This is a genomic window from Pseudomonas syringae (assembly GCF_001698815.1).
GTDB lineage: Bacteria > Pseudomonadota > Gammaproteobacteria > Pseudomonadales > Pseudomonadaceae > Aquipseudomonas > Aquipseudomonas syringae_A.
The window spans coordinates 1-57,671 of the sequence record NZ_LGSI01000016.1 but is presented as its reverse complement, the minus strand read 5'-3'; the positions used below and the strand labels follow the sequence as shown (position 1 = coordinate 57,671).

The following is a 57,671-nucleotide window of genomic DNA, read 5'->3' as shown; positions in this document are numbered from 1 at the left end:
ATCTGGAAGCCATGCGCAAGCGGGCTGACGAGGAAGAAGGCGAAGTCATCGAAGGCGAAATCGACGACGAGCACAGTTCCGAGACCGAAGAAGAGCGTAAGGCGCGTATCAAGGCTGCAGACAAGAAGAAGGCGCCGTTCATCTTCATGTCCACCGCCAACGGTACCGTCAAGAAAACTCCGCTGGTGGCTTTCAGCCGTCAACGTAGCGTCGGCCTCATCGCGCTGGAGCTGGACGAAGGCGACATCCTGATTTCCGCTGCCATTACCGATGGCGAGCAGGAAATCATGCTGTTCTCCGACGGCGGCAAGGTGACGCGCTTCAAGGAATCCGACGTTCGCGCCATGGGCCGTACCGCTCGCGGTGTGCGCGGCATGCGCCTGCCAGCAGGGCAGAAGCTGATTTCGATGCTGATCCCGGAAGAAGGCAGCGAGATCCTCACGGCTTCGGAACGTGGTTTCGGCAAGCGCACAGCGATCTCCGAGTTCCCTGAATACAAGCGTGGCGGTCAGGGCGTTATCGCCATGGTCAGCAACGAACGTAACGGCCGACTGGTCGGCGCGGTTCAGGTGCTCGACGGCGAGGAAATCATGCTGATTTCCGATCAGGGCACACTGGTTCGTACCCGTGTCGACGAAGTTTCCAGCCTGGGCCGTAATACCCAGGGTGTCACGCTGATCAAGCTGGCCAGCGACGAAAAACTGGTCGGTCTGGAGCGCGTGCAAGAGCCATCGGAAGTCGAAGGCGAAGAACTCGAAGGCGTTGAGCTGGACGGTGAAGAGCTGGAAGGCGACGCTATTGAAGGCGAAACGCTGGATGTCGCAGAAGAAGGCGATACTGGCGACCTGCAAGCCGACGCTGCGCCGGACGACGAAGAGCCACAGAGCTGATCTGATGTGTAAATAACAGGGGATCCCAAGGGTTTCCTGCTGGAGTTGCCGAAGGCTGCGAACGGTTCAAAATCGTTCGCAGCCTTCGGCACTTCCAACTTCAAATGACCCAAGCCTGAGAAATCAGCGCGTAGTGAGAGTGGATATGAGCAAGCGAGCCTTTAACTTCTGCGCAGGTCCTGCTGCGCTACCTGAAGCTGTTCTGCTGCGTGCCCAGGCGGAACTGCTGGATTGGCATGGCAAAGGCCTGTCCGTCATGGAAATGAGTCATCGCAGCGATGAATTCGTCTCCATTGCCACCAAGGCCGAGCAGGATCTGCGCGACCTCCTGACGATTCCCTCAAACTACAAAGTATTGTTCCTGCAAGGCGGCGCGAGCCAGCAGTTCGCCCAGATTGCATTGAACCTGCTGCCTGAAGAAGGCACTGCCGACTATATCGACACCGGTATCTGGTCGCAGAAAGCCATTGAAGAGGCATCGCGTTACGGCCACGTCAATGTTGCCGCCAGCGCCAAGCCCTACGACTATTTCGCCATTCCCGGTCAGAACGAATGGCAGCTGTCCAAAGACGCGGCCTACGTGCATTACGCCCCCAACGAAACCATTGGCGGGCTGGAATTCAACTGGATTCCGGAAACCGGCGACGTGCCACTGATTGCCGACATGTCTTCGGATATCCTTTCGCGTCCGGTGGATATCTCCCGTTTCGGCATGATCTACGCTGGCGCGCAGAAAAACATCGGCCCGAGCGGCGTGGTGGTGGTGATCATTCGTGAAGACCTGCTGGGTCGCGCGCGTTCGCTGTGCCCGACCATGCTCAATTACAAGGTCGCGGCCGACAACGGCTCGATGTACAACACCCCGCCAACCCTGGCCTGGTACTTGTCCGGCCTGGTGTTCGAATGGCTGAAAGAGCAGGGCGGCGTTGAGGCTATCGGCAAGCTCAATGAAATCAAGCAGCGCACGCTGTATGACTTCATTGATGCCAGCGGCCTGTACAGCAACCCAATCAACAAGTCTGATCGCTCGTGGATGAACGTGCCGTTCCGGCTTGCCGATGATCGTCTGGACAAGCCGTTCCTGGTCGGCGCTGATGCTCGCGGGCTGCTCAACCTCAAGGGTCACCGCTCGGTCGGTGGCATGCGTGCCTCCATCTATAACGCCGTGGACATCACCGCCGTCAACGCGCTGATTGCCTACATGGCAGAGTTCGAGAAGGAACACGGCTAATGTCCGAACAAGAACTTAAGGCGTTGCGGGTTCGCATCGACAGCCTGGATGAGAAAGTCCTGGAGCTGATCAGCGAGCGCGCACGCTGCGCGCAGGAAGTCGCACGGGTCAAGATGTCGACCCTGGCCGAAGGCGAAGTACCGGTGTTTTATCGCCCTGAGCGTGAAGCCCAGGTGCTAAAACGTGTCATGGATCGCAATCGCGGCCCGCTGAGCAACGAAGAGATGGCGCGGCTGTTTCGCGAAATCATGTCGTCGTGCCTGGCCCTGGAACAACCGCTGAAAGTGGCTTATCTAGGCCCTGAAGGTACGTTTACCCAGGCTGCAGCGATCAAGCACTTCGGCAACGCGGTGATCAGCCTGCCAATGGCCGCCATCGACGAAGTGTTCCGTGAAGTCGTCGCGGGCGCGGTGAATTTCGGCGTGGTCCCGGTGGAAAACTCCACCGAAGGCGCGGTCAACCATACGCTGGACAGCTTTCTCGAACACGACATGGTCATCTGTGGCGAAGTCGAGTTGCGTATTCACCACCATCTGCTGGTTGGCGAAAGCACCAAGACTGAAAGCATCAGCCGCATTTATTCCCACGCCCAATCGCTGGCCCAGTGCCGCAAGTGGCTGGACGCGCACTACCCGAATGTCGAGCGGGTCGCCGTTGCCAGCAACGCCGAAGCCGCCAAGCGGGTCAAGGGTGAATGGAACTCGGCGGCCATTGCCGGCGATATGGCTGCGGGTCTGTATGGCTTGACCCGTATTGCAGAAAAGATCGAAGACCGTCCGGACAACTCCACCCGGTTCCTTATCATCGGCAACCAGGAAGTCCCGCCAACTGGCGACGACAAGACCTCGATCATCGTGTCGATGAGCAACAAGCCCGGCGCGCTGCATGAACTGCTGGTGCCGTTCCATCAAAACGGAATCGACCTGACGCGCATCGAGACGCGCCCTTCGCGCAGCGGTAAGTGGACCTACGTGTTCTTTATCGATTTCGTTGGCCACCATCGCGATCCGTTGGTCAAGGCCGTGCTGGAGCAGATCAGTCAGGAAGCTGTAGCGCTCAAGGTGCTGGGTTCCTACCCGAAAGCAGTTCTTTAAAGGGGCCAGACATGACTGCCGACTTCCTCGCCCTGGCCCAGCCAGGCGTGCAAAAACTTTCGCCTTACGTTCCGGGCAAGCCCGTGGACGAACTGGCGCGTGAGCTGGGGATCGACCCGGCGCCCATCATCAAGCTGGCGAGTAACGAAAACCCGCTGGGTGCCAGTCCAAAAGCATTGGCTGCCATTCGCGACGAACTGGCCGAGCTGACCCGCTATCCCGATGGCAATGGCTTTGAGCTGAAGAAGCGTCTTGCCGAGCGCTGCCGGGTGCAAGCCAGTCAAGTGACGCTGGGCAACGGCTCCAACGACATTCTTGAGCTGGTCGCCCGGGCTTACTTGGCGCCGGGCCTCAACGCAGTGTTCAGCGAATTTGCGTTTGCCATTTATCCGATCGTGACCCAGGCCGTTGGTGCCGATGCGCATGTCGCGCCGGCTAAAGACTGGGGCCACGATCTGCCCGCAATGCTCGCGGCAATCGATAGCAACACGCGTGTGGTCTTCATTGCCAATCCGAACAATCCGACCGGAACCTGGTTCGGCCCGGATGCCTTGAATGGCTTTCTCGCCGCCGTGCCAAATCATGTGCTGGTGGTGCTGGACGAGGCCTATATCGAATACGCTCAGGGCGCTGAACTGCCTGATGGCCTGAATTACCTCGCCGACTTTCCGAACCTGCTGGTGTCGCGCACCTTCTCCAAAGCCTATGGCCTGGCGTCGTTGCGGGTCGGTTATGGCCTGTCCTCGCCAGCCGTTGCCGACGTACTCAATCGTGTGCGACAGCCGTTCAACGTCAACAGCTTCGCCCTGGCGGCCGCGTGCGCTGCGCTGGATGACGTGGATTACGTCACCAAAAGCCGCCAGTTGAATGACGTGGGCATGGAGCAACTCGAAGGCGGCTTGCGTTTGCTGGGGCTGGACTGGATTCCATCGAAAGGCAATTTCATCGCCGTGGATCTGGGCCGCGAAAGCGCGTCTGTCTATCAGGGCTTGCTCCGCGAAGGCGTGATCGTGCGTCCGGTTGGCGGTTATGGCATGCCCAATCACTTGCGCGTCAGCATTGGTCTGCCACAGGAAAACACCCGTTTCCTTGAAGCGCTGACGAAGGTTCTGGCGCGTGATTGATGTCATCTCAATGCAATCTGCCCGGCCTATGATCGGCCGCCTGGTAGTAGTGGGTCTGGGTTTGATCGGCGGCTCCTTTGCCAAGGGTTTACGCGAAAGCGGGTTGTGCGGCGAAGTGGTCGGTGTCGATCTCGATCCCCAATCGCGCAAGCTGGCGGTGGAGCTGGGTGTTGTTGATCGCTGTGAAGAAGATCTGGCAGTTGCCTGTCGCGGTGCCGATGTCATCCAGCTTGCGGTACCGATTCTGGCCATGGAAAAAATGCTGGCGTTGCTGGCTACTTTCGATCTTGGCGATGCCGTGCTGACGGATGTGGGCAGCGCCAAGGGTAACGTCGTGCGGGCTGCTGCCAAGGCCTTTGGCGGCATGCCTTCGCGCTTCGTGCCGGGGCACCCGATTGCGGGTTCGGAGCAGAGCGGTGTGGAAGCGTCCAATGCCGAGCTATTCAAGCGTCATAAAGTGATTCTGACGCCGCTGGCCGAAACTGACCCACAAGCCCTCGCGCTGGTTGATCGGTTGTGGTCCGAGCTGGGCGCCGATGTTGAACACATGCAGGTCGAGCGTCACGATGAGGTGCTTGCAGCTACCAGTCATCTGCCGCATTTGCTGGCATTCGGCTTGGTGGATTCGTTGGCCAAGCGTAACGAGAATCTCGACATCTTCCGTTACGCCGCCGGTGGTTTTCGTGATTTCACGCGCATTGCCGGCAGCGATCCGGTGATGTGGCACGACATATTCCTCGCCAATCGCGAGGCGGTCTTACGCACTCTGGACACGTTTCGCAGCGACCTCGATGCGTTGCGCGACGCGGTCGATGCGGGTGACGGGCATCAATTATTGGGCGTATTCACCCGTGCTCGAGTCGCCCGGGAACATTTTGGCAAGATCCTGGCGCGCCGGGCCTATATAGATGAAGCGCCCGCCAAGGACCTGGTGTTTGTCACCAGCCCGGGCGGTAGCGTTCACGGGCGTATTCGGGTGCCGGGGGACAAGTCGATTTCCCATCGCTCGATCATCCTGGGTTCCCTGGCTGATGGCGTCACGGAAGTCGAAGGTTTCCTCGAAGGCGAAGATGCGCTGGCGACGTTGCAAGCGTTTCGTGACATGGGCGTAGTGATTGAAGGTCCGCATCATGGCCGCGTGGTCATTCACGGGGTGGGTCTGCACGGGCTCAAGGCCGCGCCGGGTCCGCTGTATCTGGGCAACTCCGGGACATCGATGCGGCTGCTGGCCGGTTTGCTTGCTGCACAGGATTTCGACAGCACGCTGACCGGAGACGCCTCGTTGTCCCGGCGTCCCATGAGCCGGGTTGCCGATCCTTTGCGGCAGATGGGTGCTGTCATAGCGACTGCTGCTGAAGGTTGTCCGCCGATCACGATTCGCGGCGGGCAGGCGCTCAAAGGTCTGACCTACGACATGCCGATGGCCAGCGCTCAGGTCAAATCCTGTTTGCTGCTGGCGGGTCTGTATGCCGAGGGTAAGACCAGCGTGATCGAGCCCGCGCCGACTCGCGACCATACCGAGCGAATGCTGCGTGGTTTTGGCTACCCGGTGAGCGTCGACGGTTCGGTGGTCTCTGTCGAATCAGGTGGAGGATTGACGGCTACCCGAATCGAAGTGCCGGCAGACATCTCCTCGGCGGCGTTTTTTATGGTCGCGGCCTCGATTACCGAAGGTGCCGATCTGCTGCTTGAGCACGTTGGCATTAATCCGACCCGCACCGGTGTGATCCAGATCCTGCGTTTGATGGGGGCGGATATCACCCTGGAAAACCAGCGTGAAGTGGGCGGCGAGCCGGTGGCGGACCTGCGCGTGCGCTCGGCGAAGCTTAAAGGTATTGAAATACCTCAGGCGCTGGTGCCGCTGGCAATCGACGAGTTCCCGGTGTTATTCGTTGCGGCGGCCTGTGCAGAAGGGCGTACTATCTTGCGCGGCGCACAGGAGTTGCGGGTTAAAGAGTCGGATCGTATCCAGGTCATGGCCGATGGTCTGCTGGCGCTTGGAGTCAGCGTTCAACCTGTGCCGGACGGGATTATCATTGACTCGAGCCAAATGGGTGGCGGCGTAGTGAATGCCCATGGCGATCATCGTATCGCCATGGCCTTCAGCGTTGCGTCACTGCGGGCTTCGGCCCCGATTCATATTCATGATTGCGCGAACGTCGCTACGTCGTTCCCAAATTTTCTCGCGCTTTGCGCTCAAGTCGGCATGCGTGTAGTGCAAGAGGGACAGCTGTGAAGATTAAAGCACCGGTTATCACCATCGACGGACCAAGCGGTTCAGGTAAAGGCACAGTTGCCGGTTTATTGGCCAAGCGGCTGGGATGGTGTCTGTTGGACTCCGGCGCGCTGTATCGTTTGCTGGCGTTTGCAGCCCGCAACCACGGCGTCGACCTGACCAACGAAGAAGCCTTGAAGCTGCTGGCTGCGCACCTTGATGTGCAATTCGAGGCCGGGCCTGGCGGTCAAGGTCAGCGCATTATTCTCGAAGGCGAAGACGTTACCCAGTCGATTCGCAACGAGCAGATTGGCAGCGGAGCTTCGCAGGTCGCCTCATTGCCTGCGGTGCGCGATGCTTTGTTGCAGCGTCAGCGGGCTTTTCAGGAAGAGCCGGGCCTTGTCGCAGACGGACGCGACATGGGCACGGTGGTGTTTCCAGACGCTCCGCTGAAGATTTTTCTGACCGCCAGCGCCGAGGAACGTGCTCGACGCCGTTACTTGCAGTTGAAGGCCAAAGGCGATGATGTTAGTCTGTCGAGTCTGCTAGATGAGATATGTGCACGCGACGAGCGTGACACCCAGCGAGCGGTAGCGCCGCTCAAGCCGGCGCATGACGCCATACAGCTGGATTCCACGGAATTATCCATCGAGCAGGTGTTGGAACGCATCATGAGTGAAATCGCGCTTCGCGATATCGCCGGGTGACAAAGAAGCGTGTGGGAGACCAGTCGAGTCCCGCAGGCTTTCTTTTACTTGAACGAAACCCACGTTGTCTGGAATGTGGCAGATGGGCGTATTCTTCGCCCTTGATCAACAGGAATTAAAATGAGCGAAAGCTTTGCAGAACTTTTTGAAGAAAGCCTAAAGACCCTCAACCTTCAGGCCGGTTCGATCATCACCGCGATCATCGTTGATATCGATTACCAGGCTGGATGGGTGACGGTTCACGCCGGTCTCAAATCTGAAGGCCTCATCCCGCTGGAGCAGTTCCACAACGACGCTGGCGAGCTGACCATCAAGATCGGCGACGAAGTTCACGTTGCTCTTGACGCGGTCGAAGACGGCTTTGGCGAAACCAAGCTGTCCCGCGAAAAAGCCAAGCGTGCCGAGTGCTGGATCGTTCTGGAAGCGGCTTTCGCAGCTGAAGAAGTGGTCAAGGGCGTTATCAACGGTAAGGTTAAAGGCGGCTTCACTGTCGACGTTAACGGCATCCGTGCGTTCCTGCCAGGTTCTTTGGTTGACGTCCGCCCTGTGCGTGACACGACTCACCTGGAAGGCAAAGAGCTCGAGTTCAAGGTCATCAAGCTCGACCAGAAGCGCAACAACGTTGTCGTTTCCCGTCGCAGCGTCCTCGAAGCCGAGAACAGTGCCGAGCGCGAAGCTCTGCTCGAGTCCTTGCAGGAAGGCCAACAAGTCAAAGGTATCGTCAAGAACCTCACGGATTACGGCGCATTCGTCGATCTGGGTGGCGTCGATGGCCTGCTGCACATCACCGACATGGCCTGGAAGCGCATCAAGCATCCATCGGAAATCGTCAATGTTGGCGATGAGATCGATGTAAAAGTCCTGAAATACGATCGCGAACGCAATCGTGTTTCCTTGGGCTTGAAGCAACTGGGCGAAGACCCATGGGTTGCTATCAAAGCTCGTTACCCGGAAGGCACTCGCGTAACTGCCCGTGTTACCAACCTGACCGACTACGGCTGCTTCGCAGAGCTGGAAGAAGGCGTGGAAGGCCTGGTACACGTTTCCGAAATGGACTGGACCAACAAAAACATCCACCCTTCGAAAGTCGTTCAAGTCGGCGACGAAGTGGAAGTTATGGTTCTGGACATCGACGAAGAGCGTCGTCGTATCTCCCTCGGCATCAAGCAGTGCAAATCTAACCCATGGGAAGATTTCTCTGGCCAGTTCAACAAGGGCGATAAAATCTCCGGCACCATCAAGTCGATCACCGATTTCGGTATCTTCATTGGTCTGGACGGCGGCATCGACGGCCTGGTTCACCTGTCGGACATTTCCTGGAACGAAGTGGGCGAAGAAGCCGTACGTCGTTTCAAGAAGGGCGACGAGCTCGACACCGTTATCCTGTCTGTAGATCCAGAGCGCGAGCGTATCTCGCTGGGTATCAAGCAGCTGGAAAGCGATCCGTTCTCCGAGTACGTCACTGTCAATGACAAAGGCGCAATCGTCCGCGGTATCGTTAAAGAAGTTGACGCCAAAGGCGCCATCATCACTCTGGCCGACGACATCGAAGCTACCCTCAAAGCCTCCGAAATCAGCCGTGACCGCGTTGAAGACGCGCGTAACGTTCTGAAAGAAGGCGAAGAGATCGAAGCCAAGATCATCAGCGTTGACCGCAAGAGCCGTGTGATCAGCTTGTCCATCAAGTCGAAAGACGTTGAAGACGAGAAAGAAGCGATCCAAAGCCTGCGTAGCAAGCCAGAAACTGCAGAAAGCACCGGTCCTACCACTATTGGTGACCTGCTTCGCGCACAAATGGAAAAACAGAACTAAGTTCTGATTGACCATTAAAAAGGGCGACTTCGGTCGCCCTTTTTTGTGGGCGGGATTTGAGTATAAGCTCCTGACGCTTCGACAGGCGGCCTGCTCGCCAGCGGCCGGATCACCTGGCTTTCCCTGGCGTTTTCTCCCTGAAGAGCCTCAGGAGCGCTTCCTGGTGTTGAGCCTTGTATACGCTCATTCAGCGGAAACAGATGATTTTCCAACAGTGACAGGCTCACATAAGTCAATACTCGGGCTGTTCAAATCGATCCGGTCATGCTAAAACCTTCGGAGCGCTGATCTAGCTGCTTGAAAAAGAAGGGAAAAATATGACGAAGTCGGAGTTGATCGAACGAATTGTCACCCATCAAGGGCTGCTCTCATCCAAGGATGTTGAGCTGGCCATCAAGACCATGCTTGAACAAATGTCCCAGTGTCTGGCCACCGGCGACCGTATCGAGATACGTGGCTTTGGCAGCTTCTCTTTGCACTATCGTGCTCCGCGTGTGGGCCGTAACCCAAAAACCGGCCAGTCGGTAACGCTGGATGGCAAATTTGTACCGCACTTCAAGCCAGGCAAAGAACTGCGCGACCGCGTCAATGAAGACGAAGAAGAAGGGCTCTAGACCTTCAGGACGGAGAATAGATACATGCAGATTCTTGTACGCGCTCTGCTAGGCATCGTCGCCTTGGCCGTAGTCGCGACCACGATTATTTTCATCCTGGAAAATCAGCAGCCTGTTTCGCTGGCATTTTTAGGGTGGTCGGCTCCGCAACTCTCACTCGCGGTGCCCATAGTTCTCGCGCTTCTGGTCGGTATGCTCATTGGTCCGGTTTTGTCATGGGCAGCGAGTCTGCGCAAAAAACGCAAAGTGGCGGCTATCTAGCCGTCCTGTTGCAGCACTCTGTAGTCTGCGTCGTCGGATTCTGAAATCTCGGAATCCTCCCAAGATGTCTCCGGGCTGTGCTTCATCTCCGGATCTGATCGGATTTCCGGCAAAAATTATTTGCTTGACCAGCATCTGTCTGCGAAAGACCTACTGCCTTTGTGGCGGATTTCATCAAGTCTTGTAGGAGCTTTCTTCTAAATTGCTCAGAAAGATAATTGATGCTTGTAAGGCTTTGTAACTTGGTTATACGGCATATACGTTTACCCCTTTGTTTACGGGGTTGGATGTTTATTTCGTATCTGACTTGGCTAATACACGGTGTTGTCAACCCAGTTGCAATAAATCTGCCCGCGAGCAGAATGCACCTCATTCCCTATATAGACGAGCGTGGTTGAACTAATCGAAGTTTGTTTGAAATGCCCCTGAGCGCATGTATCTGCACGACGGCATTTTGGCTTGCTGCGAGGAATCGAACCTATCGCTGAGTCAGGATTGAAGAGGTCATTCATGCAGTATCCCCAAATCACTCACCATGGCGCCGTTGCAAGTGTTACTGGCTCATGTCATGAGTTGTATATGGATGAACATCACAGCCTGCTCGTCGATTGTGGGGCTTTGTTGGAGTCTGTTGACGGAAAAGACCCATCCGCTGTTAATTCCATTCAGTTTGCCCTAGACACCGTAAAGGTGTTGGTACTAACCCATGTGCATGCCGACCATGTGGGTCGCATTCCTGAGTTGCTAGCTGCCGGGTACAGTGGTCCCATTCTCTGTAGCGAACCTTCTGCTCATCTATTGCCAGTTGTCCTGCAAGATGCTTTCAGTCACCAGTTTGGTCGTTCTGCAGAAGAGCTGGAAGACTACCTGACTATTATCAACAAACGAATAGTCGCACTACCGTTTGACCGATGGTTCACGATCGTCGAAACCGACCAATTGGTATGCAGCGTTCGCCTGCAGCGAGCAGGGCATATTCTGGGCTCTGCGTATGTTGAGTGCGATATCAATTACCCGCTAGAGATGCGTAACAAGCGTGTAGTGTTTTCCGGCGACCTGGGTTCAAGCCATACACCCTTCTTGCCAAGCCCCAAGTCGCCCGAGCGGGCTGACATACTGGTATTGGAAAGCACCTATGGTGATCGTCTGCATGAAGATCGCGCCAGCCGACAGCAAAGGCTCGAGGCGGTTATAGATCAAGCCTTGGCCGATAACGGCACGGTATTGATTCCGGCGTTCAGCATCGGCCGCACGCAAGAGTTGCTGTACGAAATCGAAGACATCCTGCGACGTAAAGCGCTTGCCGATGCGCCTTTTCCCGCAGATCCTGAAGGCATCGAAGCCGGCCCAGCGGCGGGGTGGTCGCAATTGCCAGTCATTCTGGATTCTCCCCTCGCAGCAAGCTTCACCAGGATATACAGGGACTTCAATGACTACTGGGATGCCGAAGCTCAGGAACGACTGAGCGAAGGGCGTAGACCCCTGGCGTTCGGACAGTTGATCACCATCGACAGCCACGACAAGCATCTGCAGGTCGTCAACTATCTATCCAGTACCAAACGCCCAGCGATTGTCATTGCAGGCCACGGCATGTGCGCAGGCGGCCGAATCGTCAATTATCTCAAGGCGATGCTGGGCGATAGCCGGCACAACGTCATATTCGTCGGCTATCAAGTCAAAGGCACACCCGGAGCAACCATTCAGAAGTACGGACCGCAGGATGGCTACGTCGAGCTGGATCGGGAGCGTTTCGCAATCAATGCTGGCGTGACCACAGTTGGCGGGTACTCCGCGCATGCCGATCAGGGGGAGTTGATCGAGTTTGTTACGGGTATGAGTGAATGGCCCGAAGAGGTGAGGCTGGTGCATGGTGAAAAAAAGGCCAAGCACGCGCTGAGTCTGTCGCTCCAACGGAAATACGCAACTAAAAAATACGCCTTAACAATAGTCAGCTGATTGCGCCTTACGACGGGAATAACCGATGTTCTTGAATCTGGCCGTAGTTTATACGTTGAGGGTGATCTCCGGACTGGGAACATTGCTTGCCATCGTACTTATCGATAGGGCGTATGGGAGTGATGAGATTGCTCAATATTCCATTTTCATGTTCTTATTCAATCTTGCAACGGTATTGGCTGTATGGGGCAGTAACGTCGTTGCAGTTGATAAGAATAGTGAAGCCGGCAGAGCCAATAAGGTAACGCAGATAGACATTGGGCATAAATTGCTAGACGGGCTAGTCGCTTCCGCTGGCATCTACTTGATATTGAGTACCTCAACTTATTGGAATGCAGGTCTTTTGGCAGTGATACCTCTCGGCGTTGCCGGCCTGATCGCTGCGATGCTGATTGTTCGCAATCGACCCGCGGAAGCTATCATCTGCAATGAATTTGGTCGCGCCTTCGTTCCATTGTTGGCCATGTTTGTGATGTTGAGCCAAGAAACTATACCGTTTGGAATGCTGGTTGATACGTCGTATCTGGTTCTGTTTATTATGCTTCCTCTGCTGCTTTTTTATGCACATCGCAATCCATGCTGGAGTGTCAGCTATAACATTAGACTTGCTGCCTGGCTGGCTGAAAAAAGATATGCGATACCTATCGTGCTACCGCAAATACTGATTGTTGTGGTCGCACAATCAGACAGATTTGTCATTGAACAATGGGGAAGTGCCAGAGAGCTAGCATCCTACTTTGCCGCCCAGGCGCTTTATACCGTTGTGTTGTTTGGCTCCCACGCAGTCTTGAATTCAGTCATGCCTGATATCGCCAAGGTGGCCGCGCAAAATTCCGGATCGCTACGCCCGGAAGGACGATTGGCGTTAAAGGTGTCGGTCCTACTCAGTGTCTTGTTGATTCCTGCTGCGTATATCTACTTCGGCCTGATCGACATTGATCGCGCGGTTGCAATGCGGGTACTGGTGGTTCTCATTGTCGGAGGACTCATTTCGTCAATGTTCGGGATTGGAGTGTCCGCCATGCAGTTTTGTCAAAATAAAAATAAATACTTGTTTTTAGTGATGCTGGGCTTGATTTCTCAATACTTGACAATTTTCCTATTGTTCGAACACTTTGGTGTGTACGCAGTTGCGTTGGGATTTGTCGCCTACAGTGCGGTGACAGCGTGCATAGCTGGAATCTATTGGATGAATAAAAGAATTCCGGTAAGTCCGTTTGGTAAAAGAGGCGTAATTTCATGATCGCCTCAAGAGTCATGGCAAGATGTCCGAATGTTTACGTATTGCGTAGGCTCATTGTTTTATTACTACTATTGAAGCTCGCCGTTTTACTCTACGCCTCAAATTTTGGACTGGTGGTGTTTGGACAAGGTAACGACGCTGACTATTATCACCAGCATGCAACTGGGGGCGTGAAGTTAGCGGTAAATTCGTGGGCCGGGTTTCTAAGATGGCTCAATGAAATAGGGCTATATTCTCGCGAGGTGGTGAGGTTTACCATTTGGGGGCTCGGGGCCGTGGCCGTTCCATTTCTCGCAGCCGCAGTCGCTGTCCGGAATAAGGCTGCTCACCCCAAAGAATATTGGTGTGTTGTTTTGGTGGCTAGCCTGTATCCGACGCTTTTCTATTACGCGCTGGATATCTATCGCGATGTTCTGATGTGCTGCCTGTTTTTACTTGCTTTGTACCTCTTGCAGATGATTCATGGTTCTAAATCTAGGGTAAGTAGATTCTCGACCCTGGCGGTGCTGCTGGCTGTCTGTGGTGTGTTGTTTTTGATGCGTCCCTATCTGGGTGTGAGTCTAATTGTCAGTTTGATTTATTGGTTTCTGTCGAGTGTTCGTCGTTGGGAGGTGTGGGTCTTTGGTGGTTTGTATATCGTTGGATTGAACCTGGCTTATGCCTCCGGGTTGCTCGATAGCATTATGGTCTACCGGGCCAAGTTTGGTGTGGAGTTATTAGGTGCAAGCAATTTAAATATCGCCTTCGACTCGCCCTATTGGTTTATCCCGACGTTTTTGAAAAGTGTACTGGTCCAGCTCTTCGGATTGTACTTTTACGGATTTATGCCCGCGATGCTTTTTTTTGTCGAGAGTGTGCCGTTGATCATGGGCGTGGTTTATGTATGCAGAAACTGGCGATTCGCCGATGAGTTGACGAAATTCCTCTGCGTTTTCTTTGTGGTCTACGGGTCGATCTGGCTGTTGGGAAACGACAACATGGGTACGGCTGTCAGGTTGCGGATGTTTAATTACATTGCCATCTTGTTGTGTGTGGTAGTTATCTACATACGAAAGAAAGTCAGTCCAAATTACAATTGTCAAGATCGCTGATATGAAAGTTGCGTTGATTGGAACGACAGCCGCCTGCGTATTGAATTTTCGCGCAGATTTTATTGCTTTACTGGTCCAGAAAGGCCATACAGTTTATGCGTTTGCAATTGACTATTGTCCGGCTACGCGGCGTGGCGTAGTTGATCTAGGTGCTATACCTGTTGATTACCAATTCAGCAGGGGAGGGATGAATCCGTTTGGCGATGTGATAAATACCTACAAACTTTCACGGCAAATAAAGTCCATTGCGCCAGACATGGTTTTTTCCTATTTTGCCAAGCCCGTGGTTTTCGGAACCCTCGCGGCGGCGTTTGCCGGTGTTCGAAGGCGAATCGGCATGCTTGAAGGGTTGGGTTACGCCTTTACCCGTTGTTCCAATAAACCGTGTATGAAAAGAAACGTCATCATCCTGATCCAGGTTGCGTTGTACAGATTGGCGCTACCGCTACTGAGTAATCTGATATTCCTGAATCGAGATGATCCCAAAGATTTGCTTGATCGGTACCGTTTGAAAGTCAAAGAAGTAAGTATTTTAGGTGGCATCGGGCTGAATCTACAGAAATATACCTATTCAAAGCCCCCGTCCTCCGTGGTCAGCTTTATCTTTGTAGGCCGGCTTCTGGCTGAAAAGGGGGTGCGGGAGTACGTCGCGGCGGCACGACTGGTAAAACTCAAGTATCCCGAAGCCAAGTTTTTTATGTTGGGTGATTTGGACGAAGCCAATCCCGGCGCGCTTTCTCGAGGGGAGCTTACACAGTTGGTTCACAAGGGGATCGTTATTCATCCCGGTCATGTTGACGACGTGCGCGGCTGGCTTAAGCAATCAAGTGTCTTTGTCTTGCCATCCTATCGAGAGGGGGTTCCCCGGAGTACCCAGGAAGCAATGGCGATAGGTCGGCCGGTAATTACTACAGACGTGCCCGGCTGTAGGGACACCGTCGTCGATGGAGAAAATGGATTTATTATTCCGCCATTTTCGGTCCCCGACCTGGTAGATAAGATGGTCTTTTTTATCGAAAATCCAGATCGGATCGAACCCATGGGGCTGGAAAGCTATAGCATGGCCAAAGCCCGATTTGATGCAGTAAAAGTGAACGCGAAGCTTGTTGAATATTTCAATTGAGTTTTGAAGTCCTGTCGGTAACATCCCTCAAATTTCCAGAGTACGGTTTCATGGTTGGTAAAACGACATTGATTGGCATTACTGGCGCGACAGGATTTGTCGGTGGTGCCGTTTCGCGTCATTTGTCCGCTCGCTCCGAATTTTCGGTACGTGTCGCCGTACGTGGAGATTGTGCCGAACCCGATAATGCTGTGGAAGTTGTAACGATCAAATCAATCGAGCCGGACGCTCAGTGGAACAGTTTTGTAGAGGGCGTGGACGTTGTCATCCACGCCGCCGCCCGCGTCCACGTAATGAACGATACCTCGCAAGACCCTGAAGCAGAGTATCTGCGCATCAACGTAGCCGGAACGCTGAACCTTGCCGACCAGGCTGCGGCTGCTGGCGTGAAGCGTTTTATCTTCATCAGTTCAATCAAGGTAAACGGCGACGCAACAGCATCAACCAAACCCTTTAGCGCCGATCAGCCCGCCAATCCTTCTGATCCTTATGGCGTCTCCAAGGCCAGGGCTGAACAAGCACTTCGAGAACTCGCCGCGCGTACGGGCATGGAAGTGGTCATCATTCGTCCGGTTCTGGTTTACGGCCCGGGCGTCAAGGCCAACTTCCTGAGCATGATGCGCTGGCTCGACAAAGGTGTCCCGCTGCCGCTGGGTGCCATCAACAATCGGCGCAGTCTGGTTGCCCTGGATAATCTGGTGGATCTGATCGTCACCTGCATTCGACATCCGGCCGCAGCCAACCAGACGTTTCTGGTCAGCGACGGCAATGATCTGTCCACGACGGGGCTACTAAGACAAATGGCCAAGGCCTTGGGCGAGCCGGCACGCTTGATCCCGGTGCCGATGTGGTTGCTGACGACAGTCGCCTCGCTATTGGGGCGGCGAGCTTTTTCACAAAGACTCTGCGGTTCCCTGCAGGTCGATATAACCAAAACCTGTACGATGCTCGGCTGGACGCCTCCGGTCAGTGTCGAAGAAGCCATGAAGAAGACTGCGCAGTATTATCTGGAACATAAAAACGATGAGTGAGTGGTGGTGGGTTGTATTGGCGGTGTTGTTGTCGCTGACGCTGACGGCTGGCCTTCGTCGCTACGCGCTTTCGCAAAGTTTGATGGATGTGCCCAACGCCCGTAGTTCGCATTCGGTGCCTACGCCACGTGGGGGCGGTGTTTCTATCGTTGTTACCTTTCTCCTGGCGCTGGTCTTTCTGGGTATTCAGCAAAAACTGCCTACTGCCGCGCTAATAGCGATAGCAGGCGCGGGCGCTTTGGTTGCGGTGATCGGCTTCATGGATGATCACGGGCACATTGCCGCGCGTTGGCGGTTGCTTGGTCATTTTGCTGCTGCGGCATGGGCGCTGTTTTGGCTGGACGGTCTGGCACCACTTGATTTTTTTGGCGTGCAGGTCGATCTCGGTTTTGTCGGTAACATTCTCGCGGCCTTCTATCTTGTATGGATGCTTAATCTCTACAACTTCATGGATGGCATCGACGGCATTGCCAGTATTGAAGCGTTGAGCGTTTGCTGTGGTGCGAGCTTCATTTACCTGATGTGCGGTTTTACCGAGCTGATCTGGATGCCGATGCTGCTGGCGGCGGCCGTTGCCGGGTTTCTGTTCTGGAATTTTCCGCCAGCTAAAATCTTCATGGGCGACGCAGGCAGCGGATTTCTAGGCGTCGTGTTGGGAGTGGCGTCGCTGCAGGCCGGTTGGGTTTCATCTCAGCTATTCTGGGCATGGTTGATTTTGCTGGGAGTGTTCATTGTCGATGCGACCTTCACGCTCATCCGGCGTTTGTTGCGCGGGGACAAGGTCTACGAAGCCCATCGCAGTCATGCTTATCAATTCGCGTCACGGCGGTACGGTCGGCACCTCCCAGTCACGCTGGCAGTGGGCTTGATTAACGTGCTGTGGCTGCTACCCGTAGCGTTATGGGTGGCGACCTCCGGAATTGACGGGCTGTTGGGAATTTGCATTGCATACGTGCCGCTGGTGTTGCTGGCAGTCAAATTCAGTGCAGGCGCGCTCGAGCGCGATTGACAGCGCGGCACCCTGGCTTTTCAGATAAATTGAAACAATTCCGTGTTTGCGTAACAGTTCAAATTCGTTGTGTCGAAACAAGAGGGGTAGCAAGAGGTGCGGGAAGGAGTCATGAACACGTTACGGAATTTTTTAGTGGCGTTGCCACGTCGACAAAAGCGTGTAATTCAGGTCGCCACTGATGTTGTGTTGGTCTGGTTTGCGCTTTGGATGGCGTTCGTCGTTCGTCTGGGAATCGACGATCTGGTCAATCCACTGGAAAAGCATACGTGGCTGTTCATCAGCGCGCCGATTGTCGCTATCCCGCTGTTTATCCGGTTCGGGATGTACCGCGCTGTCATGCGCTATTTCGGCAATGATGCGTTGATAGCGATCATCAAGGCTGTCAGCCTTTCCGCTCTTATTCTGGGTTGCATCGTTTACTCCTACAGCAATCATCAGCCTGTGGTGCCGCGCTCCATCATGTTCAACTATTGGTGGCTGAGCCTGGTGATGATCGGCGGGCTACGCCTGGCGATGCGCCAATATTTCCTCGGCGACTGGTTTTCTGCCGCGCAGCATGTCCCGTTTACCAACCGTGATGACGGCCTGCCCAAGGTTGCGATCTATGGCGCGGGCGCAGCGGGCAATCAATTGGTCGCTGCCCTGCGAATGGGGCGGCTGATGCGGCCCGTGGCATTTATCGATGACGACGAATCCATCTCCAATCGCGTGATTTCCGGACTGCAGGTCTACAAGCCCAAGCACATCCAGCGCATGATCGAGGTCACTGGCGCTCAGGAAATATTACTGGCGATCCCGTCATCGACCCGTGGCCGGCGTCGTGAGGTTCTGGGTTATCTGGAAGGCTTTCCGCTGCACGTGCGCAGCGTACCCGGCTTCATGGATCTGGCGGCAGGCCGGGTCAAGGTTGACGACCTCCAGGAAGTGGACATCGCCGACCTGCTCGGACGCGATTCGGTACCCGCCCAGGAGGAATTGCTGGAGCGCTGCATCAAAGGCCAGGTGGTGCTGGTGACTGGGGCCGGTGGGTCGATCGGCTCCGAACTGTGTCGACAGATTCTGTTGCTTGGGCCAACGACGCTGCTGTTGTTCGATCACAGTGAGTTCAACCTATACACCATCCTTTCCGAGCTTGAGCAGCGGGTTGCGCGCGAGTCTCTGTCGGTGAAGTTGTTGCCGATTCTGGGGTCGGTACGTAACCACCCCAAGTTGCTGGACATCATGAAAACCTGGCATGTGGCAACGGTTTATCACGCCGCAGCGTATAAGCACGTGCCCATGGTCGAGCATAATATTGCCGAAGGAGTGATCAACAATGTCGTGGGTACGCTTAACACTGCCCAGGCGGCACTGCAGGCAGGTGTTGCGAATTTTGTACTGATTTCCACCGACAAGGCTGTCCGGCCAACCAATGTCATGGGCAGTACCAAGCGTCTGGCTGAACTGACCCTGCAAGCCCTGAGCCGCGAAACAGCGCCGGTAATGTTCGGTGACAAGGGTAATGTTTATCAGGTCAACAAAACCCGTTTCATCATGGTTCGTTTTGGCAATGTCCTGGGCTCATCGGGCTCGGTCATTCCGCTGTTCCATAAGCAAATCCAGTCCGGCGGACCGTTGACGGTCACGCACCCTAAAATTACCCGTTACTTCATGACTATTCCGGAAGCCGCCCAGCTGGTAATCCAGGCCGGTTCCATGGGGCAGGGCGGCGATGTGTTCGTTCTGGACATGGGCGAGCCCGTGAAGATCGTCGAGCTAGCAGAGAAGATGGTGCATTTGTCAGGCCTGAGTATTCGGTCCGAGAAGAATCCCCACGGCGATATCTTGATTGAATTCACCGGATTGCGTCCAGGCGAAAAGTTGTACGAAGAGTTGCTGATCGGCGATAACGTGGTGTCAACCGAGCACCCGATGATCATGAGCGCTCACGAGGACTATCTGTCTTGGGAAGTATTGAAGGTGCGCCTCTCTCAACTTCTTACAGCCGTTGAAGACGATGATTACACCGCCGTCAGACAACAACTCAGGGAAACCGTCAGTGGTTATTCGCCAGACGGAGAAATTGTTGACTGGATATATCAGGAACGTCGCGGCGAATTCTGATAGGGGATAGATCGGCGAACTAGTCTATTTACTTGTAAGTTATTTTTACAACTGATTAAAGTAATAACTCGAAACTCTTGTCGCCTTTGACAGCTTCAGTTCATCAACTAATTTGAATGAGCGACTTTGGAAAGTTGCTAACTTTAATGATGTTATGGAGCCTGCTAATGCGTAAGTCTTTTCTGTCCTCGCTGTTGTTTGCTTTGCTAACCAGTGCCTCGGTCGCGGTTACAGCCGCGCCGACACCGCCTGCAACAATGGATGCGCCAAAAGTGGCGAGCGCGCAGCAACAGATGACCGATAAGGTCAATATCAACACCGCCGATGCGGAAACGCTTCAAAAACAGCTGTCCGGTATTGGCATGGGCAAAGCCAATGCCATCGTTGCCTACCGCGAGACCAATGGCGAATTCACGTCGGTTGATGAGCTCATTGAAGTGAAGGGCATCGGCAAAGCCATTCTGGAAAAGAACCGTGAAAAGCTCGTGGTTCAGTAAAACGTCCTGATCCCCAGTCCTGCCCGGCCGATCAATGATCGGCCGTCTCGCTCCCGCCTCGTCGCAACCCCTTCCGTCATCCCCGTCGCTCCAAAACTCTCAACCCGCTTGACATGATGAATGTCGACCGACATACAATACGTTTAAATTACGGTCATAATTTAATTGCAGCGCCCTTGAGGCCGGAGAATCGAGATGACTTCAGTTAATACAAAGGGTACGGCACTGATCACCGGGGCATCGTCGGGTATAGGAGCGGTCTATGCAGATCGGCTCGCCAAACGCGGCTTCGACCTGCTTCTGGTTGCCAGGGATCAAGCCCGGCTCGAAGCCCTGGCTGCGCGGTTGCGTGCAGAAAGCGGGGTCAAAGTGGAGGTGCTCAAGGCTGACCTGACCGACCGCGCCGAGTTATCGGTGGTTGAAAATCGCCTGCGTGACGATGCGTCGATTACCTTGCTGTTGAACAACGCGGGCGTGGCGTTCACTGGCACCCTGGCCGAGGCGGACTCGAGTGGTCTGGACACCTTGATCCAGCTGAATATTGTCGCCTTGACCCGCCTGGCTTCCGCTGCCGCCGCCGGGTTCGGCAGGCAGGGACGTGGCGCGATCATCAATCTTGGGTCGGTCGTCGCGATGATGCCCGAGACCTTCAATGGCGCCTATGCGGCCACCAAGGCTTACGTCTTGAGTCTGACCCAGTCCCTTAATGCCGAAGTCAGCCCGCTCGGCATTCAAGTGCAAGCCGTTTTGCCTGGCGCTACCCGTACCGAAATCTGGGAGCGCAGCGGCCTGGACCTGAACAAGTTTCCTCAGGAAATGATCATGGACGTCACCGAAATGGTGGATGCCGCTCTTGCCGGTTTTGATCAGGCCGAACTGGTGACCATCCCTTCCTTGCCCGACGCCGCAGACTGGAATGCAGTCCTGTCCGCGCGCCTTGCTCTTGGCCCTAACCTGTCTCTGAGTCGCGCAGCCGCTCGTTACAAAGGCTGAACCTTTAGATGAAAACCAGGAGAACGAGCGTATGAGTGGTCACCGAATCGTCGTCACCGGCATGGGCCTTGTCACGCCTCTGGGCTGCGGGGTCGAACCTGTCTGGCAACGTTTGCTGGCAGGTCGTTCCGGCATCGTCAGGCTGGCCGAGGAGGTTGTTGCTGATCTGCCAGGCAAAGTCGGCGGCCGTGTGCCGTTGTTGGAGGAAGATGCCGAAGCGGGCTTCGATGCTGATTGGGCAGTGGCTGCCAAAGAGCAGAAAAAGATGGATCGTTTCATCCTCTTCGCCCTCGCCGCAGCCAAGCAAGCCATCGCGCAGGCCGGCTGGGCGCCGGACACGCTGCACGCCCAGGAGCGCACGGCGACGATCATCGGTTCAGGAATCGGCGGTTTTGTGTCCATCGCGGATGCGGTGCGCACCACTGATACACGCGGACCGCGACGTCTTTCGCCGTTTACGATTCCGTCTTTCCTGGTCAATCTTGCGGCGGGTCACGTCTCCATCCAGCACGGTTTCAAAGGTCCGCTCGGTGCGCCGGTTACCGCTTGCGCGGCGGGTGTGCAGGCCATCGGCGATGCGGCGCGGATGATTCGCTGCGGCGAGGCGGACATCGCCATCTGCGGCGGGGCGGAAGCGGCAATCGACCGGGTCAGCCTTGCGGGGTTTGCTGCAGCGCGGGCGCTGTCCAGCGGCTTCAACGAAACGCCCGAGCGTGCTTCGCGACCTTTCGACCGGGATCGTGACGGTTTCGTCATGGGCGAAGGTGCCGGGATTCTGGTGATTGAATCGTTGGAGCATGCGCTGGCCCGTGGCGCCACGCCGATTGTCGAACTGGTCGGGTACGGCACCAGTGCCGATGCCTACCATTTGACCGCAGGACCGGAGGATGGCAGCGGCGCTCAGCGTTCCATGCAGACGGCAATTCGCCAGGCGGGCATTGAGCCTGCGCAGATCCAGCACCTGAACGCGCACGCCACGTCGACCCCGGTGGGGGATAAAGGTGAAATGGCGGCGATCAAGGCGGTGTTTGGCGATCAGAACTCAGTCGCGGTGACCTCGACCAAATCCGCAACCGGGCACTTGCTCGGCGCTGCGGGCGGCATTGAAGCGATCTTCACTGCTTTGGCGATTCGCGATCAGATAGCGCCAGCGACGCTCAACTTTGATAATCCTGACGAGGCTGCGCACGGGTTGGACATCGTGCACGGCGCGGCGCGGCCAATGGCGATCGAATATGCCTTGTCCAACGGGTTCGGCTTTGGGGGCGTCAACGCCAGCGTACTGTTTCGCCGCTGGCGTGACTGATCACGCCTCGCTCGGGGTCTTCTTCAACCATTCCCGGGCAGTTGCCAGGATCCGGTCCGACAGTTCCGGGTCCTGCACGCTGCGTGACAACATCAGCGCGCCGACCATCGTCGACATCATCATCATGCTCTGCGCTTCGGCATCAGGGCCGGACAGGGTGTTCTTGAGGGAATCCAGTCGGGCGAGAATCAGTTCGTCAGTGATCGGGCTGGGTTGACCGCGCTGTCCCAGTTCGCAGGACATGGTCGGCAGCGGGCAGCCTTTATCGGGGTTGCTGCGATGGCTTTCGGATAAATACAAATCGATGTATTTCTCCAGCGCGTTCTCTTCAGCGAAAACCGGTGCGGTGCGCTCACGGGACTCATCCACCGCGCAGCGCAGGGCTTTTTCCACCAGATCGTCCTTGGATTTGAAGTGCGCGTAAAAGCCGCCATGGGTCAGGCCCAAGGCCTTCATCAAAGGTTGCAGACCTGTTGCGCCAATGCCGTCGCGACGAAAACGCGCCGACGCCTCATGCAGAATGCGTTGATGAGTTTGGGCTTTGTGATCCTGTGCGTAACGCATGCTGAGCCTCCCGACCTGGCGCGTTAAATGGTGGTCGACATTTTCACATGGATGCGCCAGCCGATGCAGCATTCATTTCTGTTCCCGGCCAACGGTCGGTCGACGCCGCTAAATTTCTCCGCGCGACTGACGTTTTCTCATGAATACGTCTTTTTTCGTGAGCCCGGAACATGCCCTCTCTATTGCCCCAGACTCCATTGCAATTGATTCGACCGCCCAAGCCGAGTGGTGAAGTCTATCGACGTTTCGACGCGCGTCTCAGCAGCTGGATTTCCTTGCGCACCCTCGACATCAATGAAGATCTTGAGCGCTTCAACCGCTGGCAAAACAACCCGCGCGTCGAGGCGTTCTGGCAGGAAAGCGGCACGCCGGAACAGCACCGCGCGTATTTGCTCAAGCAGCAGGCCGATCCGCATACCGTGACCTTGATCGGCTGCTTCGACGATGAGCCGTTTGCTTACTTCGAGGTGTACTGGGCGCTGGAGGATCGCATCGCGCCGTTCTATGCCGCGGCCGAGTTTGATCGGGGCGTTCACATGCTGGTCGGCGAAGAACACCATCGTGGTCCGCACAAGGTTGCCAGTTGGCTGTCGGCGTTATTGCACTACGTGTTTGGCGACGATGCGCGCACTCGGCGGATTGTGTCGGAGCCGCGCGCGGACAACGCAAAAATGATCGGCTACATGCAGGCGCAGGGTTTTATCCGCGAGAAAGAGTTCGACTTCCCGCACAAACGCGCGGCACTCATGAGCCTGGATCGCGAGCGCTTTTTTGCGCAATGCGACTGGCTGTAATGGGGAAGGGTGGACGGTGCGCAGCGCGGGCAGGGATGACCTGCCCGATAGCTGTCAGCGACGAAGAGCGCGGGGTTCCTGGCGGGACACCTTGCGGCAATGCACCAGGGCATCGCGGATCATGAAGTTCACCAGGGTCGGTGACACGCCCAGTTCCTTGGCGATGTCTTTTTGCGGAACACCGTGCAGACGATACATTTCAAAAGCATACCGGGTACGGCTCGGCAGCTCGGTCAAGGCATCGGCAATGGTTTCCAGGGTCGTGAAGTTGATGTGCGAGGTTTCAGGAGATGCGCCGTGGATGACCACATTCAGTCCTTCTTCCTCGCTGCCTGAATACTTCTGTTCCAAGGCCTGTTTGCGATAGTGATCGATCGCCAGATTGCGCACGATCTGGAACAGGTAGCTCAGTTGCGCCTTGATCGACGAAGTGATCTGCGGTGCGGATTGCAGGCGGAAGTAGGCATCCTGCACGACGTCTTCAGCCCTTGATCGACAACCGGTAATCCGGGCAGCGATTTTGACCAGGATAAGGCGGTTTTCTACGAACGCCTGGAGTAACGGTGAATCGCACGTACTTGTGGATAATTGTTCCGGCATGGAAATCACCTTGCAGCAATGGGCAGCTGAAGCTTTGTAGGAGAAACCCCCTACACACCGGGCAACAAATTAGGCTGGATGATAATTATTGTCAATTGAGAAATATAACTAACCGCAAGTTTTACTGCTGGCTTTCTGATGGCTCGTGGGCCGCGCAGACTTGGCAGAACCACCTGTTACTAATTAATTCGCAATCCCATCCGTTCTCCTTGGTGACAGTGCCGGCTCACCGCCCGGCTCCCATGCAGCAGGAGAATGACATGGTATTTGATCGCGAAGACCTCACCTTCCAAGTGGTGTGCAATCACGAAGAGCAGTACTCCATCTGGCCCGACTACAAGGCGATCCCCAATGGCTGGCGGGCGGTTGGCATGAAAGGCCTGAAGAAGGAATGCCTGGAATATATCGAGCAGCACTGGACGGACATGCGCCCGTTGAGCCTGCGACAGAAGATGGATCAGGACAAAGTGGTGGCCTGAAGTGAGCGCCTTCAACAGCTTGCGCCTGTTCTGCCTGCCGTATTCCGGCGCCAGCGCCATGGTTTACAGCCGCTGGCGAAGGGCATTGCCGCAATGGCTTGAAGTTCATCCGCTGGAATTGCCGGGACGCGGCATGCGCATGAACGAGCCGTTGCATACCGATATTCGAGGCCTGGCCAGGCAGCTGGCGCGGGAAGTCAGCCAGCAATGTACCCGGACGCCGGATCAGCATTACGCCCTGTTTGGTCACAGTCTCGGTGGGCTGCTGGCCTACGAGCTGGCCCACGCGCTGGACGATCTGGGCGCGCCTGCGCCGTTATGCCTGTTCACCTCGGCTACTGCTGGCCCGGCGCGGCGTGATGTCAGCGAATACCGCGTTGCCAAGACCGACGCCGAGCTCATCGAGCGCTTGCGAACCCTGCAAGGCACCTCCGAGGACGCGTTGGCCAACCGCGATTTGATGGAGCTGATGCTGCCCATTCTCCGCGCCGACTTCCTGTTGTGCGGCAGCTTTGAATACCTGCCGCGCGAACCGCTGCCGATGCCGGTCCATGTGTTCGGCGGCAAGCAAGACAGCGTGGGGGTTGAAGAACTGCTCGATTGGCAGGATGAAACCACCGTCGGATTCTCTCTGGACATGTTCGAAGGCCATCACTTTTTTCTGCAGAAACAGGAAGGCGCGTTGCTGCGTTGTCTGCGGCGCTATGCCGAGCAGCATCTGGCGCGTGCCAGCCGCCAACGCTCACCCGCCGCAGCGGCCAGCTGATTCACACCGCGATACCCGGCGCGCATTCGGCGCGCCCATCCCCGGCATTCCCGATTGCAAGCCAGACTCAGGCAGGAACAACCATGATCGACGCATTCGAACTCCCCAACACTCTGGTGCAGGCCCTGCAACAACGTGCGGCCCGCCAGCCTGATCGAATTGCCCTGCGTTTTCTTGCCGAAGACGCCAGCGAAGGCGCGGTGCTCAGCTATCGCCAGCTGGATCTGAGGGCGCGAACCATCGCCGCTGCATTGCAGGCCCGGGCCAATCCCGGCGAGCGTGCGGTGCTGCTGTTCCCCAGCGGTCCGGACTATGTGGCCGCGTTCTTCGGTTGTCTGTACGCCGGGATCATCGCTGTGCCGGCTTATCCGCCCGAGTCGGCTCGTCGCCATCATCAGGAGCGTCTGCTGTCGATCATCGCCGACGCCGAACCGCGCCTGATTCTGACCCGTGCCGCGCTGCGCGATTCACTGCTGCAAATGGAGCAACTGCACAATGCCAACGCGCCGCAATTGTTGTGCGTCGACAGCCTTGACGATGCGCTGGCCAATGACTGGCACGCGACGGAGTTGCACGCCGACGATATCGCCTTTTTGCAGTACACCTCCGGTTCCACGGCGTTGCCCAAAGGCGTGCAAGTCACTCACGGCAATCTAGTTGCCAATGAACTGTTGATCCGGCGCGGCTTTGGCATCGACCTGAACCCGGACGACGTTATCGTCAGCTGGCTGCCGCTGTATCACGACATGGGGCTGATTGGCGGGCTGCTGCAACCGATCTTCAGCGGCGTGCCATGCGTTTTGATGTCGCCGGGATATTTCCTGGCGCGGCCGGTGCGCTGGCTGCAAGCCATCAGCGAATACGGCGGAACCATCAGCGGTGCGCCGGATTTTGCCTATCGCCTGTGCAGCGAACGGATCAGCGAATCGGCCATGGCCGGACTGGACCTGAGCAAGTGGCGGGTGGCGTTCTCCGGCTCCGAGCCGATCCGGCAGGACAGTCTCGATCAGTTCAGCAGCAAATTTGCTGCCACTGGCTTCTCCCAAGAGAGTTTCTTCGCCTGTTACGGCCTGGCCGAAGCGACGCTGTTCGTCAGCGGCGGGCAACGTGGATCAGGCATCGGCAAGCTTGAGGTGGACACGCAAGCCCTCACGCAAAATCGCGCAGAACCGGGCAGCGGCAGCCTGTTGTTGAGCTGCGGCAGCAGTCAGCCGGACCACGCGGTGCAGATCGTCGAACCTGCAACCGGCGAAGTCCTGGCCGACAATCAGGTTGGCGAAATCTGCACCAGCGGCCCGAGCATCGCCCATGGTTATTGGCGCAATCCCGAAGCCAGCGCCAAAACCTTTGTCGAGCGCGACGGCCGCATCTGGCTGCGCACCGGTGATCTGGGCTTTATCCGTGATGGCGAAGTGTTCGTCACCGGCCGCCTGAAAGACATGCTGATTGTGCGCGGCCACAATCTTTATCCACAGGACATCGAGCAAGCCATCGAGCGCGAAGTGGACGTAGTGCGCAAGGGCCGGGTCGCGGCGTTCGCCATCAACGAAAACGGTGTGGACAGCATTGGTATCGCCGCAGAAGTCAGCCGCAGCGTGCAGAAAATCCTCGCCCCGCAGGCGTTGATCAAGGCCATTCGGCAAACCGTTGCCGAGGCGTTTCAGGAAGCGCCCGGCGTCGTGCTGCTGCTTAATCCCGGCGCGCTGCCCAAGACATCCAGCGGCAAGCTGCAACGCGCCGCCTGCGCCAAGGGTTTGGCCGATGGCAGTCTCGACAGCTATGCGCGCTATCCGGATGAACAGCATCTTGAGCGAGTGCTTGCTGGCGCGGTCGACGACTTGCAGGACAGCATCGCCGCCATCTGGCGTGAACAGCTGCATGTGGAGCAGATTGCGCCCGACGACCATTTCTTCCTGCTCGGCGGCAATTCCATCGCTGCGGCGCAGGTCATGGCCCGCCTGCGGGAAGTGCTCGGCCTGGAGCTGAACCTGCGCTTGCTGTTTGAATCGCCGTCGCTGGCAACGTTTGCCGCTGAAGTTGCCATTGAAGTCGCTCGCCAACAAGCTGCGGGCGTGCCGACGCAAAACGCCATTGCAGCGCTGCAGCGTGATCGCGACTTGCCGCAATCCCTGGCGCAGAATCGCTTGTGGATTGTCTGGCAACTGGAGCCGCAGAGCGCGGCTTACAACATTCCCGCCGCGCTGCGTTTGCGCGGCGAGCTGGATCAAGCGGCGTTGGCCACCAGCTTCCAGCAGTTGATCCAACGTCATGAAGCCTTGCGCACGCGCTTCCTTGAGCGCGACGGGCAAGCGTTGCAACGCATCGAGCCAGCGTCCGCCTTTACCTTGCAGCACCTGGATCTGAGCCAGCTTGCCGCCCGCGAACGCGACGCTTTGGCCCTAGAGGCGCGGGAGCAGGACGCGCAAGCCCCGTTCGATCTGCAAAACGGTCCGCTGCTGCGCGTGACGTTGCTGCGCCTCGACGAACAGGAACATCAACTCTGGGTCACGCTGCATCACATCATCGCTGACGGCTGGTCGCTGAATGTGCTGATTGACGAGTTCTCAAGGCTTTACGCAGCTGCCAGTCAAGGCCAGACCTTGGCGCTCGCGCCGTTGCCAGTGCACTACGCCGATTACGCCCAATGGCAGCGCCAATGGCTGGCGGCGGGTGAAGCTGCGCGGCAATTGGCTTACTGGACCGAGCAACTGGGCGACGAACAGCCTGTTTTGGCATTGGCCACCGATCATCCGCGCAGTGCATCGCACAGCCATCGGGCGGCGCGTTACAGCGTGTTGCTCGACGAAGGCTTGAGCACCGCGCTGCGGTATACCGCTCAGGAACATGAGGCCACGCTGTTCATGGTCATGCTGGCCGCGTTCCAGGCTTGGCTGCATCGTTACAGCGGCCAGACCGACATTCGCATCGGCGTGCCCGGTGCCAACCGCCCGCGACTTGAAACCCAGGGTCTGGTGGGCTTTTTCATCAATACGCTGGTGCTGCGCGGCGCCGTGGATTCACGCAAGCCGTTCAGTCAATTGTTGCGCGAAGCCCGAGCGGCAGCCCTCGGCGCTCAGGCCCATCAGGACTTACCGTTCGAGCAGTTGCTCGAAGCTATGCCCCATGCACGGGAGCAAGGCCTGTTTCAAGTGATGTTCAACCATCAGCAACGGGACCTGAGCGCGCTGCGCCGCTTGCCGGGGCTGCTCGCCGACGAGCTGCCGTGGCACAGCCGCGAAGCCAAGTTCGACCTGCAATTGCACAGCGAAGAAGACCATCGCGGGCGTCTGGCGCTGCATTTCGATTATGCCGCCGAGTTGTTCGACGTGCAGACCGTGCAGCGCATGGCCGAGCATTTCACCGCCTTGTTGCAGCAGGTCAGCGATCAACCGACGCAGTGCATTGGCGACCTCTCGCTGCTTAGCGCTGCCGAGCAGGCCCAGCAACAGGAATGGAGTCGCGCACCTTGCCCGCCCGCCAGGCGCTGGTTGCCGGAGTTGCTGGCCGAGCAGGCGGCGCTGACACCGGAACGTATCGCGCTGGTCTGGGACGGCGGGCAACTGGATTTCGCCAGTCTCGATACCCAGGCTAACCAGCTCGCGCATTACTTGCGCGACAAAGGCGTCGGCCCGGACGTGTGCGTCGGCATCTGTGCCGAGCGTTCGCCGCAACTGCTGATCGGCTTGCTGGCGATCATCAAGGCCGGTGGTGCCTACGTGCCGCTGGACCCGGAATACCCGCGCGAGCGCCTGAGTTTCATGCTGCGTGACAGCGGCGTCCAATTGCTGCTGACCCAAAGCCATTTGCTTGCCGATTTGCCGGTGGATGAAAGCCTTACCGCCATCACGCTCGATACCCTGCATTTAGGCAACTGGCCACGCAGCGCACCGGGTTTGCACCTCAATGGCGACAACCTGGCCTACGTGATTTACACCTCCGGTTCCACTGGCCAGCCCAAGGGCGTCGGCAATACCCACGCGGCGCTGGCGGAGCGCCTGCAATGGATGCAGGCCACTTATCAGCTGACGGCTGCCGATGTGCTGATGCAAAAGGCGCCGGTCAGTTTCGACGTGTCAGTGTGGGAATGCTTCTGGCCGCTGATCACCGGTTGCCAACTGCTGATCGCCGCGCCCGGAGAGCATCGCGACCCAAGGCGAATTATCGAACTGGTCGAGCAATTCGGCGTAACGACGTTGCACTTCGTGCCGCCGCTGTTGCAGCTGTTTATCGAAGACCCGCAAGTCAGTGCGTGCAATAGCCTGAAACGGATTTTCTCCGGTGGCGAAGCCTTGCCCGCCGAGCTGCGCAATCGGGTGCTGGCGCAGCTGCCGAATGTGCAATTGCACAACCGTTACGGCCCGACCGAAACCGCCATCAACGTTACCCATTGGCAGTGCCGGATTGAAGACGGCCCGCGCTCGCCCATCGGGCGTCCGTTGGGCAACGTGTTGTGCCGGATTCTCGACAGCGAACTCAATCCGCTGCCAGCTGGCGTGCCCGGCGAACTGTGCATCGGCGGCATCGGCCTGGCCCGTGGTTATCTGGGCCGACCCGAGTTGACCGCCGAGCGTTTCGTGCCCGACCCGTTGGGTGAGGACGGCGCGCGTTTGTATCGCACTGGCGACCGGGCGCGTTGGTCCGCCGAGGGTGTGATCGAGTATCTCGGGCGTTTCGATCAGCAGGTCAAATTGCGCGGCTTCCGCGTTGAACCCCAAGAAATCGAAGCGCACCTGCTGGCCCAACCCAATGTGTTGCAAGCCGTGGTGCTGGTCCGCGAAACCCAGGCTGGCGCGCAGTTGATTGGTTGGTACACGGCTGACAGCGAGATTACTCCCGAACAGCTGAAAACCGCGCTGGCCGCCGAGCTGCCGGAATATATGGTCCCGGCGCAGCTGATGCGTCTGGCGCAAATGCCGCTGAGCCCCAGCGGCAAGCTGGACCGCCGCGCCTTGCCCGAGCCGCACTGGCAGCAGCGCGTCCACGTCGAACCGCGCTCCGAACTTGAGCAGCAAATCGCCGCCATCTGGCGCGAGGTCTTGGGTTTGCAGCAAGTGGGGCTGAACGACGACTTCTTCGCATTGGGCGGGCATTCATTGCTGGCCACGCAGATCGTTTCCCGGGTGCGTCAGGCCTGCGATGTGGAATTACCGTTGCGGGTGTTGTTCGACGCCAGCGAGCTGGGCGCGTTTGCCGAGCAGGTTGCGCGGATTCAACTGGCGGGCGACAGCAATCGGCAACAGCCGATTCAGCGGGTTGACCGCAGTCAGCCGGTGCCGTTGTCCTATTCCCAGCAACGCATGTGGTTCCTCTGGCAACTGGAGCCGGACAGCCCGGCCTACAACGTCGGCGGCATGGCGCGGTTGCGCGGCGTGCTGGACATCAGTCGCTTCGAAGCGGCGCTGCAAGCCTTGATCGCTCGTCACGAAACCTTGCGCACCACGTTCCCAAGTGTGGATGGCGTGGCCTGTCAGCAGGTTGCTGCCGAATCGACCGTGCATATGCAATGGCAGGATTTCTCCAGCCTGAGCCAAAGCGCCCGAGAGCAGCAGTTGCAGGCATTTGCCGATGCTCAGGCGCACGCGCCTTTCGACCTGGAACGCGGCCCGTTGCTGCGCGCCTGTCTGGTCAAGGCCGCCGAGCAGGAACACTTTTTTGTCCTGACCTTGCACCACATCGTCACCGAAGGTTGGGCGATGGATATCTTCGCCCGGGAGTTGAGTGCGCTGTACGAAGCCTTCGTCGATGATCGCGAATCGCCCCTTGAACCGCTGCCAGTGCAGTATCTGGACTACAGCGTCTGGCAGCGGCAATGGCTGGAATCCGGCGAGCGTCAGCGTCAGCTGGATTACTGGACCGCCAAGCTGGGCAATGAACACCCACTGCTGGAATTACCCGGCGACCGTCCGCGTCCGCCGGTGCAAAGCCATCGCGGCGGCTTGTATCGCTTCGATCTGGGCGACGAACTGGCCGCCCAGGTGCGCCGCTTCAACGCCGAGCACGGTCTGACGCTGTTCATGACCATGACCGCCGCGCTGGCGGTGCTGCTCTATCGCTACAGCGGCCAAAAGGATTTGCGCATCGGCGCGCCGGTCGCCAACCGGATCCGCCCGGAAAGCGAAGGGTTGATCGGCGCGTTCCTCAATACTCAAGTGCTGCGTTGCCAGCTCGACGGGCAGATGAGCGTTGCGCAGTTGATCGAGCAAGTGCGTCAGACCGTCATTGAAGGCCAGTCCAATCAGGACTTGCCGTTCGATCATTTGGTCGAAGCCCTGCAACCGCCGCGCAGTGCCGCGTATAACCCGTTGTTTCAGGTGATGTGCAACGTGCAGCGCTGGGAATTCCAGCAAAGCCGCACGCTGGCGGGCATGGCTGTGGATTATCTGGTCAACGATGCCCACGCGACCAAGTTCGACCTGAATCTGGAAGTCACCGATCTCGACCAGCGCCTGGGCTGCTGTCTGACATACAGCCGCGATCTGTTCGATGAGCCGCGTATTGCACACATGGCCGAGCACTGGCGCAACTTGCTGCAAGGCTTGATCGCCGATCCCGACCAGCGCTTGAGTGAGTTGCAACTGTTTGATCCTGCCGAACAGGCGCGCCTGATTACCGGTCTCGGCGAAGAGGCGGGCGAGCATGATCTGTCGCAGTGCATTCATGGGCTGTTCGAGGAGCAGGCGCGTAAAACCCCGGAGGCTGGCGCCCTGACGTTCTCCGGAAAAACCCTGAGTTACGCCCAGCTCAACGGCCGCGCCAATCAGCTGGCCCGTGCCTTGCGTGAGCGCGGCGTAGGCCCGCAAGTGCGGGTCGGCCTGGCGCTGGAGCGCTCCCACGAAATGGTCATCGGCCTGCTGGCGATTCTCAAGGCTGGCGGCGCTTACGTGCCGCTGGACCCGGAATACCCGCTGGATCGCTTGCATTACATGATTGAAGACAGCGGCATCGGTCTGCTGTTGGGTGATGCGGCACTGTTTGACGCGTTGGTCGAGTTGCCTGCGGGCGTTGCCCGATATCCCCTGAAGAAGAACGGAATTGTGGGAGCCGAGCTTGCTCGCGAAGACGGTGTTGCAGACTCTGAAAATACGTCGGCTGTATCGGCCCTTTCGCGAGCAAGCTCGCTCCCACGGGAGGCAGAGTTTTATGAAGCCAGCAATCTACCCAACCTCACCTTGCCGCAGCATCAGGCTTATCTGATCTATACCTCCGGTTCCACCGGCAAGCCCAAGGGCGTGACGGTTGGTCATGGGGAAATCGCCATGCATTGCCGGGCGGTGATCCAGCGGTTTGGCATGCGTGCCGACGATTGCGAGCTGCACTTTTATTCGATCAACTTCGATGCCGCGACTGAACGCCTTCTGGTGCCGTTGCTCTGCGGCGCGCGGGTCGTGATGCGCGTTCAAGGGCAATGGGATGCGGAGGAAATCTGCCAGCTGGTCCGCGAACAGCAGATCAATATTCTCGGCTTTACCCCGAGCTACGGCAGCCAGTTGGCACAATGGCTGGCCAGCCAGCAGCAAAGCTTGCCGGTGCGCATGTGCATCACTGGCGGCGAAGCGCTGACCGGCGAACACCTGCAACGCATCCGCGCTGCATTCCAGCCGGAACAGTTCTTCAACGCCTATGGCCCGACCGAAACCGTGGTCATGCCGCTGGCGTGTCTGGCGCCGCAAGCGCTGGAAGAGGGCGTAGCCACGGTGCCGATTGGCAGTGTGGTTGGGGCGCGAGTCGCCTACATTCTTGATGCCGACCTGACTTTGTTGCCTCAAGGCGCGACCGGCGAGCTGTACATCGGTGGTGCCGGGCTGGCCGGTGGATATCATCAACGGCCGGGCATGACCGCCGAGCGGTTTGTCGTTGATCCGTTCTGCGCCAACGGCGGCCGGATGTACCGCACCGGCGATCTGGTACGCCAGCGGGCCGATGGCTTGGTGGAATACCTGGGTCGCATCGACCACCAAGTGAAGATTCGTGGTTTCCGCATCGAGCTGGGGGAAATCGAAAGTCGCCTGCTGGAACATCCCGCCGTGCGCGAGGCCGTGGTACTGGCGCTGGATGCGCCAAGCGGCAAGCAACTGGTCGGTTATCTGGTCGGCGAAGGCGACACGGCTGAGCTGCGTGATGCCCTGCGCACTCACATGCACAGCCAGTTGCCGGATTACATGGTGCCCGCGCAGTTGATCGTGCTGGACAGCATGCCGCTCACCGCCAACGGCAAACTCGACCGCCGCGCCTTGCCAGCGCCGGACCCGGAACACAATAGCCAACAGTTCATCGCCCCGCAAAGCGAGCTGGAACAGGCGTTGGCAGCGATCTGGCGCGCCGTGCTGAATGTCGAGCGGGTCGGCCTGGTGGACAACTTCTTCGAACTGGGCGGCGATTCGATTCTGTCGATTCAGGTCGTGAGTCGGGCGCGTCAGGCGGGGATTCACTTCAGCCCGCGTGACATGTTCCAGCACCAGACCGTGCAGACTCTGGCCAGCGTAGCGACCCGTGTGGAACAGATCCTCGCCGAACAAGGACCGATCCTCGGTGCGGCGAAACTGACACCGATTCAGCATTGGTTCTTCGCCAGCGAGATTCCCCAGGCGCACCACTGGAACCAGTCCGTGCTGCTGCAACCCACGGAAACCCTCGACCCGCTTCGCTTGGAACAAGCGCTGCGTGACGTGCTGGTGCAGCACGATGCCTTGCGCCTGCGCTTCAAACGCGACGCTGGCCTCTGGAGCGCCGAGCACGCGCCCATGGAGCAATGCGCCGTATTGTGGCGCGCGGAACACGCCTCGCCGGAGCTGTTCGCCGACGCGCAACGCAGCCTCAACCTGGAGCGCGGGCCGTTGTTGCGCGCGGTATTGGTCAGCGACGGCAAGGCGCCGCAGCAACTGCTGCTGGCCATTCACCATTTGGTGGTGGACGGCGTGTCCTGGCGGATTCTGCTGGATGATTTGCAATCGGCTTATCGCCAGCAGGCGTTGGCGGCGAAAACCAGCGCCTTCCGCGACTGGACCCAGCGTTTGCAGACCTATGCCGTCAGCGAGCCGCTGCGTGAAGAATTGCAGTGGTGGCAAAGCCAGTTGATCGACAGCAGCAGCTTGCCGTTCGATCATCCCCAAGGCCGTCAGCTGAACGCTCAGGCGCAAACCCTCAGCGTGCGCCTCGATGCGCAACGCACCCGCCAGTTGTTGCAACAGGCGCCCGCCGCGTATCGCACTCAGGTCAATGATTTGCTGCTGACCGCGCTGGCGCGGGTGGTTTGTCGCTGGACCGGCGACAAGGCCGCGCTGATCCAGCTGGAAGGTCATGGCCGCGAAACCCTGTTCGATGACCTCGACCTGACCCGCAGCGTCGGCTGGTTCACCAGCGCGTACCCGTTGCGCCTGGTGCCGCAGGACGTCGCCGACACCGCCGGTTTGGCGCCGTCGATCAAAGCCATCAAGGAACAGCTGCGTAGCGTGCCGCACAAAGGTCTGGGTTACGGCGTGCTGCGTTATCTGGCCGATGACGCGTGTCGGCAGGCGATGGCCGCATTGCCCCAAGCCTTGATCACCTTCAATTATCTGGGCCAGTTCGATCAGAGTTTCGCCGCCGACGCGCTGTTCAAACCGCTGGACGCCGACGTCGGCCCGACCCACGACGAGCAGGCGCCGTTGCCCAACGCGTTGAGCATTGATGGTCAAGTGTACGGCGGCGAACTGGTGTTGCGCTGGACGTTCAGCCACGAGCGTTTTGACCCGGCAAGCATCGACGCCCTGGCCAATGATTATCTGACCGAGCTGCAAGGGCTGATCGCTCATTGCCTGGCTGACGATGCGGGCGGCCTGACGCCGTCGGACTTCCCGCTGGCCAGGCTCAGCCAGCAACAACTGGATGCGCTGCCGATCCCGGTGGCGGCCATCGAAGACGTGTATCCGCTGACCCCGATGCAGGAAGGCTTGCTGTTGCACACGCTGCTGGAACCGGGCACCGGGATTTATTACATGCAGGACCGTTACCGCATCAACAGCGAAATCGACCCGCAACGTTTCGCTCAGGCCTGGCAAGCGGTGGTCGCCCGCCACGAAGCCTTGCGCGCGTCGTTCTGCTGGGACAGCGGCGAGCAAATGCTGCAAATCATCCACAAGCCTGGCGCCACCCGTATCGAGTTCGTCGACTGGAGCGCCGAACCTGAGCAAGGCCATGAAGAGCGCCTGCAAACGCTGCTCAAAAGCGAGCGCGAGGCCGGTTTCGATCTGCTGCACGAAGCCCCCTTCCACTTGCGCCTGATCCGCATCGGCGCCGGGCGTTACTGGTTCATGATGAGCAACCACCACATCCTTATCGATGCCTGGTGCCGTGGTTTGCTGATGAGCGACTTCTTCGAAATCTATACCGCGCTCGGCGAAGGACGCGAAGCGGCATTGCCCGCGCCGCCGCGTTATCGCGACTACATTGGCTGGTTGCAGCGTCAGGACATTGCCCAGTCGAAACACTGGTGGCGTGCCAATCTGCTGGGCTTCGAACGCACCACGTTCATTCCGGTGGATCGCCCGTTGCTGCGTGAACACGCCGGTCACAGCGGCGGCATGATTGTCGGCGACCGCTACACGCGTCTCGATGCTCAGGATGGGCTGCGTCTCAAGGATCTGGCCCAGCGGCATCAGCTGACAGTGAATACCTTCGCGCAGGCCGCATGGGCCTTGGTGCTGCGCCGGGTGTGCGGCGAGCGTGATGTGGTGTTCGGCGTCACCGTGGCCGGACGTCCCGTGGACATGCCGCACATGCAGCGCACGGTCGGGCTGTTCATCAACAGCATTCCGCTGCGGGTCAGCCTGCCTGCGGATGACGAAAGCCGTTCGGTGCTGGATTGGCTGCACGGCCTGCTCGACAGCAACCTGCAACTGCGCGAGCACGAATACATGCCGCTGGTGCAGATTCAGGAATGCAGTGAACTGCCCAAGGGCCAGCCGTTGTTCGACAGCCTGTTCGTCTTCGAAAACGCCCCGGTGGAAGTGTCTGTGCTGGATCGCGCGCAAAGCCTGAGCGCCAGTTCGGATTCCGGTCGCACCCACACCAACTTCCCGCTCACAGCAGTGTGTTATCCGGGCGACGAGCTGGGGCTGCATCTGTCGTTCGATCAGCGCTATTTCGATGGCGAAACCGTTGAGCGGTTGCTGGGCGAGTTCAAGCGCCTGCTGCTGGCGCTGGCCGATGGCATTCAGGGCACGATGGCGGATTTGCCGTTGCTGGCCGATACGGAGCGCCAATTCCTGATCGAGAATTGCAACCGCAGTGAGCATGACTATCCCCTTGAGCACGGCTATGCGCGGCTGTTTGAAGCCCAGGTCGAGGCTCATCCACAGCGCATCGCCGCCACGTGTCTGGAGCGCAAGTGGAGTTATCAGGACCTCAATCGTCACGCCAATCGCCTCGGCCATGCCTTGCGCGAGGCTGGTGTGCACATTGATCAGCCGATCGCTTTGCTGGCGGAACGGGGCCTGGATCTGCTGGGTATGATCCTCGGCAGCTTCAAGGCTGGCGCGGGTTATCTGCCGCTGGACCCCGGTCTGCCGGATCAGCGCCTGAGCGGCATCATCGAACAGAGCGGCACGCCGCTGCTGGTCTGCACCGCCGCTTATCGTGAGCAGGCGCTGGGCTTGCTCGAAGGCTTCTCCTGCGCTGGCAAACCGCGCTTACTGGTCTGGGAAGAAGTGCAGCAGGACTCGCATTCGGTGCTCAATCCGGGGATTTATTCCGGGCCGGATAACCTCGCCTACGTGATCTTCACCTCCGGTTCGACCGGCCAGCCCAAAGGCGTGATGGTCGAGCAGCGCGGCATGCTCAACAACCAACTGAGCAAGGTGCCGTATCTGCAACTGGATCAGTTCGATGTGATTGCGCAGACCGCGTCGCAAAGTTTCGATATTTCCGTCTGGCAATTCCTCGCCGCGCCGCTGTTCGGCGCGCGGGTGGATATCGTGCCGAACATCATTGCTCACGATCCGCAGGCGCTACTGGAACATGTGCAGAGCAGCGGCGTCACCGTGCTGGAAAGCGTGCCGTCACTGATTCAAGGCATGCTCGCGGCAGAGCGTCTGCCCCTGGAGCGCCTGCGCTGGATGCTGCCGACCGGGGAAGCCATGGCGCCGGAACTGGCCCATCAATGGTTGCTGAGTTATCCACAGATCGGCCTGGTGAATGCTTACGGGCCTGCGGAATGTTCCGATGACGTGGCGTTCTTCCGCGTCGATCAAGCCGCGACCGAGGGCAGCTATCTGCCGATCGGCACGCCCACCGATAACAACCGCTTGTACCTGCTGGATGACGCGCTGGAACTGGTGCCTTTGGGTGCAATCGGCGAGTTGTGCATTGCTGGCACCGGTGTAGGCCGGGGTTACGTGGGCGATCCGCTGCGCACGGCTCAGGTGTTTGTCCCGCATCCGTTTGGCGCGCCGGGGGAGCGGTTGTATCGCAGCGGCGATCTGGCGCGGCGCCGGGCTGACGGGGTGCTGGAATACGTCGGGCGCATCGACCATCAGGTGAAGATTCGCGGTTTCCGCATCGAGCTGGGTGAAATCGAAGCGCGGCTGCATGAACAGCCGGAAATCCATGACGCTGCGGTTTCGGTGCAGGAAGGGCCGAACGGCAAGTATCTGGTCGGCTATCTGGTGTCAGGTGCCGATCAGGCGGGCGAGTTGCCGGAAATCATCAAGGCGCGTTTGCGTGCGGTATTGCCGGATTACATGGTGCCGCTGCACTGGCTGTTGCTTGAGCAGTTGCCGCGCAACGCCAACGGCAAGCTGGATCGCAAGGCGCTGCCGGCCATGGATATCGGCCAGTTGCACAATCACGCCTACGTTGCGCCGGGCAATGATCTTGAGCAAACCCTGGCAGATATCTGGGCGCGGGTGCTTAACGTCGAACAGGTCGGCATCCACGACAACTTCTTCGAACTGGGCGGTCACTCGCTGCTCGCCACGCAAATTGCTTCACGGGTGCAGAACGCCTTGCAGCGCACGGTGCCGCTGCGGGCGATGTTCGAGTGCAGCACGGTTTCGGAGTTGGCCGGTTATATCGACGGCCTGGAATCCAGCGTGATCACCGAGGAGAAAGTGGATCGCCTGAGCGACTTGATGGCGCAGCTGGAGGCTTTGGATTGATGAGCTGCCCTATCCGGGCATGCCACTGTTCGGCATGCCTGGATTGCCAGTTTAAGGTTTAGCCCCGAGGATTTTTTCCAGCTGTGCGGTTTGCGGTGCACCTTGCTGCTGTTGCAGTTGGCCCTTGCTGTCGAGGTAAAAGATCGAGGGCGTTGCGGAAAGGCCCAGGTCGTTCATCAATTGCAGATTGGCGTCGAGGCGGGTCTGAATCTCTTTGGGGATGTCGCCCAAGGGTTTCAACTTGCTGCTTTTACCGGCCTGTTCATGGGTTTTCAGCGCTGCTTGTGGGTCGTTGTCGGCCAGTAACGCGGCGGCCTTGGCGGCGCTGTCTTCGCGGATGATGCCGACCATGATGTGGCGCAGCTGCACCTTGCCCGCCTTGACCCATGGTCGCGCCTGTTCCCAGAACATGTTGCAGTACGGGCAATTGGCATCGCTGAACAGGTACACCACGTTGGGGGCGTCGGCGCTGCCATCGGCGATCCAGGTGCTTTTCTCCAGACCGCTCCAGATCTCTTTGGACATCGGCTCGTAGACCAGCTTTTGCAGCGGTGCTTCGCTGAGGTCTTCGCCCTTTTCGTCGTAGAGATTGCCGGCCAGTACATGCTTGCCATCGCGGGTCAGGTACAGCGCCATGGCTTGTTTCTGGTATTCGGCGGCATAACCGCGCAAGCCGTCCGGCGCATCGAAACTGCCGATGATGCGCGCGCCTTTGTCTTGCAGTGCGCGAATCGGCGCAGGCAGTTCTTCGGCCTGCAACAGCGGGCTTTGCAGAATGATCAGGCTCATCGCGAGCAAGGAAAGGCAGCGGATTGAAGTCATTGGTCAAGGGTCCTTGAAGGCAGAGTCGTGCTCGGCAAACTGTCGAGGTAACGGCTCAGGCTGGCACGGGAAAGCTCGCCGAGGTGACTGCCGATCAGGCGACCCTCGGCACTGTAGAAAACGGTGGTGGGCAGGGCCATGGAGCCGAAGCTTTGCGCCAGTTGGCCGCTGCCGTCGAACAGCACGTTGCTCAGGCGCAAGCCTTGGGCGATCAGGAAACTTTCCACAGTCTGCGGCGATTCGGCCTGATTGACGAACAGGAACACCACGTCATTGCGCTCGGCCTGGGCGGCTTGCAGGACGGGCATTTCCCGGCGACAGGGCGGACACCATGTTGCCCATAGATTGATCACCAAAGGCCGACCCTGATAATCGGCGAGCTGCACCGATTCTCCGGCAGCGTTGCGCAACGTGATTTCCGGCAAGCGCACGCCTTGCTCATAAATGTTCAGCCCCAGATTGGCCAGCAGCCAGAACAACAGCCCGCTGCCCAGGCCAAGCCCCAGCGGGCGGCGCAAATCCAGGCGGCGCCAGGCGATCCATGATCCGCCGAGTATGACCGCGAGCACGCCCGGCCAGATCAGGAAACCGCCGTCGCGGATGTCCAGCGCCTGCCACGGCTGCGCCTGATAATGCGTCCAATAGTCGATGACAAATCCCGCACGTGCGGCCAGCAAGCCCAGCAGGAACAGACCGAACAGCGTCGATTCCGGGTTGGCGCCGGTGCGCCGCGAGGTCAGCCAGCCCACCAGTGTCGCCAGCGCCAAAGCGCCGATCAGCAGCAGGTGCACGATGGCTAGGGCGAACGGCCCGATAGACACACTCAACATCAACCGCGCTCCCGAGTGGCTTGCCATTGCTGCAGGAACGTCCCGGCGTCGACCTGGCCGGTGATACGCCGCTCGCGTCGTTCGCTGCCGTCTGGCCCGATCCACAGCAGGCTTGGTGGTCCCGGCACCTTGTAACGTTGCAGCAGCTCGCGGCTGGCCGGGTTGTCGGCGGTGACATCCACACGCAGCAGATGCACGTCTTGCAGTGCATTCAGCACGTCGGGTTTGGCGAACACCTGTTTCTCCATGACTTTGCAGGACACGCACCAGTCTGCGTAGTAATCGATCAGCACCCAGCGGCCGCTGGCCTGCGCCGCATCCAGCTCGCTTTGCAGCGCATTCGGTTCAGTGATCGTGACGAAGGCTTCCTTGGGGGCACTGTTTGATTCGACGCGTCCGGCACTGTAAACCTTCAACGGTTGCCAAGGGTCGTCCGCGCCGCCGGCTGCGCCCACCAGCAGCAGCACGGACCACAGGCCGAGGATCAGTCCGGTGGGGGCAAAGACCCTGGTCGCGCTTTTCATCCGCTCGGTCAACGCCAGCGCACTGCACGCAGCGATCAGCAGCAGTACGCCCCAACCGGCGACCCACAATGACTCATCCAGCAGCGGCCGCGCCATCAGCAATGCGGTGCCGAGGAACATGAACCCGAATACACCCTTGAGCGCATCCATCCACACGCCGGGTTTGGGTAGGAAGCGATTGCCGACCGTGACCAGCAGCATCAACGGCAAACCGATCCCCAATCCCATGACGAACAGCACCAGGCCGCCGTGCAGCGCATTGCCGCTTTGCGCGATGTACAGCAGCGCACCGGCCAGTGGCGCGGTCATGCATGGCCCGACCAGCAACCCCGACAACGCCCCCAATATGCCGGCGCCGAGCAGGCTGCCGCCACGTGTGCGTCGGCTGGCGTTTTCCAAGCGATCACGCAAGGCGGCGGGCAGTTGCAGTTCGAAAAACCCGAACATCGGTAACGCGAGGACGACGAACAGTGCGGCGAAGCTGCCCAGCAACCACGGCTGTTGCAGCAGCGCTTGCAGATTACCGCCGAGCAATGCCGCAACCACACCGAGCCCGGCGTAGACCAGCGCCATGCTCAGCACGTAACTGCTCGCCAATGCCAGACCGCGCCGTGGACTGGCGCCGCCGCCCACCACCACGCCCGCCAGAATCGGCAACATCGGCAGCGAGCATGGGGCGAAGGCCAGCAGCAGGCCAAGACCGAAGAAGATCAGCAGGCTCCAGCCCAGCGAGCGCTGCTGAAGTGAGCTGGCCAGCGTCTGGTCTTCGGCTTGCTGCACGTTTTGTTCTACTACGGTGCCGCTGATCTCCAGCAACCGGCTTTGCGGCGGATAACACAAACCGGCATCGGCACAACCTTGCCAGCCCAGTTTCACACTGCCGCTGGCGGAGGCCGGGATCAACAATTCAAGGCTGTTGCGGTACACCTGCTGTTCGCCGAAAAACTCGTCACTGTGGGCTTCGCCCTCGGGCAGCACCGGCTGATGGTCGGCGCTCAGCCCGGCAAAGCTGACGCGCTGCTTATACAGGTAATAACCCTCGGCGATGCGCCAGTGCAGACGGGTTTCGCCGGATTCCAGACGGTCGCTGGTCAGGGTGAACGCCTGATCAACCGGGAGGAATTCGGGTTGTCGCTTGAAAGGATCATTTCCGGGCAACGCCTGAGCGAGTGCGGGCAACAGCGAAAGAATCAGCAGCAGAAAAATACGCATACAAAAGCCTTGGGATGTACAGACCGGCCAAGGGTGGGGCAGGGGTATTAAGGTAGAGTTAACATTGCGCATTGCTTTGGTAGGACCGGACTTGTCCGGGAAGAGGTTGGCTCAGGTACCAAATCACGACAGGCACCTTGATTTAGCCAGGCCGGCCTCCCTTCGGGGACGAGTCCCCTCCTACCGTTCCACACATGCATAATCCTGCCTTAATCCTGACCTGTTTCATTGGCCCATTTCCCCGAGCCCGAGCATGCACGTATTACTCTGTGAAGACGACGATCTGATCGCCAGCGGAATTGCCGCCGGCCTCAATGCCCAGGGCTTGACGGTCGATCGGGTAGCCACGGCGGCAGCGGCGCGGGCGATTTTGGCGGCGGCGCAATTCGATGTGCTGATACTGGATCTGGGCTTGCCCGACGAGGACGGCCTCAAGCTTCTCAAACAGTTGCGCGGGCAGGGTGTCGAGCTGCCGGTGTTGATTCTGACGGCGCGGGATACGGTCAGCGACCGGGTCGATGGATTGCAGGCCGGGGCCGACGATTACCTGCTCAAACCCTTTGATCTACGCGAACTCAGCGCGCGCCTGCACACGCTGGTGCGGCGCGTGGCCGGGCGCAGCGTCAACCTGATCGAGCATGGTTGCCTGAGCTACGACCCCAGCAGTCGCGAGGTGTTTCTAGCCGGTCAGCCGGTGGATCTGTCCCGCCGTGAGCAGGCGCTGTTGCATGCGCTGCTCCATGCCCGAGGTCGCGTACTGTCCAGTGAGCAACTCAAGGATTGCATCTACGGTTTCGGCGATGAAGTGGAAAGCAATGCCCTGAGCGTGCACATCCATCATTTGCGACGCAAGCTGGGCGGCCAGATTGTCGAAACGGTGCGCGGCTTGGGTTATCGGCTGGGCACTGCCGGCAAAAACAGTGCTGCCGAGGATCCGCAATGAGCCTGCGTCTGCGGCTGAGCCTGACGCTGGGCTCGGCGTTCGTGGTGATCTGGATGCTCGCGGCGGCCTGGATGTTGTGTGATCTGCGCGCACAAATGATGGAATCACTGGACCAACGTCTCGCGGCTTCGGCGCGCATGGTCTCCGGGCTTCTCGAACAGTTGCCGGTGCCCGCCAGCAATGACGGCGCGGCCTTGAGCGCCGAGCAATTGGGCATTCCCGGCGGGCTGGCGTGTCAGGTCAGTTCCCTGCGCGGTGAAGTGCTGGCGCGCAGTCACTCGACTCCGGATGAGCCGCTGGCGGCCGATGCCAGCGGCTTTCACGACCAGATCATCAACGGCGAACGCTGGCGCAGTTTCACCCTGACCCACGGCGAGTTGCGCGTTACAACGGCCGACCGCCAGGACGAGCGCGACACCCTCAAGTATTCGGTTTTGCTCGCTGCTTCAGTGCCGGTGGCGGTGGCCTTGCTCGGTAGTCTTGGCCTGCTCTGGTTGGGTATCGGCCAGGGACTGGCGCCGCTCAATCGCATGCGTGATGCCTTGAAGCGGCGCAGTGCCGACTCGCTGGAGCCACTGGATGTCTCGGGCATGCCCAATGAGTTGCAGCCGTTGCTGGACACCCAGAACCAGCTGTTCCAGCGCATTGCGCAGACCCTGGGACGGGAGCGGCGGCTGACCGGCGATGCCGCCCATGAGCTGCGCAGCCCGCTGACCGCCATCAAGACCCACCTGCAAGTGGCGCGCATGACCGAGGGCGAAACCCGTGATCGTTCGCTGGCCCATGCCGAGGAGGGCGCGGATCGCTTGCACAGCACGCTTGAGCAACTGCTGTTACTGGCGCGCGTCGAGGGCAGTCTGTCGTTCGAGGATGGCGTGCAATGCAGCGCCGAAGAAGTCGCCCGTCTGGCGATGCACGACGCCAGTCACGGCCATGTGTCGCGCATTGATCTGCACCTGCCGGACGATTTGTCCACAGCGGCGCTGGACATGCCCTCGGTGCTGGCCATCGCCGCGCTGCGCAATCTGCTGGAAAACGCCTTGCGCCATGCATCCCGGAACACCCGGGTTGAGCTGAGCTTGAGCACTTCAGCCAGCCAGGCGAGTTTTGTGGTGCGCGATTACGGCAGCGGTATTGCCGAGGAGAAATTGAAGCTTGTCACCCAACGTTTCTGGCGGCAGGGCACCGGCGAAGGTTCCGGTCTGGGGCTGGCTATCGTGCAGGCCATTGTCCAGCGCTGCGGCTGTGAGCTGACCTTCGCCAATCAGCCGGATGGCTTGCGGGTCGAACTGCGCATGCCGTTGTGTCGGGAGAGCATTCGCGGATAAGTCCGGGGTACAGCGCCAACGCTTGTATTGATCCATCTCAAGCGCTGTTGGCAGCGCTGCGTCATGATGCGCGCGATAGCGGGCTGCGCGTCCAGGATGCGCAAGCCATGCGTGCTGATTTCGATGGACCCCAGGAAAAATCATGAATGCGACTGTGACGACGCCCGAAGTACCGCCCGCGAAGGTCAAGTTGCCCATCGCACTGGCTGTTGCCGTACTGGTGATGGTCGGCGTGTTATTGCTGCCGCTGCCAGCGGACCTGCCGGTTGCCGGGCACCGAATGCTGGCGATCCTGGCCTTCGCCGTCGTGGTGTGGATTACCGAAGCGGTTTCCTACGAAGCCAGCGCGATCATGATCACGTCGCTGATGGCGTTCCTGATCGGCACCGCACCGACCTTGCCGAACCCGGCTGTGATCTATGGTTCATCCGCTGCGATCAGCATGGCGCTGACCGGTTTCTCCAATCCTGCCCTGGCGCTGGTAGCGGGGGCGCTGTTCATCGCCGCCGCCATGACTCACACCGGACTGGATCGAAGAATCGCCCTCGTGACCCTCGCACGGGTCGGCACCAGCACCCGACGCATCATGCTCGGTGCCATTGTGGTGACGATCTTGCTGAGCCTGGTGGTGCCCAGCGCTACCGCGCGCAGTGCCTGTGTGGTGCCGATCATGATGGGCGTTATTGCCGCGTTCGGGGTCGACAAGCGCTCGAACATCGCCGCCGCGATCATGATCATCGTCGCCCAGGGCACCAGCATCTGGAACGTCGGCATTCAGACCGCCGCCGCGCAAAACCTGCTGACGGCCGGCTTCATGGAGAAAATGCTCGGTGCGCGAGTGTCCTGGCTGGACTGGCTGATCGCCGGTGCACCCTGGGCGATCATCATGTCCGGCGTGCTGATTTTGCTGGTCCTGAAATTGCTGCCACCGGAAAGCGACAGCATCCCCGGCGGCAAGGAAGCCGTCGCGCAATCCCTGGCGGATATCGGCCCCATGACCAGCGCGCAGAAACGCTTGATGGCGGTGTCCATCGGCTTGCTGTTGCTGTGGGCTACGGAAGGCAAGCTGCACAGCTTCGACACCACGTCCACGACTTACGCCGGATTGGTCCTGCTGTTGCTGCCGCGTTGGGGTGTGATGACCTGGAAGGATGTGCAGTCGCGCATTCCGTGGGGCACGGTGATTGTCTTCGGCGTGGGCATCAGTCTGGGCACCGCATTGCTCACGACCCACGCCGGTCAGTGGCTGGGCGTGCAAGTGGTGGCGAACACCGGCCTGGATAAAGTCGGCCCGCTGGGGGTATTCGCCATTCTCGGGGCGTTCCTGATCCTGATTCACCTGGGTTTCGCCAGCGCCACGGCGTTGACCTCGGCCATGCTGCCGATCCTGATTGCGGTGCTGCAAACCCTGCCCGGTGATTTCAACCGGCTGGGCATGACCATGTTGCTGGGTTTTGTTGTCAGCTACGGGTTCATCCTGCCGATCAACGCGCCGCAGAACATGGTATGCCTGGGCACGGAAACCTTCACCGCCCGGCAGTTCGCCCGTATCGGTCTGCCGGTGACGATCATCGGCTACCTGCTGATGCTGCTGTTCGCTGCCACGTACTGGAAGTGGCTGGGCTGGATGTGAGACTGATTTTGTAAATCCCCGCCGCGCTTGTGCGTTTCCCTAACAGGAAATCTGCAAGCGCTCGATGGCTTGGCAGATGTCCTTTTCTACTACCTGCTATCGAGGGTTTGAGGGATGTCGGTCGCCATCAGTCGCAACGAGAATTCGCCTGCCCGGTTCGTCAGTGAGCCGGACGAAGTGCTTTATCACTTCGAAGATTCGCCTTTGCTGGTACGCCAGAAACAACAGGAATCCAACGCGCGCAGCTATCCACGGCGCATTCCGCTGGCGTTGAAGCGCGCCCAGGGGATTTATGTCGAAGACGTTGAAGGGCGCACCTTTATCGATTGTCTGGCAGGTGCCGGCACCCTGGCGCTGGGGCATAACCATCCGGTGGTGATCGCCGCCATTCGTAAGGTGCTGGATGACGGCCTGCCGCTGCATACGCTGGACCTGACCACGCCGGTCAAGGATCAATTCGTTCAGGACCTGTTCGGTTTACTTCCCGAAGGCTTGCGCCGCGAGGCGAAAATCCAGTTCTGCGGGCCGACCGGTACCGATGCCGTGGAAGCGGCGTTGAAGCTGGTGCGTACCGCGACCGGGCGCAGCACGGTGCTGTCCTTTCAGGGCGGTTATCACGGCATGAGCATGGGGGCGTTGAGCCTGATGGGCAGCCTGGGTCCGAAAAAACCCATGGCCGCGTTGCTCAACAGTGGCGTGCAGTTCCTGCCGTTCCCTTATGACTATCGCTGCCCGTTCGGCCTGGGTGGCGAGCAGGGCGTGAAGGTCAATCTGAGTTATCTGCAAAACCTGCTCAACGATCCCGAAGCGGGCGTTGAACGGCCCGCTGCGGTAATCGTCGAGGTGGTGCAGGGCGAGGGTGGCGTGATCCCGGCGGATCTGGACTGGCTACGCGGTCTGCGGCGCATAACCGAGCAAGCCGGCGTGGCGTTGATCGTGGACGAGATCCAGAGCGGCTTTGCCCGCACCGGCAAGATGTTCGCCTTCGAGCATGCCGGTATCGTGCCGGATGTGGTGGTGCTGTCCAAAGCCATCGGCGGCAGTCTGCCGTTGGCGGTGGTGGTGTATCGCGACTGGCTCGACACCTGGTTGCCCGGTGCTCACGCCGGAACTTTCCGGGGTAATCAAATGGCCATGGCGGCGGGCTCGGCGGTAATGGGCTACCTCAAGCAGCACGACATCGCTGCCCACGCTACGGCAATGGGCGCCCGTTTGACCGAGCACCTGCGTATTCTCCAGCGGGACTACCCGCAACTGGGCGACATTCGCGGGCGTGGCTTGATGCTTGGCATCGAGCTGGTGGACCCCGATGGCGCGCTGGATAGCCTCGGTCATCCGCCTGCGTACAGCGCCATCGCACCGCTGATCCAGAACGAATGCCTCAAGCGCGGCCTGATTCTGGAACTGGGCGGTCGGCATGGCGCCGTCGTGCGCTTCCTGCCGCCGCTGGTCATCAGTGCCGAACAGATCGACGAAGTCGCCCGCCGCTTTGCCAAGGCGCTGGAGGCGGCGTTGAAGAGGGTTTGAGGTGAATTGAATTTCGCTGTGTCGCCGACACTGCGCTCGCAGGATCCGTAGGACCGGCTTCAGCCGGGAGGGCGATAGTTTTTACGATGGAACCGCTGCGAATGTACCCGCCGCCTCCCGGCTAAAGCCGGTCCTACGGAATGCGTTCAATTCAGCTGTTCAACACCTTCTCGTCAGACAAACCTTTGATTTTCAAGCCCGATCCCGGACAATCGCGCCCCTGTTTTTGATGGGGGCGTTGAACTGCCAGGTTTTCCGATGCGTCCCCGCCTTGTTGTATTAACCGGCAACGGAGATTCGACCGGATGAATGATCAGGCCAATAGCGTCGAACAACGTTTCGACACGGCCCCCGCCAGCATTGCTGCGTGGAACCGCCACGACACCACCTGGATGCTCGGTTTGTTCGGCACCGCCATCGGCGCGGGCACCTTGTTTTTGCCAATCAACGCAGGTATCGGCGGTTTCTGGCCGTTGATCGTCCTCGCGCTGCTGGCGTTCCCCATGACCTTCTTTGCGCACCGCGGGCTGACCCGCTTCGTGCTGTCCGGACGCGAAGGCGCGGACATCACTGAAGTGGTCGAGCAACATTTCGGCAAGAGCGCCGGGGCGTTGATCACGCTGCTGTATTTCTTCGCCGTGTTTCCGATCCTGCTGATCTACAGCGTCGCGCTGACCAACACCGTCGGCAGTTTTCTTGAACATCAGTTGCATGTCCAACCGCCACCTCGGGCGATCCTGGCATTCGTGCTGATCCTCGGCCTGCTGGCGGTAGTGCGCTGCGGCGAGCGGGTGATCGTCAAGGCCATGAGCCTGATGGTTTACCCGTTCATCGTTGCGTTGCTGTTTCTTTCGGTGTTTCTGATCCCGCACTGGACCGGCGGCATCCTCGAAACCGCCACCACGCTGCCGAAGCCTTCGGCGTTCCTGCACACGTTCTGGTTGGCGATTCCGGTGATGGTGTTTTCCTTCAACCACACGCCGATCATCTCGGCGTTCGCCGTGGACCAGAAGCGTCGTTACGGCGAACAGGCGGAAGGTCGCAGCTCGCAAATCCTCGCCCGCGCCCATGGCCTGATGGTGGTGCTGGTGCTGTTCTTTGTCTTCAGTTGCGTGCTGACCTTGTCACCGGTACAGCTGGCAGAAGCCAAGGCGCAGAACCTGTCGATCCTGTCGTATCTGGCCAACCATTTCAGCAACCCGACCATCGCGTTCATGGCGCCGTTGATTGCGTTCGTGGCGATTGCCAAGTCGTTTCTGGGCCACTACATCGGCGCCAGCGAAGGTTTGAAAGGGCTGGTGGCGAAAACCGGATATCGTCCCGCGCCGTTGCTGCTGGATCGCATGACTGCGGCGTTGATGCTGGTGGTGTGCTGGGCGGTTGCCACGCTTAACCCGAGCATCCTGGGCATGATCGAAACCCTGGGCGGCCCAATCATCACCGCGTTGCTGTTCCTGATGCCGATGTACGCCATCCACAAAGTCCCGGCCATGCGGCAGTACGCTGGCAAGGCATCCAATGTCTTTGTGGTGATCGTGGGTCTGGTGTCGATATCGGCGTTGGCGTATTCGTTGACGTAGGACCGGCTTTAGCCGGGAGGGCAATTGAGGCCCTCGCGACTACGGTCGCTCCTACGGTCGCTCCTACGGCCGAGTCACGGGCGGGTCGGAACGCTGCCCGCTCGCTCCAACGAGTTGTATTGCGCTCTCAATAAGCCGCCACCAACCCATCCTTCCTTGGATCGGTCCCGCCGACATAACCATGAGCGGTGCGCTGGATGATCTGCGCGCCGCCGAAGGCGAATACGCCGCTCGGCTCTTCAACGTCGATGTCGTGACCTTTCGCACGCAGTGCTTCGACGACCTGCGGGTCGAATGCGCGCTCCACGGCGACTTTCAAACCTGACTCGATTCTCCAGCGCGGCGCGTCGGCTGCGGCTTGCGGGTTCTGCTTGTAGCGCAAAATGCGCATCATCATTTGCAGATGACCCTGGGCCTGCATCGGGCCGCCCATCAGGCCAAAGGACATCAACGGCGTGCCATCGGCGTTCATCACAAAGCCGGGAATGATGGTGTGGAACGGACGCTTGCGCGGCGCGATGACATTGACGTGTTGCGGGTCCAGCGAGAATCCTGCGCCACGGTTTTGCAGGCTGATACCGGTACCCGGCACGACCACACCCGAGCCGAAGCCCATGTAGTTGGACTGGATGAACGAAACCATCATGCCGCTCTCATCGGCAGCGGACAGGTACACCGTACCACCGGCTTTCGGCGAGCCGTGGCCAGGGTTGGCCGCTTGATCGGTCACCAAGCCAGCGCGTTCCATCAGGTACGCAGTGTCCAGCAAATGTTTCGAGGCAACGCGCATGTGCTCGCTGTCGGCGACGTGTTCGTCGAGGTCGGCCAGCGCCAGCTTCATGGCTTCCAGCACCGGATGCACGGTGGCCAGGCTGTCTACCGGATGCTCGCCGACGCCCAGCGCTTCGAGCATGGTCAGGCCAGCAAGGGTGGCGATGCCCTGGCCGTTGGGCGGCAATTCGTGCACCACCGCGCCGGCATACGGCACCGAAAGGGTTTCGATCCAGTCCACAGTGTGGGTCGCCAGATCGTCGAGGCTCATGACGCTGCCGTTGGCGTGGGCATGGGCGATGATCGCTTCGGCCAGCTCACCGCGATAAAACGCTTCGCCTTTGGTCTGGGCAATCAGTTCCAGGGTGCGGGCGTGATCCTTGAGCTGGATTTTCTCGCCAGCCAGCGGCGCTTTGCCATTGGGCATGAAGCACTCAGCGAAACCCGGCTGCGACTTGAGCAGCTGCGAGCCGCGTTTCCACAGCTCGGCAATGATCGGCGTGACCTGATAACCGTCGCGGGCATAACCGATGGCGGGTTCGGCCAGGGTGGCGAAGGGCAGTTTGCCGTAGCGCTCGGACAGTTCAACCCAGGCTGACACCGCGCCAGGCACGGTAACGGCGCCCCAGCCGCGTTGCGGCATTTCGCTCTGGCCTTCGAAGTGCTCAGGCGTCCAGGCTTGTGGCGCGCGACCGGAAGCGTTCAAACCTTGCAATTTGTTGCCGTCCCAGACGATGGCGAACGCATCGCTGCCGATCCCGCAACCGGTGGGCTCGACCACGGTCAGCACCATGGCCGCAGCAATTGCCGCGTCAACCGCATTGCCACCACGGCGCAGCATGTCCAGCCCGGCCTGTGCGGCCAGCGGCTGGGAGCAGGCGACCATGTTGTTGCCCATGACCGGCGAGCGGGCCGATGCGTAAGGTTGGCTGTAATCCAGATCATCAAACATTAGCGTCTTCTCTTGGCAGAAATGGCAGAAAGAACGATTAGCCCTTGGGGTCCAGCGCATCGCGCAGGCCGTCACCCAACAGGTTGAAACACAAGACCGTGATGTAGATCGCCACGCCCGGCGCAATCGACATCCATGGCGCTTGCTCCATGAAATTTTTCGCGGTGTTGAGCATTGAGCCCCAGGAAGGCGAGGGCGGTTGCTGGCCCAGGCCGAGAAACGACAGGCTCGCTTCCGCAAGGATGGCCGAGGCGATGGTCAGCGTCGCCTGCACCACCAACGGCGATGTCACGTTGGGCAACACGTAGCGCAGGATGATCCAGCGATCCGGCAGACCAATCGCTCGGGCGCCTTCGAGATAGTCCTCGTGCTTGATCGACAGTACCTGGCCACGGGTCAGGCGGGCAAAGATCGGCATCGCCGACAAGCCAATGGCAATCATCGCGTTGGTCAGGCTCGGACCAAGAAAAGCCCCGAGCGCAATGGCCAATACCAGGAACGGGCAGGACAGCAGCGCTTCCATGATCCGCGAGATGATCGCGTCGAGCTTGCCGCCGAAGTAACCGCCGAGCAAACCCAGCGGCACGCCGATCAGCATGGCGATGGCGACCGAAACCCCGCCCGCCAACAACGAGCTTCGCGCGCCCCAGAGCAGGCGCGAAAACAGATCGCGGCCCAGTTCATCAGTGCCCAGCCAGTAGATCAGCGATGGCGCCTTGCGTACCGCGAGGAAGTTGGCCTTGAGCGGATCATGGGGTGCGATCCACGGCGCAAACGCCGCAGCGAGGATGAATAACAGCAGCACGGCCGCGCCGAGCACGGCGCCCTTGTTGGCGAGGAATTTCTTGACGAAGGGCGAGCGCGCGCGGGACGCAATCGCCGTGTGAGTAACGCTGGCGATGGCGGTCATGACGCTGTCCTCAAACGCGGGTTGATCATGCGGTAGAGCACGTCGGCAAGCAGGTTCAGCAGCAGGAAACCAATCGCCACACAGAGGACCACGCCTTGCACCACGGCGTAATCGCGGTTGAACACGGCATCGACAATCATCTTGCCGAAGCCGGGAATGCTGAACACCTGTTCGGTCAGCACCGCGCCACCGAGCAATTCGCCGAACAGCAAGGTGGTGAGCGTGACGATCGGCATCAAGGCGTTACGCAGCGCATGCTTGAGGATCACGGTACGCGGGAACAAACCCTTGGCCCGCGCCGTGCGCACATAGTCGGTGCGCAACACTTCGAGCATGGCGCTGCGGGTGTGCCGCATGAGAATCCCCGACAACCCGGCACCCAGCACAAAGGCCGGCAGAATCAGGGTTTTCAGGTTCTGCCCGAAATCCTCACCGATGGGCACGAAGCCCGACGCTGGCAGCCATTGCAGCTTCACGGCGAAGATCATGATCAACAGAATCCCCAGCCAGAAGTGCGGAATCGAAATTCCCGACAGCGCGACCACGTTGGCCCCGTAATCCACCGCCGTGCCTTTGCGCACGGCGGAAATGATCCCGGTGGGAATGCCGATCAGCAGCGCGATCAGCAAGGCAAACACCGCCAGCTCCAGCGTCACCGGCAACTTGGACGCCAGCAACGTCGTGACCGGTTGCTCGGTGCGCAACGAAGTACCGAAATCCCCGGTCAGCACGTTGCCGACCCAGTGCAGGTATTGCAGTGGCAACGGGTCGTTGAGGCGGTATTTCTCCCGCAGGTATTCCATCACCGCCGGATCACGTTCTTCCCCGGCCATGGCCAGCACCGGGTCGCCCGGCAGCAGTTTCTGCAGGGTGAAGACGAACAGCGAAACCAGAATCAGCGTCGGAATCGCACTGAGCAGGCGTCGCAGGATGAACATCAGCATGCCGAGCCCTCGCTGGTGTGGGCGTCAATCACGGCTTGAACGCGACATTGGTCAGACGGATCAGGCCATCCGGATTCGGTACGAAACCGCTCACGGTGTTACGCATGGCAATGATGCGCGGATCGAAATACAGATACGCGGTCGGCACTTCGTCGGCCAGCAAACGCAGCGCTTCGTTGTACAACGCCTGACGCTGAGGCACGTCGTTGACAGTGCGCGCCTTGTTCAGCAGCTCGTCGAGCTTGGGGTTGCAGTATTTGCCGTCGTTCTGGCCACCTTTGCAGGTCACGAACTGATGGATGTCGCCATCCGGATCAGGTCGACCGGACCAGGCGCTCATGCCGATCTGGAAGTTGCCGCCCTGTTGCTCGCTGAGCAACGTGGCGTATTCGGTGGCGACCAGATTGACCTTGAAGCCCGCTTCTTCGGCCATGGCCTGAATGATCTGCCCGACCTGTTGCGCGATAGGGTTATTGGCGACTTTCAGGTCAACCGCCAGTGGCAGCTTGACCCCTGCTTCGGCCAGCAACGCCTTGCTTTTTGCGACATCGCGCGTCGGGATCGGCAGATCCTTGTCGTAGTACGGGCTGTTTTTCGGGAACGGCTGGGCGCTTGGCGCATACAAGCCTTCGAACACCACCTGATTGATCGCGTCGCGGTCGATGGACAGCACAAACGCCTCACGCACGCGTTTGTCCTTGCCCATCGGCGTATTGGCTTTTTCGCCATTGGCGATGTTGAACATCAGCTGCATGTAGCCCAGGCCCGGCGTGTTGTAGATCGCCAGCTTGCTGTCCGACTTCACGGTTTTCACGTCGGTAGGCGCAACGCGTTCGATGATGTCCAGGTCACCCGAACGCAGGTTGGCCAGGCGCACCGAGGTGTCCGGAATCGGCAGGAAAATCACTTTGTCGAAGTGGTAAGCCTGCTTGTTCCAGTAATTGTCGAAACGCTCCAGCACGATGCGATCCTGCTGCACACGCTGGACGAATTTGTACGGCCCGGAACAGATCGGCTTCATGCCGAATTCACCCTGTGCAGCCTTGGGCGCTAGCATCATCCCGGCGCGGTCCGAGAGCTGCGAAACCAGCGTCGCGTCCGGCTGCTTGAGTTTGATCGCCACGGTTTTCGCGTCGATCACTTCCACGCTGTCCACCGACGCCAGCTCGCTCTTGCGCAACGAATCGGGCAGGGTGCGGGCGCGGTCCAGGTTGAACTTCACCGAGGCCGCGTCGAATACTTCGCCATCGTGATAGGTCACGCCGTCGCGCAGGGTCATGGTCAGGGTCTTGCCGTCTTCGCTCCAGTTCCAGGCCGTGGCCAGTTGCGGCGCGTAGGTCAGGTCCGGGTTGACGTCCACCAGCTTGTCACACAGCGCGGTGTAGACCAGGCGGCCGGAATAGGTCCGCGAGCGATGCGGGTCGAGCACATCCGGATCGTCCTGGATGCCGATGCGCAGGGTCGATTCAGCGAAGGCGGCGTTGGCAGCCAGCAGTAACAACGTTCCTGTCAAAAGGCGTGCGGTTTTCATGGCTGGCTCTCCGTCGATAGGGATTGATGAGTCTTGAACAGGTTCAGGCGCTGGCTATAGGCCGCGCTTGGTGTAGGAAGGATCAGCGTGCCGGCGCCGGCATTGGCGATTTCGCGCCAGAAATGGCACGCAACCTGACGTTCGGCTTCGACGTTTTCCATGACCGGCGCCACTTCCTTGCACAGGGCGCGGGCATGCGGGCAGCGGGTATGGAAACGGCAACCCGAGGGCGGGCGGCTGGGGCTTGGCATGTCGCCGCCGAGCACCGGACGCGGGTGACGCAAGTCCGGATGGCTGACCGGCACGGCGGCCATCAGCGCCTGGGTATAAGGATGCAGCGGCGTTTCGAACAGCGCGTTGACCGGCGCCAGCTCGACGATTTCCCCGAGGTACATCACGGCGACGCGGTCGCTCATATGGCGAATCACTGCCAGACCGTGGGCAACGATCACCAGCGTCAGGCCGAACTGATGCTTGAGGTCTTCCAGCAGATTGACCACTTGCGCCTGCACCGAAACGTCCAGCGCCGACACCGGTTCGTCGCCGAGAATCAGCCGAGGTTCCGACGCCAGCGCACGGGCAATGCCGATGCGCTGGCGCTGACCACCGGAAAACTCGTGGGGATGGCGGCCGCCGTGTTCCGGGGCAAGGCCTACCGTGCGCAACAGCTCGGCGACTTTGGCCTGACGGTCACTGCGACTGGCTTCGCTGTGCAGCCATATCGGTTCGCCGATGATCGATTCCACGGTCATGCGCGGGTTCAGCGAGGCGAACGGGTCCTGGAAGATGATCTGCAGATCGCGACGCACCTGACGCAGCTTTTCCGCTGGCAGATTGGCCAGGTTGCGGCCTTCGTAAATCACGTCGCCCGCGGTCGGTTTCAGCAGATTGAGCAGCAGTCGCCCCAGAGTCGATTTACCCGAACCGGACTCGCCGACCAGCGCCAACGTTTCGCCTTTGCGCACCGACAAAGACACATTGTTGACCGCCTGCACCGGCGGCTTCTTACGCTGGAACAGGCCGCTTTCGACGCCGAAATGCTTGCTCAGGCCGACGCCTTCGAGGATTGGTTTCGCAGTTGTACGTTCCAGAGTGATGCGTTCGACGATTTCGCGTTCAGAAGGGCTCACGCGCTGACTCCCACATGCTGCTCCAAAGGCGCGCGGATGCACGCGGCGAAATGTCCGGGGGAAAGCTCAAGCAGCGGCGGGCGTGCCTCGCGGCAGGCCTGAGTCACGAACGGGCAACGCCCGGCGAAACGGCAGCCGCTGGGCATCTCCGCAGGCGTTGGCACGCGGCCGTTGATCGTTGCGAGTCGGCCTTCCCGTGGCCCTATTGAAGGCATCGAACCCATCAGGCCGATGGTGTAAGGATGCTGCGGATCGTCGAACAAGGTTTTCACCGAGCCGCTTTCCACCACGCGCCCGGCGTACATGACCATGACTTCGTCGGCGACTTCCGCGACCACGCCAAGGTCGTGGGTGATGAGGATCATCGCCGTGCCGGTTTCCCTTTGCAGATTGGCAACCAGCGAAAGAATCTGCGCCTGAATGGTTACATCCAGCGCGGTGGTAGGTTCGTCGGCAATGATCAGCGCCGGATCGTTGGCCAGGGCCATGGCGATCATCGCCCGCTGCCGCATGCCGCCGGACAACTCGTGGGGATACGCATCCAGACGTTGCACTGCATCGGGAACACGGACTTTTTCCAGCATCTCCAGTGCCCGCTGCCGCGCATCCTTGGCTGACATGCCTTGATGACGGATCACGCTCTCGGCGATCTGCTCGCCAATGGTGAACACCGGATTCAGCGAGGTCATGGGTTCCTGGAAAATCATCGCCATGCGATTGCCGCGCACATCCAGTAAGCGTTCTTCAGGCATGCCCAGCAACGTTTCGTCGAGCAGGCCGGAAGCGCTGGCGCCGACCGTCGCGCTGTCTGGCAGCAAGCCCATCAATGCCATGGACGTCACGCTCTTGCCGCAGCCGGACTCGCCGACAATCGCCAGGGTCTTGCCCCGTTGCACCTTGAATGAAACGCCGTCGACGACATTGGCGGGCGCGCCGGCAAAGCGCACGGTCAAGTCGCTGACGCTGAGTACCGGATGGCTGTCGTGGCTGGTCGCAGTCATACACTCGCCTCCAGGTCTTGATTGATAACGGTGTCGAGCGCTTGTTGCAGCGCCCGCAGATGGCCGCGCATGGCGGTGGCAGCCTTGATCGGATCGCGGCTTTCAATGGCGCTGACGATGTCATCGTGATCGTGGCTGTAAGTGTCCAGGCGATCGGCATTGCGCGCTCGCTGGCGCAAATCGCGCCACATGGGGTCGAGGCGAATTGCGTCGAGCATTTCGAAGATGTCCAGCATCAGCCGGTTACCCGCCGCTTCGGCGATACCCCGGTGCAGCGCGCTGTCCCACAATTCCAGGCCTTCGGCATCGATTTCAGCGGCGTCCTGCTGCCGCGTGGTGCGCTCGGCGAGGCGCCGCAGAATCGCCATCTGCTCGCCATTGGCGCGCACCGCCGCCAGGGACGCCAGCGCGGGCTCAAGATGCAGCCGCGCTTCCATGACCTCACTGAAATTGGTCCGCCCGGACAACCGCGCAAAACTCAACGACGCACTGGGCGGCGTCGGCCCCACAAACGTGCCCTTGCCCTGGCGCCGCCAGATCTGCCCCTCGGCTTCCAGCACCGACAAGGCGCGACGGATAGCCCGGCGGCTCACGCCAAAATCCGTCGCCAGATCCCGCTCCGTCGGCAACGCCCGCTGGGGAAACGCCGCATGCTGCGCGACCATCTGCCGCAAGGCATCCAGCGCCAGCTTCGAAGCATTATCGATGGTTGTGTCGGGGACGAACCTTTGCATCGTGGTCACTCGCACCAGGCCGAAAAAGAAGCCCTTGATCGCGATAACGCTGGAACCAGGGCTTCTGGAGCGGGTGCAAGAGCGATGCCAATGGAAATTGGTTCGCTGGATTGGCTCGTGACCTTGCAGCTGTATCACCTGCTTTCAAGGTGGGCGGGCCAATGGCCAATGGTTCGGGGAGTTGGTTCAGCGGCGGGGAGGGGATTGGTTCGCGTGAAGGTGAACCAATTTATGGGTGGTGCTGCGGGTGTGCATTTTTTTGGGCGGTTGTGCGTTGTGCTGGGGCGTGGCGCGTCGGAGCGAGGCTCGCCCGCGAAGAACGATAACGCGTTGGGTCAGGCTTACCGAGGCGTCTGTTCGCGGGCAAGCTTCGCTCCAGCGGATTGCATTTCAATCAGAACGGTGTGGTCGTGAAGCAAACCCCGGCCGCGNCTGTTCGCGGGCAAGCTTCGCTCCAGCGGATTGCATTTCAATCAGAACGGTGTGGTCGTGAAGCAAACCCCGGCCGCGTTGGAGCGAGGCTCGCCCGCGAAGAACGATAACGCGGTGGGTCAGGCTTACCGAGGCGCCTGTTCGCGGGCAAGCTTCGCTCCAGCGGATTGCATTTCAATCAGAACGGTGTGGTCGTGAAGCAAACCCCGGCCGCGTTGGAGCGAGGCT

The 57,671-nt window shown here is 59.4% G+C and carries 39 protein-coding genes and 1 pseudogene (1 of these 40 running past the window's edge); 28 read left to right on the top strand and 12 right to left on the bottom strand.

Annotated features, from left to right (window positions below; translation table 11 throughout):
- From gyrA to fabF, 19 genes are all read left to right on the top strand, one after another.
- Positions 1-890: the 3' end of a DNA gyrase subunit A gene (gene gyrA / locus AFK24_RS04060; protein ID WP_065832016.1), read on the top strand. The gene continues 1,915 nt to the left of window position 1, outside the view; only the last 890 of its 2,805 coding nucleotides appear in the window; the start codon falls outside the window, past its left edge; the stop codon is at positions 888-890.
- Positions 891-1,035: 145 nt separating this feature from the next.
- Entirely contained in the window at positions 1,036-2,121 is a 1,086-nt protein-coding gene (gene serC, locus AFK24_RS04055) for a 3-phosphoserine/phosphohydroxythreonine transaminase (RefSeq protein ID WP_065832015.1), read from the top strand.
- Entirely contained in the window at positions 2,121-3,215 is a 1,095-nt protein-coding gene (gene pheA, locus AFK24_RS04050; protein ID WP_065832014.1) for a prephenate dehydratase, read from the top strand. Before serC ends, pheA begins: the two co-directional genes overlap by 1 nt.
- Positions 3,216-3,226: 11 nt before the next feature.
- The gene (hisC, locus tag AFK24_RS04045) at positions 3,227-4,339 is read left to right on the top strand and encodes a histidinol-phosphate transaminase (protein WP_065832013.1); all 1,113 of its coding nucleotides are present in this window, start codon (positions 3,227-3,229) and stop codon (positions 4,337-4,339) included.
- A 28-nt stretch (positions 4,340-4,367) separates the two neighbouring features.
- Positions 4,368-6,575: a bifunctional prephenate dehydrogenase/3-phosphoshikimate 1-carboxyvinyltransferase gene (locus AFK24_RS04040; RefSeq protein WP_065832012.1), complete on the top strand. Its 2,208-nt coding sequence runs from the start codon at positions 4,368-4,370 to the stop codon at positions 6,573-6,575.
- A complete protein-coding gene (gene cmk / locus AFK24_RS04035; protein WP_065832011.1) occupies positions 6,572-7,261 on the top strand; it encodes a (d)CMP kinase in 690 nt (229 codons plus the stop codon). Before AFK24_RS04040 ends, cmk begins: the two co-directional genes overlap by 4 nt.
- Positions 7,262-7,381: 120 nt before the next feature.
- Positions 7,382-9,073 carry a 30S ribosomal protein S1 gene (rpsA, locus tag AFK24_RS04030; RefSeq protein WP_020289191.1) on the top strand — a complete coding sequence of 564 codons (1,692 nt, stop codon included), beginning with the start codon at positions 7,382-7,384 and terminating at the stop codon, positions 9,071-9,073.
- Between the two features lie 317 nt (positions 9,074-9,390).
- On the top strand, positions 9,391-9,687 hold the full coding sequence (ihfB, locus tag AFK24_RS04025; protein WP_020289192.1) for an integration host factor subunit beta: 297 nt from the start codon (positions 9,391-9,393) through the stop codon (positions 9,685-9,687).
- A 24-nt stretch (positions 9,688-9,711) separates the two neighbouring features.
- On the top strand, positions 9,712-9,948 hold the full coding sequence (locus AFK24_RS04020) for a lipopolysaccharide assembly protein LapA domain-containing protein (protein ID WP_065832010.1): 237 nt from the start codon (positions 9,712-9,714) through the stop codon (positions 9,946-9,948).
- Between the two features lie 510 nt (positions 9,949-10,458).
- Complete coding sequence (locus AFK24_RS04015; RefSeq protein ID WP_065832009.1) at positions 10,459-11,904, top strand: MBL fold metallo-hydrolase RNA specificity domain-containing protein; 1,446 nt, start codon at positions 10,459-10,461, stop codon at positions 11,902-11,904.
- A 25-nt stretch (positions 11,905-11,929) separates the two neighbouring features.
- Positions 11,930-13,147, top strand: coding sequence for a lipopolysaccharide biosynthesis protein (locus AFK24_RS04010; protein WP_065832008.1), 1,218 nt, complete (start codon positions 11,930-11,932; stop codon positions 13,145-13,147).
- Positions 13,144-14,238, top strand: coding sequence for a hypothetical protein (locus AFK24_RS04005; RefSeq protein ID WP_080482033.1), 1,095 nt, complete (start codon positions 13,144-13,146; stop codon positions 14,236-14,238). The genes AFK24_RS04010 and AFK24_RS04005 overlap by 4 nt, the downstream gene beginning before the upstream one ends.
- Position 14,239: 1 nt before the next feature.
- Positions 14,240-15,361, top strand: a complete 1,122-nt coding sequence (locus AFK24_RS04000) for a glycosyltransferase family 4 protein (protein WP_065832007.1) — start codon at positions 14,240-14,242, stop codon at positions 15,359-15,361.
- A gap of 50 nt (positions 15,362-15,411) precedes the next feature.
- Positions 15,412-16,392 (top strand): UDP-glucose 4-epimerase family protein, encoded by a 981-nt coding sequence (locus tag AFK24_RS03995; protein ID WP_065832085.1) that lies wholly within the window; start codon positions 15,412-15,414, stop codon positions 16,390-16,392.
- Positions 16,385-17,401 carry an MraY family glycosyltransferase gene (locus AFK24_RS03990; protein WP_065832006.1) on the top strand — a complete coding sequence of 339 codons (1,017 nt, stop codon included), beginning with the start codon at positions 16,385-16,387 and terminating at the stop codon, positions 17,399-17,401. The genes AFK24_RS03995 and AFK24_RS03990 overlap by 8 nt, the downstream gene beginning before the upstream one ends.
- A 111-nt stretch (positions 17,402-17,512) precedes the next feature.
- Positions 17,513-19,507 (top strand): polysaccharide biosynthesis protein, encoded by a 1,995-nt coding sequence (locus AFK24_RS03985; protein ID WP_065832005.1) that lies wholly within the window; start codon positions 17,513-17,515, stop codon positions 19,505-19,507.
- Positions 19,508-19,674: 167 nt separating this feature from the next.
- Positions 19,675-20,004: a ComEA family DNA-binding protein gene (locus AFK24_RS03980; protein ID WP_065832004.1), complete on the top strand. Its 330-nt coding sequence runs from the start codon at positions 19,675-19,677 to the stop codon at positions 20,002-20,004.
- 195 nt (positions 20,005-20,199) lie between these two features.
- Positions 20,200-20,997 carry an SDR family NAD(P)-dependent oxidoreductase gene (locus AFK24_RS03975; RefSeq protein WP_065832003.1) on the top strand — a complete coding sequence of 266 codons (798 nt, stop codon included), beginning with the start codon at positions 20,200-20,202 and terminating at the stop codon, positions 20,995-20,997.
- Between the two features lie 31 nt (positions 20,998-21,028).
- Positions 21,029-22,303 carry a beta-ketoacyl-ACP synthase II gene (fabF, locus tag AFK24_RS03970; RefSeq protein WP_065832002.1) on the top strand — a complete coding sequence of 425 codons (1,275 nt, stop codon included), beginning with the start codon at positions 21,029-21,031 and terminating at the stop codon, positions 22,301-22,303.
- Here fabF and AFK24_RS03965 read toward each other — a convergent pair whose 3' ends face one another.
- A complete protein-coding gene (locus AFK24_RS03965; protein ID WP_065832001.1) occupies positions 22,304-22,867 on the bottom strand; it encodes a TetR/AcrR family transcriptional regulator in 564 nt (187 codons plus the stop codon).
- A 209-nt stretch (positions 22,868-23,076) separates the two neighbouring features.
- Here AFK24_RS03965 and AFK24_RS03960 point away from each other — a divergent pair.
- Positions 23,077-23,661 (top strand): annotated as a pseudogene (locus AFK24_RS03960) (GNAT family N-acetyltransferase); the annotation flags it as partial.
- Positions 23,662-23,715: 54 nt separating this feature from the next.
- Here AFK24_RS03960 and AFK24_RS03955 read toward each other — a convergent pair.
- The gene (locus AFK24_RS03955) at positions 23,716-24,261 is read right to left on the bottom strand and encodes an RNA polymerase factor sigma-70 (RefSeq protein WP_020289208.1); all 546 of its coding nucleotides are present in this window, start codon (positions 24,259-24,261) and stop codon (positions 23,716-23,718) included.
- Positions 24,262-24,521: 260 nt separating this feature from the next.
- Here AFK24_RS03955 and AFK24_RS03950 point away from each other — a divergent pair, with 260 nt between their 5' ends.
- From AFK24_RS03950 to AFK24_RS03940, 3 genes are all read left to right on the top strand, one after another.
- Positions 24,522-24,740: an MbtH family protein gene (locus tag AFK24_RS03950; protein ID WP_020289209.1), complete on the top strand. Its 219-nt coding sequence runs from the start codon at positions 24,522-24,524 to the stop codon at positions 24,738-24,740.
- 1 nt (position 24,741) lies between these two features.
- A complete protein-coding gene (locus tag AFK24_RS03945) occupies positions 24,742-25,506 on the top strand; it encodes a thioesterase II family protein (RefSeq protein WP_065832000.1) in 765 nt (254 codons plus the stop codon).
- An 83-nt stretch (positions 25,507-25,589) separates the two neighbouring features.
- Entirely contained in the window at positions 25,590-38,639 is a 13,050-nt protein-coding gene (locus tag AFK24_RS03940) for a non-ribosomal peptide synthetase (protein WP_065831999.1), read from the top strand.
- A gap of 51 nt (positions 38,640-38,690) precedes the next feature.
- Here AFK24_RS03940 and dsbG read toward each other — a convergent pair whose 3' ends face one another.
- From dsbG to dsbD, 3 genes are read right to left on the bottom strand one after another with little or no spacing between them, the layout of a single operon-like run.
- Positions 38,691-39,461 (bottom strand): thiol:disulfide interchange protein DsbG, encoded by a 771-nt coding sequence (dsbG, locus tag AFK24_RS03935; protein ID WP_065831998.1) that lies wholly within the window; start codon positions 39,459-39,461, stop codon positions 38,691-38,693.
- Entirely contained in the window at positions 39,458-40,291 is an 834-nt protein-coding gene (locus AFK24_RS03930; protein ID WP_065831997.1) for a TlpA family protein disulfide reductase, read from the bottom strand. The genes dsbG and AFK24_RS03930 overlap by 4 nt, the downstream gene beginning before the upstream one ends.
- The gene (dsbD, locus tag AFK24_RS03925; protein WP_065831996.1) at positions 40,291-42,027 is read right to left on the bottom strand and encodes a protein-disulfide reductase DsbD; all 1,737 of its coding nucleotides are present in this window, start codon (positions 42,025-42,027) and stop codon (positions 40,291-40,293) included. The genes AFK24_RS03930 and dsbD overlap by 1 nt, the downstream gene beginning before the upstream one ends.
- Positions 42,028-42,280: 253 nt before the next feature.
- Between dsbD and AFK24_RS03920 the strand changes: the two genes are divergently transcribed.
- From AFK24_RS03920 to AFK24_RS03900, 5 genes are all read left to right on the top strand, one after another.
- Complete coding sequence (locus AFK24_RS03920; RefSeq protein ID WP_065831995.1) at positions 42,281-42,970, top strand: response regulator; 690 nt, start codon at positions 42,281-42,283, stop codon at positions 42,968-42,970.
- The gene (locus tag AFK24_RS03915; RefSeq protein ID WP_065831994.1) at positions 42,967-44,298 is read left to right on the top strand and encodes a sensor histidine kinase; all 1,332 of its coding nucleotides are present in this window, start codon (positions 42,967-42,969) and stop codon (positions 44,296-44,298) included. The genes AFK24_RS03920 and AFK24_RS03915 overlap by 4 nt, the downstream gene beginning before the upstream one ends.
- Positions 44,299-44,440: 142 nt before the next feature.
- Positions 44,441-45,931, top strand: coding sequence for a DASS family sodium-coupled anion symporter (locus tag AFK24_RS03910; RefSeq protein WP_065831993.1), 1,491 nt, complete (start codon positions 44,441-44,443; stop codon positions 45,929-45,931).
- Positions 45,932-46,045: 114 nt separating this feature from the next.
- Entirely contained in the window at positions 46,046-47,458 is a 1,413-nt protein-coding gene (locus tag AFK24_RS03905; protein ID WP_065831992.1) for an aspartate aminotransferase family protein, read from the top strand.
- Positions 47,459-47,763: 305 nt separating this feature from the next.
- The gene (locus tag AFK24_RS03900; protein WP_065831991.1) at positions 47,764-49,038 is read left to right on the top strand and encodes an aromatic amino acid transport family protein; all 1,275 of its coding nucleotides are present in this window, start codon (positions 47,764-47,766) and stop codon (positions 49,036-49,038) included.
- A gap of 127 nt (positions 49,039-49,165) precedes the next feature.
- Here AFK24_RS03900 and AFK24_RS03895 read toward each other — a convergent pair whose 3' ends face one another.
- From AFK24_RS03895 to AFK24_RS03865, 7 genes are read right to left on the bottom strand one after another with little or no spacing between them, the layout of a single operon-like run.
- A complete protein-coding gene (locus AFK24_RS03895; RefSeq protein WP_065831990.1) occupies positions 49,166-50,761 on the bottom strand; it encodes a gamma-glutamyltransferase family protein in 1,596 nt (531 codons plus the stop codon).
- A gap of 37 nt (positions 50,762-50,798) precedes the next feature.
- Positions 50,799-51,671: an ABC transporter permease gene (locus tag AFK24_RS03890; RefSeq protein ID WP_065831989.1), complete on the bottom strand. Its 873-nt coding sequence runs from the start codon at positions 51,669-51,671 to the stop codon at positions 50,799-50,801.
- Complete coding sequence (locus AFK24_RS03885; protein WP_065831988.1) at positions 51,668-52,615, bottom strand: ABC transporter permease; 948 nt, start codon at positions 52,613-52,615, stop codon at positions 51,668-51,670. Before AFK24_RS03885 ends, AFK24_RS03890 begins: the two co-directional genes overlap by 4 nt.
- Positions 52,616-52,643: 28 nt before the next feature.
- Positions 52,644-54,146, bottom strand: coding sequence for an ABC transporter substrate-binding protein (locus AFK24_RS03880; RefSeq protein WP_065831987.1), 1,503 nt, complete (start codon positions 54,144-54,146; stop codon positions 52,644-52,646).
- Complete coding sequence (locus AFK24_RS03875; RefSeq protein ID WP_065831986.1) at positions 54,143-55,276, bottom strand: ABC transporter ATP-binding protein; 1,134 nt, start codon at positions 55,274-55,276, stop codon at positions 54,143-54,145. Before AFK24_RS03875 ends, AFK24_RS03880 begins: the two co-directional genes overlap by 4 nt.
- Positions 55,273-56,277, bottom strand: coding sequence for an ABC transporter ATP-binding protein (locus AFK24_RS03870; protein WP_065831985.1), 1,005 nt, complete (start codon positions 56,275-56,277; stop codon positions 55,273-55,275). Before AFK24_RS03870 ends, AFK24_RS03875 begins: the two co-directional genes overlap by 4 nt.
- On the bottom strand, positions 56,274-57,011 hold the full coding sequence (locus tag AFK24_RS03865) for a FadR/GntR family transcriptional regulator (protein ID WP_065832084.1): 738 nt from the start codon (positions 57,009-57,011) through the stop codon (positions 56,274-56,276). Before AFK24_RS03865 ends, AFK24_RS03870 begins: the two co-directional genes overlap by 4 nt.
- Between the last annotated feature and the right edge of the window lie 660 nt (positions 57,012-57,671).

What these genes read in the sequence shown, in the direction of transcription:
- serC (WP_065832015.1), top strand. Translation starts at nt 1,036, where the DNA reads ATGAGCAAGCGAGCCTTTAACTTCTGCGCAGGTCCTGCTGCGCTACCT.
- pheA (WP_065832014.1), top strand. Translation starts at nt 2,121, where the DNA reads ATGTCCGAACAAGAACTTAAGGCGTTGCGGGTTCGCATCGACAGCCTG.
- hisC (WP_065832013.1), top strand. Translation starts at nt 3,227, where the DNA reads ATGACTGCCGACTTCCTCGCCCTGGCCCAGCCAGGCGTGCAAAAACTT.
- AFK24_RS04040 (WP_065832012.1), top strand. Translation starts at nt 4,368, where the DNA reads ATGATCGGCCGCCTGGTAGTAGTGGGTCTGGGTTTGATCGGCGGCTCC.
- rpsA (WP_020289191.1), top strand. Translation starts at nt 7,382, where the DNA reads ATGAGCGAAAGCTTTGCAGAACTTTTTGAAGAAAGCCTAAAGACCCTC.
- ihfB (WP_020289192.1), top strand. Translation starts at nt 9,391, where the DNA reads ATGACGAAGTCGGAGTTGATCGAACGAATTGTCACCCATCAAGGGCTG.
- AFK24_RS04020 (WP_065832010.1), top strand. Translation starts at nt 9,712, where the DNA reads ATGCAGATTCTTGTACGCGCTCTGCTAGGCATCGTCGCCTTGGCCGTA.
- AFK24_RS04015 (WP_065832009.1), top strand. Translation starts at nt 10,459, where the DNA reads ATGCAGTATCCCCAAATCACTCACCATGGCGCCGTTGCAAGTGTTACT.
- AFK24_RS04010 (WP_065832008.1), top strand. Translation starts at nt 11,930, where the DNA reads ATGTTCTTGAATCTGGCCGTAGTTTATACGTTGAGGGTGATCTCCGGA.
- AFK24_RS04005 (WP_080482033.1), top strand. Translation starts at nt 13,144, where the DNA reads ATGATCGCCTCAAGAGTCATGGCAAGATGTCCGAATGTTTACGTATTG.
- AFK24_RS04000 (WP_065832007.1), top strand. Translation starts at nt 14,240, where the DNA reads ATGAAAGTTGCGTTGATTGGAACGACAGCCGCCTGCGTATTGAATTTT.
- AFK24_RS03995 (WP_065832085.1), top strand. Translation starts at nt 15,412, where the DNA reads ATGGTTGGTAAAACGACATTGATTGGCATTACTGGCGCGACAGGATTT.
- AFK24_RS03990 (WP_065832006.1), top strand. Translation starts at nt 16,385, where the DNA reads ATGAGTGAGTGGTGGTGGGTTGTATTGGCGGTGTTGTTGTCGCTGACG.
- AFK24_RS03985 (WP_065832005.1), top strand. Translation starts at nt 17,513, where the DNA reads ATGAACACGTTACGGAATTTTTTAGTGGCGTTGCCACGTCGACAAAAG.
- AFK24_RS03980 (WP_065832004.1), top strand. Translation starts at nt 19,675, where the DNA reads ATGCGTAAGTCTTTTCTGTCCTCGCTGTTGTTTGCTTTGCTAACCAGT.
- AFK24_RS03975 (WP_065832003.1), top strand. Translation starts at nt 20,200, where the DNA reads ATGACTTCAGTTAATACAAAGGGTACGGCACTGATCACCGGGGCATCG.
- fabF (WP_065832002.1), top strand. Translation starts at nt 21,029, where the DNA reads ATGAGTGGTCACCGAATCGTCGTCACCGGCATGGGCCTTGTCACGCCT.
- AFK24_RS03965 (WP_065832001.1), bottom strand. Translation starts at nt 22,867, where the DNA reads ATGCGTTACGCACAGGATCACAAAGCCCAAACTCATCAACGCATTCTG.
- AFK24_RS03955 (WP_020289208.1), bottom strand. Translation starts at nt 24,261, where the DNA reads ATGCCGGAACAATTATCCACAAGTACGTGCGATTCACCGTTACTCCAG.
- AFK24_RS03950 (WP_020289209.1), top strand. Translation starts at nt 24,522, where the DNA reads ATGGTATTTGATCGCGAAGACCTCACCTTCCAAGTGGTGTGCAATCAC.
- AFK24_RS03940 (WP_065831999.1), top strand. Translation starts at nt 25,590, where the DNA reads ATGATCGACGCATTCGAACTCCCCAACACTCTGGTGCAGGCCCTGCAA.
- dsbG (WP_065831998.1), bottom strand. Translation starts at nt 39,461, where the DNA reads ATGACTTCAATCCGCTGCCTTTCCTTGCTCGCGATGAGCCTGATCATT.
- AFK24_RS03930 (WP_065831997.1), bottom strand. Translation starts at nt 40,291, where the DNA reads ATGTTGAGTGTGTCTATCGGGCCGTTCGCCCTAGCCATCGTGCACCTG.
- dsbD (WP_065831996.1), bottom strand. Translation starts at nt 42,027, where the DNA reads ATGCGTATTTTTCTGCTGCTGATTCTTTCGCTGTTGCCCGCACTCGCT.
- AFK24_RS03920 (WP_065831995.1), top strand. Translation starts at nt 42,281, where the DNA reads ATGCACGTATTACTCTGTGAAGACGACGATCTGATCGCCAGCGGAATT.
- AFK24_RS03915 (WP_065831994.1), top strand. Translation starts at nt 42,967, where the DNA reads ATGAGCCTGCGTCTGCGGCTGAGCCTGACGCTGGGCTCGGCGTTCGTG.
- AFK24_RS03910 (WP_065831993.1), top strand. Translation starts at nt 44,441, where the DNA reads ATGAATGCGACTGTGACGACGCCCGAAGTACCGCCCGCGAAGGTCAAG.
- AFK24_RS03905 (WP_065831992.1), top strand. Translation starts at nt 46,046, where the DNA reads ATGTCGGTCGCCATCAGTCGCAACGAGAATTCGCCTGCCCGGTTCGTC.
- AFK24_RS03900 (WP_065831991.1), top strand. Translation starts at nt 47,764, where the DNA reads ATGAATGATCAGGCCAATAGCGTCGAACAACGTTTCGACACGGCCCCC.
- AFK24_RS03895 (WP_065831990.1), bottom strand. Translation starts at nt 50,761, where the DNA reads ATGTTTGATGATCTGGATTACAGCCAACCTTACGCATCGGCCCGCTCG.
- AFK24_RS03890 (WP_065831989.1), bottom strand. Translation starts at nt 51,671, where the DNA reads ATGACCGCCATCGCCAGCGTTACTCACACGGCGATTGCGTCCCGCGCG.
- AFK24_RS03885 (WP_065831988.1), bottom strand. Translation starts at nt 52,615, where the DNA reads ATGCTGATGTTCATCCTGCGACGCCTGCTCAGTGCGATTCCGACGCTG.
- AFK24_RS03880 (WP_065831987.1), bottom strand. Translation starts at nt 54,146, where the DNA reads ATGAAAACCGCACGCCTTTTGACAGGAACGTTGTTACTGCTGGCTGCC.
- AFK24_RS03870 (WP_065831985.1), bottom strand. Translation starts at nt 56,277, where the DNA reads ATGACTGCGACCAGCCACGACAGCCATCCGGTACTCAGCGTCAGCGAC.
- AFK24_RS03865 (WP_065832084.1), bottom strand. Translation starts at nt 57,011, where the DNA reads ATGCAAAGGTTCGTCCCCGACACAACCATCGATAATGCTTCGAAGCTG.